Source organism: Agrobacterium tumefaciens (assembly GCA_025559845.1).
GTDB lineage: Bacteria > Pseudomonadota > Alphaproteobacteria > Rhizobiales > Rhizobiaceae > Agrobacterium.
The window spans coordinates 517,258-574,241 of record CP048469.1; the positions used below are offsets into that span (position 1 = coordinate 517,258).

Sequence of the window (56,984 nt, forward strand, 5' to 3'; positions counted from 1 at the left end):
ATCCGGCGAAAACGGAAAAACCGGTTGCGTCGTTGCCGGCCAAGACAGAAGCTGGCGTAAGCAAATTGTGAGAGGAGGCCCGGTCTTCGATCGAAGACCTGGTCAGGGAAGAGACATTCGGGGATTGTCGCACATGGCAGATACGCATCAGAAAAACCACGACTACCATATCATAGACCCCAGCCCCTGGCCGCTTCTTGCGTCCATCGGCGCTTTCGTGATGACCTTTGGCGGCGTCTGTTACATGCGGTATCTCTCGGGCGGCACATTCAAGCTGTTCGGGCTTGAGCTTGCCAATCCCTGGCTGTTCTATATCGGCCTCGTTATCGTGCTTTACACCATGTACGCCTGGTGGGCGGACACGATCAAGGAAGGCAACGAAGGTGCCCATACGCGCGTCGTGTCACTGCATCTGCGTTACGGCATGATCATGTTCATCGCTTCTGAAGTGATGTTCTTCGTGGCCTGGTTCTGGGCTTACTTCGATGCCAGCCTTTTCCCCCATGAAGCCATTCAGGCATCGCGCCTTGAATATACGGGCGGGCAGTGGCCGCCCAAGGGCATCGAGGTCATCGACCCCTGGCACCTGCCACTCTACAACACGGTTATCCTGCTTCTCTCCGGCACCTGCGTAACCTGGGCGCACCACGCCCTGCTGCACAATGACCGCAAGGGTTTGATTTCCGGTCTTGCTTTGACCGTCGCGCTCGGCGTTTTGTTCTCGACCGTGCAGGTCTATGAGTACATGCACGCGCCGTTCGACTTCAAGAACTCCATTTATGGCGCCACGTTCTTCATGGCGACCGGCTTCCACGGTTTCCACGTGTTCGTCGGAACGGTCTTCCTGCTGGTGTGCCTGTTCAGGGCGATCGCCGGTGGCTTCACGCCGAAACAGCATTTTGGTTTCGAGGCGGCTGCCTGGTACTGGCACTTCGTTGACGTGGTATGGCTGTTCCTGTTCTTCGCGATCTATATCTGGGGCGGTTGGGGCGCACCTCTGGCGCACGGTTGATCGTTTCCGAAACAAGCGTAAGAGCGGCTTGCGGGCCGCTCTTTCTGTTTGTCCGGGAGGAGAAAGGTCCAGTGCGAGAGGGAGATCGTCATGTCCGGACCGGAGGGTAACGCTTTTGCGCCCGTCGATCCCGTAAAGACGGGTTTGGGCGGTTGCTGTCCACGCTGTGGAAACGGGCGGCTGTTCGACGGATTTCTCAAACTGCAGCCGGAATGCAGCGCGTGCGGCCTGGATTATTCCTTCGCTGACGCGGGCGATGGCCCGGCCGTCTTCGTCATGTTGATCGTTGGTTTTCTGGTCATTGGGCTCGCTCTGTGGGTGGATGCCCGTTTTGCCCCGCCCGTCTGGGTGCACGCCATGCTCTGGCTTCCATTCACGATCATTATTTCCCTCATCCTCCTGCGCAAGCTGAAGGGCATCATGATTGCCCTGCAATATCGCAACAATGCAAGCGAAGGCAAAATCGATCGTGAATGACGGATCTCATATGAAGGCTGCAGAACGACGCGTCGGCTTCGCGGCGCCACTCGTGCTGCTTGCTCTCGCCATTTTGCTCGGCCTTGGCACATGGCAGGTCAAGCGGCTCTATTGGAAAGAAGGACTGATCGCCGATATTGCTGAAAGACGTGTGGCAAGTCCCGCATCGCTTTCCGATATCGAGGCAATGGCAAGGGCTGGTGAAGACATCGAGTATCGCCGGCTCAGCGTGAAAGGTGTTTTCGACCACAATCGCGAGCGGCATTTCTTCGCAACATATAACGGAAGTACCGGTTACTATATCTATACGCCGCTGACACTGGCAGACGGGCGGGTGGTCCTCATCAATCGCGGTTTTGTACCTTTCGAAATGAAGGAAGCGGCCAAGCGCGTGGAAGGGCAGGTTGGCGGCGAGGTTGCGGTCGAAGGACTGGCGCGCGCCCGGCTTGCCGGCAAGCCATCGTTGATGCTACCCGACAACGACATCGCCAAGAATATCTTCTACTGGAAAGACATGACGGCGATGGCAGAGAGCGTGGGTATTCCTGCCACGCAGCTTGTTCCGATCTTTATTGACGCGAATGATGCCCCAAATCCGGGCGGTTGGCCGAAAGGTGGCGTAACGCTCACAGATTTGCCGAACAATCACCTTCAATATGCGATAACGTGGTATGGCTTGGCAGCAGCCCTTGTCATTGTCGCCGGTTTTGCCTATTTCCGAAACGGGAAGGGGCAGGACGAGTAATCGGCGCGTGCCATCCGCAAGGAAGGCCAAAACCGAAGGCCAGGGAGAGGTACAGGAGCAGGAATGAACATTGCCGTTACCAAACCCCCTTTGACGATCCGGCTGTGCGGGCCGCGCGGTTTCTGCGCAGGTGTTGACCGCGCTATCCAGATTGTCGTGCTGGCGTTGAAGGCCTACGGTGCCCCTGTCTATGTGCGTCACGAAATCGTGCACAATCGCTACGTCGTTGAAGGGCTGGAAGCCAAGGGTGCGGTCTTCGTCGAGGAACTGCATGAGATACCATCCGAGCACCGCGAACAGCCCGTCGTCTTTTCCGCACATGGTGTGCCGAAGTCCGTGCCCGCTGATGCCGAGGCACGCAATCTCTTTTATCTTGATGCCACATGCCCGCTGGTTTCCAAGGTTCACAAGCAGGCCATGCGGCATCAACGCCTCGGCCGCCACGTCGTACTGATCGGCCATGCCGGCCACCCGGAAGTCATCGGCACGATGGGCCAGCTTCCCGAGGGAACAGTCTCGTTGGTCGAGACGGTGGACGATGTCGATCACTACGAGCCAGCGGATCGTGAAAATCTCGGCTTCGTGACCCAGACGACGCTTTCCGTCGACGATACAGCGGGCGTGATCGCCAGACTTCAGGAACGGTTCCCTGCCATTCAGGCTCCGGCTGCCGACAGCATCTGTTACGCCACCACCAATCGACAGGATGCGGTGAAACAGGCAGCTCCCGGCTGCGATCTTTTCATCGTCGTCGGCGCACCCAACTCCTCGAATTCGAAGCGCCTGGTCGAGGTTGCCCTGCGGGCCGGTGCAAAGCGCTCCGTGCTGGTGCAGCGCGCATCTGAAATCGATTGGGACGAAATTGGCGATGTCAAAACCGTTGGTCTGTCGGCGGGCGCATCAGCGCCGGAGGTGATCGTCGATGAGATCATCGAAGCCTTCAAAGCACGGTTCGACACGACGCTTGACCTTGCCGTTACGGTTGAGGAAACAGAGCATTTCCTCGTGAACCGCGAGCTTCGCGCCATCGAACTGACAACCGAGGATATGGCTTTCGTCAATGGCAATGCCAGCAACGCGCTGCCACCAAAGACGGCCGCAGGCAGCATCTCCTGATCCCGAATTTCAATCCTGTCCCTAGCAAGAGATTTTAAATTGGCAGTTTACACGGACATCACCGAAGATGATCTGAGGAATTTCCTCACGCAATACGATGTCGGCGAACTCACCTCCTATAAGGGAATTGCCGAAGGTGTCGAAAACTCCAATTTCCTGCTGCACACGACCAAAGACCCGCTGATCCTGACGCTCTATGAGAAGCGTGTGGAAAAGTCGGACCTGCCGTTTTTCCTGGGTTTGATGCAGCACCTGTCGGCAAAGGGCTTGTCCTGCCCATTGCCTCTACCGCGCAAGGATGGTGCGCTGCTTGGCGAACTGTCCGGTCGTCCCGCCGCACTGATCTCTTTCCTGGAAGGTATGTGGCTGAGAAAACCGGAAGCCAAACATTGCCGGGAAGTCGGCAAGGCGCTGGCTGCCATGCATCTTGCTGGAGAAGGCTTCGAGATCAAGCGCCCCAACGCACTGTCCGTTGAGGGCTGGAGGGTTCTTTGGGACAAATCCGAAGAGCGCGCCGACGAAGTGGAAAAGGGCCTGAAGGCCGAGATCGCGCCGGAGCTCGAATATCTCGCCGCGAACTGGCCCGCTGATCTGCCCGCCGGCGTCATTCATGCAGATCTGTTCCAGGACAACGTGTTTTTCCTGGGCGACGCGCTTTCTGGCCTGATTGATTTCTACTTTGCCTGCAACGATTTGCTGGCCTATGACGTATCGATCTGCCTCAACGCCTGGTGCTTCGAAAAGGACGGCGCTTATAACGTTACCAAGGGCAAGGCGTTGCTGGAAGGCTACCAGTCGGTGCGCCCGTTGAGCAAGGACGAACTCGAGGCATTACCGCTTCTGGCACGCGGCTCTGCGCTGCGCTTTTTCCTCACCCGTCTCTACGACTGGCTGACGACGCCGGCTGGCGCACTGGTCGTCAAGAAAGATCCGATGGAATATCTGCGCAAGCTGCGTTTCCACCGGACGATTGGCCACGTTGCCGAGTACGGACTGGCAGACGCATGAAACATATCGATATTTTCACCGACGGTGCCTGCTCCGGAAATCCTGGGCCTGGCGGCTGGGGCGCTGTCCTGCGCTTCGGCGAAATCGAGAAAGAGCTGTCAGGCGGTGAAGCCGAAACCACCAACAACCGCATGGAATTGATGGCGGCGATCTCTGCGCTTAACGCCTTGAAAGAACCTTGCGAGGTCGACCTCTATACGGATAGCTCCTACGTAAAGGACGGCATCACCAAGTGGATTTTCGGCTGGAAGAAAAAAGGCTGGAAAACCGCTGACAACAAGCCGGTCAAGAATGTCGAGCTTTGGCAAGCACTTGAGACGGCCCGCGAGCGCCACAAGGTGACGCTGCACTGGGTCAAGGGCCACGCTGGACATCCTGAAAACGAACGTGCCGACGAATTGGCACGCAAAGGCATGGAGCCTTTCAAACGGCGGTAATGAAAGCCTGTTCTATTCCGCATCGCGCTCGATGCAGGACGAGAATATGGGGTTGAGAAAACTGAAACCCGACTTATCTTGTCGGCAATCATCCGCCTCGATGCCAACTGCGTCTGTCATCGGCGGGAACGGAAACGCAGACGAAGAGGTATCTCATGATCCTGCATTGTGTATTTTTGCGTTTTAAGGCAGCAACTGCGTCTTCTGAAAAACAGGCAGTCTTCGAGGCCATTGCAGCCCTGAAAGACGATATTCCTGGTATCGTGGATGTCAAATACGGCCAGAATGTCTCGCCGGAAGGCTTGAACGGTGGCTTTGTCGACGGTTTTATCGTGACTTTGGAGAGCCCGGAGGCGCGCGATGACTATCTCGCTCATCCCAAGCACATCGAAGTTGGCGAACGTCTTGTTTCGCTGACGGATGGCGGCCTGGCGGGACTTCTGGTTTTCGATATGAACACATGAAAAAGGGCGGTTTTACCGCCCTTTTCTTTTTTCCATGATCGTCAGGATCAAAGCTGTTCGATCATCGTCGCAGCCGACGAGACGGTCGCCTGACCGGGGTTTTCTTCGATGTTGAGCGATTTTACCACGCCGTTCTCGACCAGCATGGAATAACGCTTGGAGCGGACACCAAGGCCGCCGCCGGAGAGATCGGCATCAAGGCCGAGCGCCTTCGTAAAGGAGGCGTCCCAATCGGCGAGGAAGTGGATTTTGCCCTGTCCGCCGGAAGCCTGTGCCCAGGCGCCCATGACGTGCCAGTCGTTGACAGCGATCACGGCAATGTCGTCAACGCCCTTGCCAAGAATGGTGTCTCGGTTTTCCAGGTAACCAGGCAGATGGTTCAGCGTGCATGTTGGCGTGAAAGCTCCTGGCACGGCAAACAGCACCACCGTTTTGCCGTTGAAGAGGTCATCGGTGTTTGTTTCCACCGGGCCGTCAGCGGTCTTTTCCTTGAATGTCGCGGAAGGCAGCTTGTCGCCGATCTTGATGGTCATGTCTTTGCTCCTGTGGCAATGCGGTCCACCGGACTATAGAGCATCAATATTGAAAATCGAGTGCCGTTTTCCACTCTTCCGCATGCGATGCCACACCCGTCAAGGCTTTGGAAAATTAAGGTTCGTCTCCATCGCCCGATTGCCGCTCTTGACCAGAATAGGCCAGCTTTGGCCCGGCACCTGATAGGTCTTGGGAAGTCCCTTGATGTTCATGTAGAATGATAACTTGCGTTTGTCGCGCACCAGGTTCTGTGGCTCGAAATAGGCAAAACCAGATGGCCCGGCGACAAATATTTCCGTTTCTTTCGGTGCGTTTTCCGGCAGCAGCAATTGTACGCCGAGCATGGTTTTGTCCGGGGTAATGTGAAAATCGGTGACCTTGAAATCGTCGGAGGCAGCCTCCGGCAAGGTCGCGCGTGCTTCATTCAGCAACTTGCGCTCCTCGTCATTGGTGTCTTCAGGTTTACCACGGCCGATCTCGAACGTCGCCTCGAAGGGAATGCAGATATTCTGGCATACCCCGATGAAGGCAGTCATCCGGACTTTCTCATTGGTGGCATTGCCGAGGGTCTTGAGCTCGAAGGGGAGCCCGACAGCCTGATCGTATCCGATGTCGTTGAGATCGCCATTCTCGATCAGTTTGGGAACGGGATAAGACATCGAAGACAACGTCACGCCACTGGCCGGATCGAGGTTGATCTGTGGTGGTATGCCTGCTTCGCCCGGTTCCCGCCAATAGGTAATCCAGCCAGGGTTGGGCTCGATTTGCAGGACACCACGGATACTACCGTTTTCGTCGCCCGAAAGGGCAACGACTCGCATCCGCCCGCCCTCGCTGCTGGCCCAGTCGGTGATTTCCGCCTGCGCTGCGTGCGCACTGCCCGCGATGATGGCGATTGCAATACAAGAACGTGAAAACTGCAAGAATGTCCTGATGCTCATACTTCCCGTCTAACGCAACATTGTCGGGTGGGCCAGTTACGAATTTGTGCCGTTCATCATTTTCGGTTGATTGATAACGCACTATGCCTCATCCTATTGACTGTCGAAATGCGAGCGCCGCATTCCGCTGACGTGCGGATGACGGCCTTCTGGAGGCGCCTGTGAGCTTTTCAACCCTGATGGAAAAACGCGAACGTGGCTTTCTCGACGGTCAGTTTCTGATCGCCATGCCAGGATTGGACGATGGAAACTTCGCCCGTTCGGTCGTTTACATCTGCGCCCATTCGGACGCAGGTGCCATGGGATTTATCATCAATCGGCCACAGCAGATAACGTTCACGGACATTCTTCTGCATCTCAAACTGGTGGATAGCAATGATGCCATCATGCTGCCCAACCGCACTCGCGATTTCCCCATACAGTCCGGTGGCCCGGTCGAAACTGGCCGTGGTTTCGTGCTTCACTCGGATGACTATGGGAGCGAGTCGAGTATTCCCGTAAGCGATGAGATTTCACTGACGGCGACGCTTGATATCGTCAGAGCCATTTCCAACGGCCATGGTCCGAAGCGGGCGACAATGCTGCTCGGCTACGCGGGTTGGGGGCCAGGCCAGCTTGAAAACGAAATCGCCAACAATGGCTGGCTCAATTGCCCCGCATCCGATGATCTGATCTTCGACAGGCTTTTGGATAACAAGTACGAACGCGCCCTGGCACTGATGGGCGTTGATCCGCGCATGCTGTCGGCTGAGGCCGGGCACGCCTGAGCCCTCATTGAAGTGCGTTTTGTTGTCGGAACCAAATTCCGATCCCTGACGTTACTCCCCCGAAAACCGGACGACTAGTTCGGTTCAACAAGGGAGAAATACCATGGGTAGCACATCCGATAAGATCGCCGGCAAAGCAAACGAAGTCGCAGGCAAGGTGAAGAAAAACGTCGGCGAAGCGACCGGCGACAATGAGTTGCGCGCCAAGGGTGCCGCCCAGGAAGCAAAGGGCAAGGTGCAGACCAGCGTCGGCAAGGCGAAAGACGCCGTAAAGGGCGCGGTCGACCGGATGTAACAAGGGATCTGACCGCGAACCTTCCGCGGCCTGAAACTTCGAGCGCATGTGTCTTTCGATACATGCGCTCTTCTCGTAGAAGCGCCTGTTTTGGCGTTTTCCCTTCTGCTCAGCACACAGGTCACTCATGAAGCTCTTCTCCTGCGCCTCCTGCGGACAACCCGTCCATTTTGACAATCGCTTTTGTGTGTCCTGCGGTCATCGGCTGGCCTTCGTGCCGGAGCGACTTTCCATGGAAGCCCTGGCGCCGGTTGGTGAACCAAACTGGCAGCTTGTGGCTGAACCTGAGAAGCAGGTGCGTTTTTGCGCCAATGAAGTCAACGATATCTGTAACTGGTCTGTCCCGGCGCAAAGCGAAAGTGCCTTTTGTCCGGCATGCAGCCATAACCGCCTAGTGCCGGATATCGCGACGGAGCAAGGGATCGGGCAGTGGCGGCGGATCAGCCAGGCCCAGCGTCACCTCTTTTATTCGCTGTTGCGTCTCAAGCTTCCTCACCCCAACAGGGATGTCGATCCTGCTGGTGGGCTCGTCTTTGATTTCCTTGTCGATGAGGTTGCGCCTGATGGGTCGGTCATCCCGGCTATGACGGGGCATGACGAAGGGCTGATTGCCATCAGGGCGGCGGAAGCCGATGATGTGACGCGCGAACAGGTGCGCGCCAACATGAACGAGCCCTATCGAACCATGTTGGGGCATTTCCGTCATGAGGTGGGGCATTTCATCTGGAACAAGCTGGTCCGCGACAAAAACCTGTTCGAGCCATTCCGTGCTGCGTTCGGTGACGAACGCGAGGATTACGGAGCGGCGCTGCAACGGAACTATGAGCAGGGTCCCAGACCCGACTGGCAGGATAGTTTCATCAGCTCTTATGCCTCCGTACATCCCTGGGAGGATTTCGCGGAGTGTTTCGCTCATTATCTGCACATCGTCGACACGCTGGAAACGGCGCGGGCCTTTGGTGTTGCTGTTGATCCCGATGGGCACGAGGAAATGGCTGCGGAAGTCACGTTTGATCCCTACAATGCCCGTAGTGCCGAGCAAATCGTCAAGGCGTGGATTCCTCTCAGCGTTGCCATCAATTCCATCCAGCGCAGCATGGGGGAGGCGGACCTATATCCCTTCGTGCTGACACCGCCGGTGGTTTCGAAACTGGAGTTCATTCGTGCATTGCTGCACGGAAAAATCGTTGGCGTAAGCGAAACGCAGCAAGACGTGCAGCAGACGGCAATGGTTCAGTAAGGCGCGCTATATCTGCGGCATCCTCGGCATGACCCGAGGATGCCTGCATTTTTTACGAAGCTCTTTTGGTCTGCTGGAACTGCTCACGAAGCAGCTTCAGTGCCGTTTCGGCGGTGCCCGGGGTGCCAAACAGGAAGCTCTGTCCGTAATGGCAGTTCATGCGGGCAAGTTCCGCCGCATCCTCAGGTGTTTCGATACCTTCCGCCACCACCTGCATGTCCAGTGCACGCGCCATGGCAATGACGGAACGCAACAAAACATTGCGCTTGTCGCTTGTATTGGCAACCAGCGCCTTGTCGAGCTTTATCGTGTCGAAGGGGAAACGGGTCAGATAGGCCAGCGACGAATAACCCGTGCCGAAATCGTCCATCGCAAGGCTGAGGCCGGTTTCCTTGAGTTTGGACAGAACAAGGCGTGCCTGTTCTGGGTTTTCCATCACCACCGATTCCGTCAGTTCCAGCTTCAACTGCTGCGGATTGCAGCGCGTGCGCGTCAGCATGCTGCGCACATCGTTGTACAACTCGTTGTTCAGCAATTGCGCGCTGGAAATATTGACCGAAATGAAGATCGGCATCTTGTCGATGGCATGCTGCCAGTCCATCAGGTCGGTCGCAGCACGCTCAAGGGCGAACATGCCAAGCGGTTCGATCAATCCGGATGCTTCCGCGACGGGGATGAACTCGCTCGGCGGAATATTGCCGCGCTTCGGGTGTTCCCATCGCATCAGCGCTTCGAATCCGGCAAGCCCGCCGTCATCGAGTTTGATGATTGGCTGATAGGCAAGCGAGAGTTCCTTGCGCTCGATGGCGCGGCGCAGATCACTCTCCATCTGCAGACGATCCGTACCGGAGGTGCGGAAGGCCGGGCGGAACGGTTCAACGCGGTTGCCGCCGGCGCGCTTGGCCCGGTACATCGCCAGTTCGGCGTCGCTGAGGAGACCGGCAGCACTTTCCTGCTGGTCGATCCAAGAGACAAGGCCGATTGAGGCTGTCAGGATGATTTCGCGATTGGCGAAATTGATTGGCACCATGATCGCCTTGTTCACAGCATCGGCGAAATCTGCAACACGTTGCGGATCGCGCTCCGACGTGAGGATCAGACCGAATTCATCACCGCCAAGACGGGCAAGCGTATCCTGCGGCTTCAGAAGGCGACGCAGACGTCGTGTCAGCGCAATCAGAATGTTGTCGCCAGCAGCAATGCCCAGCGTGTCGTTGACCAGCTTGTAGCGATCAATATCGATCGCCATCACGGTCGGGCGCACGCTTTCGCCATCGGAGGACAGGTTGAGGATTGACTGCAGGCGGTCAAGGAACACCTGCCGGTTCGGAAGGCCGGTCAGGTTGTCATTCATCGCATCCTGCAGCAGCCGCTCGACCGAGTTTTTCTGTTCGGTGATATCGGTGATGGTGCCAACGCAGCGAATGATTTCACCGTTCGAGCCAAGAACCGGACGGGCGCGGATCTGCAGCCAGTGGAAATGGCCGTCTTCGGCGCGGATGCGGAACTCGTGGTTGAGACGTCCCTTGCGATGATCCAGCAGCACATCCAGCGTCGCCTTGAAGCGGTCGCGGTCGTCTGGATGCAGGCGCGGCAGCCAGTTGCGGGCTGCGCCATGCATCGTGCCAGGTTCCAGGCCAAGCCGGTTGGAAATATCCGGGGTGGTGACGATGCGGTCACGGGTCACGTCCCAGTCCCACACCGTATCGCCAGACCCTGTCAATGCCAGGGACTGGCGCTCCAGATCGGAGAACAGGCCCTGCTGGTACGCACTGCCGGCAAAGGCATGCTGGATCACGGTGAAGCCGATCAGAAGCACGATCAAAACCAGCCCGCCGCCAAGCGCCGGCTGCACGATGTCGTTGTCCAGTTGCCCCGTCACTGTCAGCCAGCTTCCGAACAGCCAGACAAGAATGAGGGCCCATGACGGCACGAGCAGAATAGCCCGGTCGTAGCGGTTAAAGCCGAGATAGATGATCAGCGCGATCCCCGCCGTCGCGGTCAGTGCGAAGGAAACGCGCGCGATCCCCGACGCCACCGAAGGGTCGTAGATCGCCACACCGAACAGTACCGCAAGGCCCACTACCCAGGCAAAGGTCGCATAACCAAGATGTGCGTGCCATCGGTTGAGGTTGAGATAGGTGAACAGGAAGACCACGAAGCTGGAGGCGAGCGCCACTTCGGCGCCCGCCCTCCATATTCGTTGATCGCTGGATGTGACGGTTATGAGCTTTTCAAGAAAGCCGAAGTCAACGCAGATATAGGCAAGCACGGCCCAGGCAAGAGCGGCCGACGCCGGTAGAACCGAGGTGCCCTTCACGACGAACAGGATCGTCAACAGCACGGCCAGTAGGCCGGCAATGCCGAGCACGATGCCGCGATAGAGGGTGAAGGCGTTGATGGTATCCTTGTAGGCTTCCGGCTCCCACAGATAGATCTGCGGCAATTGCGGTGTCGAAAGCTCGGCAACAAAGGTAATGACGGAGCCGGGGTTCAGCGTAATGCGGAACACGTCAGCATCGGGGCTCGGTTGCCGGTCAAGCGCAAAGCCTTCCGAAGGCGTGATGGCGATGATGCGTTGCGAACCAAGATCAGGCCAGAACAGCTTGGAATTGACCAGACGGAAATGCGGCGCGACGATAACGCGCTCGAGCTGCTCTTCCGAGACGTTGGCAAGCGCAAAGACAGCCCAGTCGCCCTGGTGGTCTGGCGAGCTGGCGCGCACCTCGATACGCCGGCGGATGCCATCTGGTCCCGGCGCGGTCGATACCTGGAAGGCTTCACCCTGGTTGGCGTAGATGTCGGTGGTCGCGGTCAGGTCAAGCGCGGTGTCGTCACGGGAAATCTTGACGGGTTCGAAGGCTTGCGATGCAGAGGCAAAAAACAACAGCAGCAAGAAGATCGGTGCGGCCAGCGACAACGCCGCCATACGTCGAGCAGTGCGGAGCGCAAAGTGATCGTTGGTCATATATCGTACTTCGTTCCGCCGGAGCTTTGCTTGTCGGCAAGAAGGGAAAACATCACATGATCCCGCCATTCGCCGTTGATTTTCAGATATTCCCGCAAGAGACCTTCCCGCTGGAAACCGGCATTTTCAAGAAGCCGGATGCTTTTGAAGTTTTCCGGAATACAGGCTGCCTCGATGCGGTGCAACTGAAGTCCGTTAAAGATGTAGGGAATTACCAATTTTAATGCGGCAGACATATGGCCTTGAGCGGCGTATCGCTCCCCAATCCAATAGCCGATCATGCAGCTTTGCGCCGCGCCGCGGCGAATATAGCCAACGGTAAGCCCACCGAGCAGCGTCGCCTCTTTTTCGAAAAGCAGAAATGATACGGCAGTGCCGGAGGAAAACTCCTGGCCGTTGCGCACGACGCGCATGCGAAACGAGCTTTCTGTCAGCTCATCGGAGCGCCACGCCGGTTCCCACGGCTGAAGAAACTGCCGGCTCTCCGATCGCAATGTGTGCCATTGTTTGAAATCGCCATAACGCGGCAATCTCAAAAGGTGGTTGTCGCTGCGCAATTCTGGCGTGTCATGGTGTCGGGAAAGAAAACGCAGCATTCAAGTCCCTGTGCGGAACGCCTCCGCTCTCAGCCGTTTGCGATGATCTTTGCAGGCTGCTGCGCAGAAAGCGCCGCAGTGATGTCCGAGAGCGGCGCCAGATTTTCAAGCGGGCCGATTGCGGACAATGTAGGAACTCTATCGAAAAACAGCCGTCCCGCAAGATCGGTCAGGCGCTCGACGGTGATGTCGCCAAGGCGCTGCATCATTTCCTCGTTCGGAATGGGGCGACCATAAAGCATCATCTGGCGGGCGATCTGACCGGCGCGAGCCGCAGGGCTTTCCTGGCCCATCAGCAATTGTGCCCTGATCTGGGCGCGGGCGCGGTCGATTTCCTGCTGATTGATCGTTTCTGAGGATTTTGCCAGTTCGTGGACGATGACAGGCACCAGTTCCGCCAGATCGGCGCTGCCGGTTGCCGCGTGAACGCCGAAAACGCCGGTATCGGAAAAACCCCAATGGAAGGCATAGACGGAATAGCAAAGGCCGCGATGTTCACGCACTTCCTGGAAAAGTCTGGATGACATCCCGCCGCCGAGGATATTGGCGAGGATCTGCGAACAATAGAAGTCACGGGCGTGATACGCCTTGCCTTCAAAGCCGAGCAGAACCTGTGCGTCCATCAGGTCGCGCGTTTCGCGGATTTCGCCGCCGGTATAAATCGCTTTTTCGAAGACGGGCGGTGCGCTGGGAACCAGCGGCAGCGAAGCGAAGCGCGCTTCCACCTGCTTGACGAAGCTGTCATGATCGACAGCGCCCGCCGCAACGACGAAAATCCTGTCCGTCGTGTAGTTGCGGGAGAGGTAATTACGGATCTGGCCGGTGGTGAAGGACTGCACCGTCTCGGGTGTGCCGAGGATCGGACGACCAATGGTCTGGTCGCGATAGGCGACACCGGAAAAATTGTCGAAGATCACGTCGTCAGGCGTATCGGTTGCAGCACCGATCTCCTGGAGAATGACGTTCTTTTCACGCTCCAGTTCGTCTTCGTCGAACAGCGACTCCGTCAGGATGTCAGCAAGAATATCGACGGCGAGGGGGACGTGGTCTTTGAGGACACGGGCGTAATAGGACGTGGTTTCCGTCGATGTCGCCGCATTGACCTCTCCGCCGACATTCTCGATCTCTTCGGCGATCTGTCGGGCTGTGCGCCGCGACGTGCCCTTGAAGGCCATATGTTCGAGAAGGTGGGCAATGCCGTGTTCGGCATTCGTTTCGTTGCGGGAGCCTGACTTGATCCACACCCCGAGAGCGACGCTTTCGAGATGTGGCATTCTTTCCGTCACAACGGTTAACCCGGACGAAAGCCGGGTCAAATTTACTTTCATATCAGCGTCTTTCCGCGTCTCTATTTGCTGGCGCGCGCATGTTTGCCGATAAATGTTTCCACGGCTTTAAGCTCTGCGTCCAGAACGTCGAAACGCTCCTCCCGGTTCATCAGATCGGAGAGCCATACTGGAAGCGCCGGATCGATTGCGCAAGCGGATTTTACAGCGGCCGGGAATTTAGCCGGGTGGGCCGTCGACAGAACGACCATCGGGCTTGTCGGCTTTTCATACTTCTCAGCCACAAAAACACCGGTCGCCGTATGCGGGTCGATCAGATAGCCTGTCTTTTCCAGGGTGTCGCGAATGGTTGCGGCAACCTGCTTTTCCGTGGCGCGTCCGGCGCGGAAGTCGCGCTTGATGAATTTCATGGCCTTAGCCGGAATTTCGAAAGCGCCTGACTGTTTCAGGCCGTCCATCGATGCTTTCACAGCGCTGGCGTCGCGGTCATATGCTTCGAACAGCAGACGCTCGAAGTTGGATGAAATCTGAATGTCCATCGACGGCGAAGTGGTGGCTTTGACGCCGCGCATTTCGTAGCGGCCGGTTTTCAGCGTGCGTGCGAGGATGTCGTTGTCGTTGGTTGCGACCACCAGCTTGTCGATCGGCAGCCCCATTTTCTTGGCGACGTAACCGGCGAAGATGTCACCGAAGTTGCCGGTCGGCACAGTGAAGGAAATCTTGCGGTCCGGACCACCGAGTGCAAGCGAGGCGGTGAAGTAGTACACAACCTGCGCCATGATGCGCGCCCAGTTGATGGAGTTGACGCCCGAGAGCTTCACGCCATCGCGGAACTTCCCATCATTGAACATTTCTTTGACGAGGTTCTGGCAGTCGTCGAAATTGCCGTTGATCGCCAGCGCGTGCACGTTCGAAGCGGTCGAGGTCGTCATCTGGCGCTGCTGCACCGGTGAAACCTTGCCGTTCGGAAAGAGAATGAAGATGTCGGTGCGTTCGCGGCCTGCAAAGGCATCGATGGCTGCGCCGCCGGTATCACCGGAGGTGGCGCCAACGATCGTGGCGCGTTCGCCGCGCTGGGTCAGCGTGTAATCCATCAGGCGGGCGAGGAGTTGCATCGCCACGTCCTTGAACGCCAGCGTGGTACCGTGGAACAGTTCCAAAACAAAGCTGTTGGGGCCCGTCTGAACCAATGGAACAACGGCCGGATGACGGAATGTCGCGTAGGCGTCGTCGATCATGGAGCGGAAAGTGTCGGCTGGAATTTCGCCGCCGGTAAAGCGGTAGAGAACCTCGAAGGCGACCTCCTGATAGGTCTTGCCGCGAAGATTGCGGATTTCCTTTTTGGACATGGAAGGCCATTCGCGCGGCACATAAAGCCCGCCATCGCGCGCCAGACCCGCCAGAAGCGCGTCGCAAAAACCAAGCGATGGGGCGGTACCCCTGGTCGATATATATTTCACGAGATGTTCCCTTGTCCTTGACCTGCACGTCTACCGGCTTTCCGCCTCGAAAGCGGCGATTGGCGAGGTAATGAAGGGCTTTCTGCAAAATTCAAGCAAAACCGAACATCAGCCAATCGATTTTTTCTGGCGTCGCTGCTATAGACCATCGCCACCCGGCGTGAAAGGCCAATAAACAGCGTCTCCGGTTCGGTTCCGGGGCAAGGGATGAGGAATTAGCAGAGTGTCAGGGAATTTCTTGCGTTTGTCCGCCGCGATGTCGCTTCTGGTTGTCGTTGCGGGCTGCAACTCATCCAATCCGTCGGAGTCCCTGGCGGTCAATCCTCCTGCGAATGCGGCCAATCCGGTCGCTCCAGTCGTTCAGGCCAATTGCCCGACGGTTACCATTCTCGATACCAACGCCGTCCATCGCGTATATGCCGGTGGCGCCAAGGATGACCCGACCAAGCTCGCCTATCAGGTCTCTCTGTCTGATACGACGCGTTCTTGCAGCATGAACGAGTCGACGTTGACCGTGAACGTGCTGGCCCAGGGACGTCTGGTGCCTGGTCCGATGGCGAAGCCCGGCCGCGTTACGGTGCCGATCCGCGTGACGGTGAAGGATGGCGACGGTGAGATCTTTGGTGAGACGACGAATTTTGCTGTTGACGTGCCGGCGGGTTCCGCAGGGACGCAGTTCATTTTCAGCAACGATCACGTTGCCATTCCGAACGCTCCAGGCGGTGCGCCGAAGACGGCAAACGTCTTCATCGGCTTTGCCGATCAGGCTGCCAAGGGCGCACGAGCCAAGACATCGCGCCGTTAAACTCGGCCAAGAATGAAAAAAGCCGGGGCAGCAGGTGCGGCCCCGGCTTTTTCTTTGATTGTGATAGGGCTTAGAACGCGCCCTGCCATTCAGCCATGGCGGCAATGACGGCAGGCAAATCCTGCATACGGGAAATCACAGTCTCAGCACCGGCGTCCGTCAAGCGGTCGGCATGGCTTGGGTAGGTGTGAGACGCGCCGGTAAAGCCGACAACGCGCATGCCTGCAGCCCGTGCACCATGGATGCCATGAACGGAATCCTCGACCACGACCACGCGATCGGGAGAAACACCGAACTGCGCCGCGCCGTGCAGGAAAATGTCCGGCTTCGGTTTTACGCGATCAGCCCCGAGATCCTTCGCTGAATAGATATGCGGCGCGAAATATGGCTTCAGACCGACCTTCGTCAGCATCATATCGAGACGGTGGCTGGATGAATTGGAGCAGATGCAGCGAGGTGTCGTCAGGCGCGACAGTGCAAATTTCACGCCTTCGATGATTTTAACATCCCGTTCCAGTCGTGCGTCGAGCAGTTTTTCCGACTTTTCAAGCAACGAAGCCGAAAATGGAATGCTGGCTTCGCTTTCGACCTGAAGAAGAATGTTCTTCCAGGTCATGCCGGCGAAGCGCTCACCCATCTCCTCGACTGAGATCGGGTAACCCGCCTCTGTCAGCAGGCGGGATTCCACCTGCGCTGCAATGATTTCGGAATCGACGAGAACGCCGTCGCAGTCGAAAATAATGAGGTCGAAGCCGCTCATGGGCACTCCCTGTATCGGATCTGTTATGGAGGAAAAGCGATGCCGGGCTTTTAGACCATGTGGGCATCAATCTCAACCAGCCTGTTTGCAAGGGATATTTCCGCACACGACATGGCTCGCCGTGAATGTCGTCGCCGTAAAAACTGCTACACAGTTTTGCGCGACATGCGCTATGTGAGGTCATGCCCAAAACCGCCAAAACCAGACCTGAAGATACGATTGCCGCCCGAATAAGCCGCGCCCTGGCGGATCGCATCGTGCGTGGTGAACTGGCGCCGGGTGAGCGTCTGCGTCAGGACCATATCGCCGCTGAATTCGGTGCCTCGCACGTACCGGTACGCGAAGCTTTTCGCAGGCTTGAGGCGCAGGGGCTTGCCGCCAGCATTCCACGGCGCGGCGTGCGTGTCGCCGATTTCGGTCTTTCCGACGTGCGCGAGGTGGCCGAAATGCGAGCCGCGCTCGAGGTGCTGGCGCTGCGTCACGCCATTCCGAACATGACGGCAAACATTCTCGATGCTGCGGAAGCGGCAACGCTTGAGGGAGATCGGGCTCTCAATGTCCAGCATTGGGAAGACGCAAACCGTCGCTTCCATCGACTGATCACCGAACCGTGCAATATGCCGCGCCTGATGGAGGCGATCGACGGGCTTCACGCAGCCAGCGCACGGTTCCTGTTTTCCGCGTGGCGGGCAGGGTGGGAGCGGCGCACCGATACGGATCACCGTGCCATCATAGACGCCTTGCGCGGTGGACGTGCGGAGGAGGCTGTTCGCATCCTTGATGGCCACGTACAGTGGATTGGGCGCACTGCAATCCGGACATCATCCGGTTCCGTCCATGACGCATTCGCGATCGTTGGGTAAATTATAGATAATTTTATATCGATATAAATTATTGATTATGCGTCGTTATATTCGACGCTGTCCACAATCGCCGTTCTTGATTGATGCTGCTTGCTCCTTCTTCTGTTGCGTTTTTGTGAGATTCTCGCGTACCAATAGGCCGCTCGTAGAAATTATCTATAATTTTTAAAAGGAGAGATAGATGGCGACCGAGATACGCAATTCCACGATTGCATTTTTTGACATTCCCGCGCGATCCTATGTGCAGCAGGCGATATTCATCGTTGCCGGAACTTTGGTCCTCGCACTTGCGTCGCAGATTTCGGTGCCGATGGTGCCTGTGCCGATCACCATGCAGACATTTGCGGTGACGATGATAGGTGCGCTTTACGGCTGGCGTCTTGGCACGTTGACGGTCTTGGCCTGGCTTGGTGAAGCCATGATCGGTCTGCCGGTGCTTGCGGGTCTCAAATCCGGCATCGCGCCGTTTATCGGCCCGACCGCCGGCTACCTCGTTGCCTTTCCGGTGATGGCGGCACTTGTCGGTTTTGTCACCGAACGCGGTGTAACGGGCGAACGCCCGGTTGCGGGTTTCCTTCTCCACCTGCTTGCGAACATCCTTTGCCTTGCGCTCGGCTGGGTTTGGCTGGCAGGTGTTATCGGCGCTGAAAAGGCCTGGATTGCGGGTGTGGCACCCTTCATCCTGGGTGCGGTGTTGAAGTCGGCACTCGCAGCATCTGTCCTGAAAGCCGCGTCGGTGCGCCGGAAGAACGCCGCGTGACGATACGCCTTCGCGCCCATCATCTTCTCTGCATACTCACCTATGTGGGGAAGGGGTACACACCAGGCTTCACGGTCAACTATGACCGTGTTGCCAGGCGTATGAACGATGGCGAGGAGATCGAACTCGTTGAAGGCCCTGACGACATTTGCCAGGGTCTTCTCTGCGAGAAAGACGCGCATTGCTTCAATGACAGCGTACGCCGTAGAGACGAGACCGCTCGGCATTTGGTGTCTGCCTTGATGAACGAGACCTTCACTCCCGGCAAACGCTTTCAGCTTTCACCGGAATTCCTGTTGAAACTGCGCCTTGCCTTCGCCGCTGGCGAACTGAGGCGGGCCTGTCAGGGGTGCCAGTGGCAAAAGTTATGTGATCGGGTGGCCACATCGGGATTTTACGGTGTCAGGATCGGGGAACCGATCACCGCGGTCGAGATCACTCCGTGACGTTAATTTCGGTTCGCTCAGCAGCCTTGACCGTGGCCTTGATCTCTTTCGGGTCGCGGTTCGCTTTCTTCTCGTAACTCACTCTCACGGAGTAGTCGCCGGGATGCAATGTCTCCTGATGCTCGGTGCCATAGCGGCCGGAAATCTCCTCCGGTGTGCCCTGCAGATCCCTGGTAATTGCCATGATGTCGATTCTCTCGGCCCCAGTCGCTTTGACGACCAGGATGCCGGCGTCGAGATTGACGGTTATTTCGGTCCGCTTTCCAGCCGTTACCGTAAAGGGTTGCTGCACGGTCACTTTGCCGAGGCGCGCGCTCATCATGAAGTCGCCCGCCGGCATCTCCATAACCTTGCCAACGCCATAAACGCCGTTGATGGACTGGCGTGTGCCGTCCAGTGTCTCCTTGGCCGAAAGCGCCTCGAAGCGGATATCGCCCGTCTCGACGGCTTTTCCATCCTGCGCATAAACGGCCTTTGCAATGACAACGCCGCTTGGAATGATCAGGTCGTGACGCAAGGTTTCACCAGCTTTCACGGCAAGGGTTTCCTCTGCACGCGCCGGGCCAATGCTGCCGATAAGCTTGACAGTTCCTGCCGGCACGAAGGCGTGGGTTTCTCCGTAAATGCTTTCCTTGAACGGTCCTTGGGTGACTTCTGTTCGCGCCTGCGCTTCAACGTCTCCGCCGGGGCTGCGTCTTGGTATCACCGTCAATTCAGCGGCGTCGAAATTGGCTTTTGGTCTCGCCGTCGCGCCATCCTTAACTTCGAATGGGATTTCGCGAACGATGTTACCAAGAGCAGCAACGGCCACATACTTGCCGACAGGCAGTTTGGCCTCGAAGGTGGCGTCATAGGAGCCGCCGGCATTGACGTCGGAGCGTTGCCCGGATGCATCCGCTTTGTAGAAGTCCCATCGCACCGTCGCGCTGTCGCCAAGTGATGGACCACCATCGTAAAGCACCGCATCCGTGACAACGTTGAAAGCAGCTTTCGGTACCTGTGACCATGAGGGTGTAGCGAGAGCCATCAGGATGGCGGCGGAGGATACGGCACCTGCCGCGAACGGGACCGTTTTTTCCATGATGCGCATCTGTAAATTTACCCCCGCGTTTCCGGTCTTTTTGCGACGCCGACGCGTCGGCACGAATGACCTGTTGTGCGCAACGTTTATACGCGCCCACCGGTTCCATTCCGGATCGAGAACGCGGACGCACAGACGGTCGCTTGCGTGTTTATTTCGAAATTTCCGTGACTTGTTCAGTCTTTGATAACCATCTTCGGTAACCATAAGCATCAGTAGAGAGTAAGCGTATGGAGCGAGTACCAATGGCAGCAGTTTTTCCGCTGGCCGATTTTCGGCGTGCCGGTTTTGATCGTGCGGGCGAGAGCGACGCCTGGAAAGACAGCATCATCAAGGGTGATTGCGTCGCTGCCTTGGATGCCCTTCCCAGCCAGTCGGTCGATGCGATTTTTGCCGATCCGCCCTACAATCTCCAGCTTGGTGGTGCGCTTCACCGCCCGGACCAGTCTCTGGTCGATGCGGTGGATGATGAGTGGGATCAGTTCGCGTCCTTCGAGGCATATGATGCGTTTACACGGGCATGGCTTCTGGCCTGCCGCCGTGTCCTGAAGCCGAATGGCACGATCTGGGTGATCGGCTCCTACCACAACATCTTCCGCGTCGGGGCGATGCTCCAGAATCTCGATTTCTGGCTCCTCAACGATATCGTCTGGCGCAAGACCAACCCTATGCCGAACTTCAAGGGACGCCGGTTCCAGAACGCCCATGAAACGATGATCTGGGCGAGCCGCGATCCAAAAGCCAAGGGTTACACGTTCAACTACGAGGCGTTGAAAGCCTCGAACGACGACGTGCAGATGCGCTCCGACTGGTTGTTCCCGATTTGCAGCGGTCATGAGCGCCTGAAGGGCGAAGACGGCAAGAAGGTTCATCCGACGCAGAAGCCGGAAGCTCTGCTGGCCCGTATCATCATGGCGTCCACCAAGCCTGGCGATGTCGTCCTCGATCCTTTCTTTGGCTCTGGCACGACCGGTGCCGTTGCAAAGCGCCTCGGTCGCCACTTTGTTGGCATTGAGCGCGAGCAGGATTACATCGATGCGGCATCCGCGCGTATCGCGGCTGTCGAGCCGCTCGGCAAGGCCGAATTGACGGTTATGACGGGCAAGAAGGCAGAGCCGCGCGTCGCTTTCAACACGCTGGTGGAAAGCGGGCTTGTCCGCCCTGGCCAGGTTCTGACCGACGCCAAACGCCGCTATAGCGCCATTATTCGTGCGGATGGTACGATCGCATCCGGCGGGGCTGCCGGTTCCATTCACCGCCTTGGCGCGAAAGTGCAGGGCTTCGATGCATGCAATGGCTGGACATTCTGGCACTACGAGGATGGCGACGAGCTGAAGCCGATCGACGATCTGAGAGCGGTCATCCGCAGCCAACTGGCAAAGGCAGAATAATCTTGAGGCCGCAAGGCTGAAGGCGAACGATCCACCGCCCGCCCTTGTCAGTGACACGTCTCCATCCGGTTTTAGTACCTTCAGTCCCGGATGGGGAACGACCAACGCCCAGCACTTCACGGTGCTGGGCGTTGGTGTTTTAAATTCGCTTTAATGTTGCAATTTTTTGACGATCATCAAGTTCGCTGTAAGGTTCACGCAAGTGTGACCCCATAGTTTCATGTCAGCGGGATGATTTAGCGGAGAAACAAGCCGCAGCGCTTCCCCGGAAAATGATTTGAAAATCCCGGCCGGTTTCGGCCAGGCTGACGCAGGCAGGAGACCGCCATTTCCGCCTGCGTCAGAAGTTTTCAGAGTGTCACGCCGTAGTGCGCAAGATCTTTTTTCAGCGTCGCCGCATCAATAAAGCGAACCGCCTGCCAGCCGGCTTCTTTTGCCCCGTCAACATTGATTGCCGTATCGTCGATGAACAAGCTTGAGGCCGGATCAAGGTTGAAATTTTTCGCGTGCAGTTCGTAGATTGCCACATCCGGCTTGATCAGCCCGACGTCGCCTGAGACGGTCACGCCGCGCGTCTTCGTCAGAAATGGAAACATCTTCTGGGCTTCGCGGAAAGTGTCGGATGCAAAATTGGTCAGCATCGTCACATCGCGCCCCTGATCGATCAGGCCAAGCATGACGGCGACGGATTCGTCGTAGGAGTGCGAGACCATCTCATGCCAGTATTTGCGAAATGCGCGAATGTGCTCTTCGCGATCAGGAAATTTTTCGACCAGCAGCGCTTCGGCATCCTCCCAGCGACGCCCACGATCCTGCTCCAGATTCCAGTCGTGCGTGCAGACGTTCTCGAAGAACCACTTGCGCTCGTCAGCATCCGGAATGAGTCGGCTATAGGGAATATGGGGATCGTAATGGATCAGCACCTTGCCGATGTCGAATACGATATGCTCGATCTTGGTCATAAAACTTTCCTGTTTTTCTCGAAGGCCATCGGGATAGCCTGCGAGATGGCTTTTTTCATTACGGTTGGCAGCGCCTGCGCATCAAGATTTGTGACGGGCTCCCACCATCCGTCATTGCGGCCGGTTTGCAGACCATCTGGCACCTGCGCGCGGAAAACCGAAAGCCTCAATTCGAAATGGGTGAAGACATGCACAATCGCCCCCGCGGGTTGCCAGTTGGCGGCAAAAGGCGCGTAGCTTTCGTCCGTGCCACCGTCGATCCTCGCGGTCCAGGCTGTTGTCGGCACTTCGGTCATGCCACCCAGCAGGCCGCTTTCCTCCCGGCGTCTCAGCAGAATTTCTCCTCTGCTGTTCACGGCAATGAAGGCGGCACCCAGCCGCACAGGCTTTTGCTTTTTGGCAGCCTTGACCGGAAAACGTTCCGGATCGTCGTTCGCCAGCGCCAGACAGTCGCTGTTGAAAGGACAGAGTGCGCAGGCAGGCCGCTTCGGCGTACAGATTGTTGCGCCGAGATCCATCATGGCCTGCGCGAAATCGCCGGGCCGGTCGCTCGGCGTTATCTCCGCCACCCGTGTTTTCATGGCAGGTTTCGACCCGGGAAGGGGAGCATCGATGGCAAATAGCCGCGAGATGACACGCTCGACATTGCCGTCCATCACCGCTGCCTGCCGATTAAAGGCGATAGCTGCGACTGCCGCTGCCGTGTAATCGCCGATGCCGGGAAGCTGCCGCAACCCGTCTTCGGTATCAGGAAAAATGCCGCCATGAGCGCTCGCGACTGTTTCGGCGCATCTTTTTAGATTGCGGGCACGCGCGTAATAACCAAGGCCCGCCCAGGCGGCCATGACATCCTCGGATGGTGCCGCGGCCAGATCGCGAACGGTTGGCCACAAGCCAAGAAACTTGGCGAAATAGGGTTTGACCGCCTGCACAGTGGTCTGCTGCAGCATCACTTCCGAAAGCCATACATGATAGGGGTCGGCGCGTTTGCCCTTTTCGGCCATGGCAGGCGAGGTGCGCCAGGGTAACTCGCGATGGTGCCGGTCGTACCACCGAAGCAAAGCGATCGCATGGGACGTTGAGGCAGTTTTTTGAAGCATGGTTTGCCGTTTCACTTGGATTTGGCCTATACTTGGTTCATTCACCGAAGCCGATCAAGAAGATGCAGGCTGCTTGCAGTCCGAAAACCCTGGTAAACCATGCGATATCCCCAGAAGGGCGTCATACAGATCGCCGAAATCGCCAACGGAATCATGGACCCCGTCCTGTCCAAGCGTGCGGGAATCAATACCGCGCTGCTTGGTTCGTGGGATGAGATCGCCGGCGAGGACTTCGCCGACTGCACGCGGCCTGAAAAAATCACCTGGCCACGGCGCGATGAAGGACCGGATCGCGGTGGCTATCAGTCTGGCGTGCTGACTATCGCCTGCGAGGGCGCCCGGGCACTGTTTCTCACCCATGCGCAGGGTGAGTTGATCGCCCGCATCAACGGCTTCTTCGGATTTCCCGCCATCCGCCAGATCAGGATCGTGCAGAAACCCGTTTCCCAGACGATGTCTCGCAAGAGAAAACCGCAGCCCCTGCGTGGCGATGCGGCGAGACGTCTCGAAGATATGATGGACGGCATCGAGAGCGAGGCGCTGCGCAAGGCCGTCACCAGGCTGGGAACGGCAGTCCTCCAGCGCAAGCCTGTCCGCAAAGGGGCATTTTGAAGCAGCAGCTGATCTGTCGCAGGTCTGTCCTTGACTGGTCACAATTCTTTGACAAGAAGAATGTCAAAGGCCGCTTGTGATGAACAGATGGCCGCTATATCGGATTCGCAGACAATAGAGTCTAATAAAACAGGGTGCTTTCATGCATTTTTCCGAATTGACCGTTTCCCGCCGCAGCCTGCTTGGCGGTGTTGCATTCGCATCCGTCGCTGCGTCGTTGCCCGGCATCGTGCAGGCGCAGGAACTGCCGGAATCCACCGGCGATGTGGACATGGCAGAAGTCCTGAAGCCGGGTCCGTTGCCAGAGGCAGCGCTGGGTGATGCGAACGCGCCGGTCAAGATCGTCGAATACATGTCGATGACCTGCCCGCACTGCGCGCATTTCCACAACACGACCTTCGAAGAGATCAAGAAGAAGTATATCGATACCGGCAAGGTCTACTTCGTCATTCGCGAATTCCCGTTCGATCCACGTGCTGCCGCCGCCTTCATGCTGGCGCGTTGCGCACCGCAGGGTCAGTACTTCCCGTTCGTTTCCATGCTCTTCAAGCAACAGCAGACCTGGGCCGTTGCTCAGGATGCACGCGCCGCACTGCTGCAAATGTCGAAAATGGCCGGTTTTTCACAGGAGTCCTTCGAGGCCTGCTTGACGAACCAGAAGCTTCTGGATGATGTGAACGCAACGATGCAACGCGGTGCGACGGAGTTTGGCGTCAATTCCACGCCGACGTTCATCATCAACGGCAAGAAATACGCGGGAGACATGTCGGTTGAAACCATGTCGGCTGTCATCGACAAGGCTATCTGATCCGCTTTTTTTGATGAAAACGGGCGGCGGATATTTCCGTGCGCCCGTTTTTTATTGCCCTTTTCTTCTTGAAGGCGCGTTGGCATGAAGTTCAACAAGCTTCGCCTCCTCGGCTTCAAATCCTTTGTCGAACCTTCCGAATTCATTATCGAGCCGGGGTTGACGGGTGTCGTCGGCCCAAACGGTTGCGGCAAATCCAACCTCGTCGAAGCCCTCCGTTGGGTCATGGGCGAAAATTCCTACAAGAACATGCGCGCATCCGGCATGGATGACGTCATTTTTTCGGGGTCCGGCAATCGCCCGGCCAGAAATACCGCTGAAGTCGGCCTTTTTCTCGACAATTCGGATCGCACTGCGCCTGCTGCTTTCAACGATGCCGACGAAATTCAGGTGACGCGCCGCATCGAGCGCGAAAACGGCTCAGTTTATCGCATCAATGGCAAGGAGGCCCGTGCCAAGGATGTGCAGCTTCTCTTTGCGGATGCGTCAACCGGCGCGCGCTCGCCCTCCATGGTGGGGCAGGGCCGTATTGGCGAGCTCATCAATGCCAAGCCACAGGCACGGCGACAGCTTCTGGAAGAGGCGGCCGGCATTTCCGGTCTGCATTCGCGCCGCCACGAAGCGGAACTACGCCTGCGTGCTGCCGAGACCAATCTCGAACGGCTTGAAGATGTCACTGCTCAGCTAGAAAGCCAGATCGAAAGCCTGAAGCGTCAGGCGCGTCAGGCCAATCGCTTCAAGATGCTGTCTGCCGATATTCGCGCCCGTGAGGCGACGCTGCTTCATATCCGCTGGGTCGAAGCGAAGCAGCTGGAGGGCGAGTCCGAAAGCGCACTCAATCAGGCAACCGTCATTGTCGCCGAGAAGGCGCAGGCGCAGATGGAAGCTGCAAAGCAGCAGGGTATTGCCAGCCTCAAATTGCCTGAACTGCGCGAGAATGAGGCGAAGATCGCTGCCACGCTTCAGCGTTTGCAGATTGCCCGCAGCCAGCTCGACGACGAGGCGAACCGTCTGCTTCGCCGCCGCGATGAACTGGCGCGGCGTTTGGCTCAGCTTGGCGAGGATATTGTTCGTGAGGAGCGGCTGGTTTCCGATAATGCGCTGATCCTGTCCCGTCTGGATGAGGAAGAAGCAGAGCTTCTGGAAATCCTGTCCGATTCCGGCCGTTACGCTGAAGAAACGAAGGAAGCCTTTGAGACAGCGGCGGCAAAGCTCATTGAAAGCGAAGCTGTTTTTGCGGCCTTGACCGCCGAACGTGCGGCCGCATCGGCATCTCGGCAGCAGCTTGAACGTGCTATCCGCGATCTCTCCGATCGTCGTCTCAGGCTTGAGAAACAATCGCAGGACGCGTCGGCTGAAATCGATGCCATCGATGAAAAGCTCTCCGTTCTGCCTGATCCGGCTGAACGGAGCGAAGCTGTCGAGGCAGCAGAAATGGCGGTCGAGGATGCTGCGGTCGTTGTAGAGGAAGCTGAAGCGTTGGTTGCGCAGGCACGTTCTACCGAAGCGCTTGCCCGTGGTCCGCTGGAGGCGGCGCGAAACAGGTTGAATGGGCTGGAAACCGAGGCGAGGACCATCGCCAAAATCCTCGCCAGCGGCGCTGCCACAGGTGATTTTACGCCGGTCGCAGAAGAGCTGATGGTTGAGCGCGGTTTCGAGGCAGCGCTTGGCGCAGCCTTGGGAGATGATCTGGAGAGCTCGCTCGATCGGTCCGCACCGGCCTATTGGCAGGTGAACGGCGTTGGCACGGAAGATCCGGCATTGCCGCAGGGCGTGAAGCCGCTTCTCGATTATGCCAGCGCGCCATCGGCGCTTGCGCGGGCGCTGGCCCAGATCGGTGTCGTCTCTGATATCGCGCAGGCTCAGTCATTGATGCCCTCGCTCAAGGCGGGTCAGCGGCTTGTCACCCGCGAAGGCGCGCTTTTCCGTTGGGACGGCCACGTCACCAGTGCCGACGCACCGGGCGCTGCCGCACTGCGCCTGTCGCAGAAAAATCGCCTTGCCGAAATCGAAGCTGAGCTGGATGAAGCTCGTGATGTTTTGGCTGAGGCCGAGGAGCAATTGGCGGCCGCCAGCGAGGAAATCCGCATCTCCGAGCTCAGGCTTTCCGAAGCGCGCGACCGAAATCGCCTTGCCGCCCGGCAGCTTTCCGAAGCGCGCGACGCGCTTTCTGCGGCAGAGCGCGCCTCCGGTGATCTCCTGCGCCGTCGCGATGTCGTCTCCGAGGCGCTGAACCAGATTGCTGCTCAGGTCGAAGAGGTTGCTTTTCAGGAGGAAAATGCCCGCATCGAGATGGACGATGCGCCTGATCTTTCGTCGCTTGATCTTCGGTTGCGCGAAAGCCAGCTTGATGTCGCGACCGACCGCAGCCTGGTGGCCGAAGCGCGTGCCAGGCACGAAGGCTTGAACCGCGAGGCGGAGAGCCGCCAGCGTCGTCTTCAGGCGATCGCGCAGGAACGCTCCACGTGGCAGGCACGGGTTGCCAGTGCGGCGGATCACATTTCAACGTTGCGCGAGCGCGAGGAAGAAGCCCGGGAAGAAATCGCCGAACTCGATATCGCGCCGGAAGAGTTCGATGAGAAGCGACGAACACTTCTCAACGAGTTGCAGAAGGCCGAGGAGGGTCGCCGCGCTGCTGCGGATCGGTTGGTGGAAGCCGAAAACCTGCAACGGGATGCCGACAGAATTGCCGCCACCGCTTTGTCTGAATTGGCGGAAGCGCGCGAAAAGCGTGGCCGTGCAGAAGAGCGGCTGGTTTCAGCACGGGAGAAACGCCAGGAAACCGAACACCGTATTCGCGAGGCTTTGAACTCCGAACCGCATATGGCGCTGCGATTGACCGGCCTTGCACCGGACGCTCCGTTGCCGGACGTTCGTGAGGTTGAACGCGATCTCGACCGATTAAAGATCGAGCGCGAAAGGCTTGGGGCGGTCAACCTGCGTGCTGAAGAGGAACAGGCGGAGCTGTCGCAGAAGCTTGCGACCCTTATCAAGGAACGCGATGACATCATCGATGCGGTGCGCAAGCTGCGTGCGGGTATTCAGAACCTTAACCGCGAGGGACGTGAACGCCTGATTGCCGCCTTTGATGTGGTCAACACCCAGTTTCAGCGGCTTTTCACCCACCTGTTCGGCGGCGGTACGGCAGAACTGCAACTGATCGAGTCCGATGACCCGCTGGAAGCCGGACTGGAAATTCTTGCCCGCCCGCCGGGCAAGAAGCCGCAAACCATGACGCTTTTGTCGGGTGGCGAGCAGGCACTGACAGCCATGGCATTGATCTTTGCCGTCTTCCTGACCAACCCCGCACCGATCTGCGTGCTGGACGAGGTGGACGCGCCGCTGGATGATCACAATGTCGAGCGATATTGCAATCTGATGGACGAGATGGTGGCGTCGACGGAAACACGTTTCGTCATCATTACCCACAATCCGATCACCATGGCGCGCATGAACCGCCTGTTCGGCGTTACCATGGCAGAGCAGGGTGTTTCACAACTCGTATCCGTGGATTTGCAGACCGCCGAGCAATTGCGCGAAGCCGGTTAAGTTTTCCCGCACTCTCGTCGGAGCATTGAAGCTGCACCTACGTTGTTTGACGTAACCATATCACCCATTCGGGTGAGCGACATGGGCTGTTGTTTTGATATCTTGCAATGAAGGCATGGGTCTCCCAACCGCCCGCTTGCCGACCCCCCATCCGGGTTCCTGTACCGGATGGTATGCCTTGCGAGGCCAGCGCTGTGGTCTCGCAAGGCTTTCTTTTGCGTGAAGATCAGGCCGGCATCAGCCGCAGCCGCGTTCCCCAGGGATCTATCGCCTCAACAGCGCCACTCTCCATCTCAACCAGAACATAACCCGCTTTGCGGAGCCGCTCCTTCTGCGCCTCCAGATCGGCAGCGTTACGCACGCTCAAGGAAAACCAGTCGAGGCCCGTTTCCGCAGTATTGCGTTCTTTCGCGCCTTTGCTGTTCCAGATGTTGACGGCGAGGTGATGATGATAGCGTCCCGACGACAGGAAAGATGCGTCACTGCGCTCTGCGCGCGTCGATTGCAAGCCCACGGCTTCTTCATAAAATGCCCGCGCCGCTGCGATCTCTCCGACTTTCAGATGAATATGGCCGATCCGCAAGGCCTCCGGCGCAATCTCATAGTCGTCTTTCCTGATATTGGTCAGAGACACGAGGTCGTCGATATCAAGCTGTTCGGTGCCCATCTTCACCACTTCGTCGGTCCAGATCCATTGCTCGCGCGGCCTGTCGCTATAGACCTCTATGCCGTTTCCTTCGGGATCGTTCAGATAGATCGCTTCACTGACATTATGGTCCGCAAATCCGGTGAGTGGGACCTGCGTGGTGGCAGCATGCACAAGCCAGCGGGCGAGATCTTTTCGGGTCGGCATCAGATACGCGATATGGAAGAGACCAGCCGAGGTCGGGCTTTCAAAATCAGCCGCCGGTTTATGCACCAGATGCAGCAAGGGCGTGCCGTTGACACCGAGCGTCAGTCCGCGGGCGGTCTGCTCTATTTCCCTGAGGCCGAGTACAGACTGGTAAAAGGCCTGCATTGCATCGATATCGCGGACCTTTAATGCCGCCTCGCCGACATGCATTGGAGTGGTCAGGGCGAAGGGAAGGGCATTTGTCGCAGGCGGAGGAACAGCTCCCCCTTCAGCGTGCACGGCATTGGCCAGAGCCGATGCGGCGCAGGAAATTCCGGCGAGTTTCAACGTATGGCGTCTTGTCAGCAGCATGGAAAATCTCTTTTTGGTAATGGAATCTGCTTAGGGAACACTCCGTTTCTGCGCACTACACGAGTGCGTTACAGCTTTGGCTCTATAAATCACCATCATCTGCAAAGAACGTGATTGACCGATTCTCCAAGCCTGATCGTCCTGATAAATCCGTTTTGCGGCAATTCTTGAACCGACTTTGCCGCAATTATGCTGCACTGCGATGTAAACTTGGAATCGCAACGTTTCCAATGCGCTGCCAATGCTGTACATGATAGAAAAATGACAACGCTTCTGGGTGGAGAGCGTGCAATGAAAAAGTGGGTTTACACCTTCGGCAACGGTGCTGCCGAAGGCGGAGCAGGTGACACTGCGATACTGGGCGGCAAGGGGGCGAACCTTGCCGAAATGGCAAGTCTCGGCCTGCCTGTCCCCCCTGGCCTCACAATCATTGCCGATGCCTGCGCGCTCTATCATAAAAACGGTCGCGATCTCCCCGAAGACCTGAAACTGCAGGTGATGTCCGGCCTTTGCGGCATGGAAGTCTCCACCGGAAAAAAGTTCGGTGGCAGCGCGCACCCTTTGCTGCTCTCCGTTCGTTCAGGCGCACGCGCTTCGATGCCCGGCATGATGGATACGGTTTTGAACCTCGGCCTGAACGACCAGACGGTGCAGGCGCTTGGTCATGACGCGGGCGACGCACGTTTCGCATGGGACAGCTACCGTCGCTTCATCCAGATGTATGCCGATGTCGTCATGGGCCTCGATCATGAAATGTTCGAGGAAATTCTGGAAGACGAAAAAAGCCGCCTCGGCCACGAATATGATACCGACCTCGGCGCCGTTGAATGGCAGCATGTCGTCTCGCTCTACAAGAAGCTGATAGAGGATGAGCTGGGTGAGGAGTTCCCGCAGGACTGTCATGTTCAGCTTTGGGGTGCAATCGGTGCGGTGTTCGCTAGCTGGACGAACCATCGCGCTGTCACTTACCGCCATTTGCACAATATTCCGGGCGACTGGGGAACCGCGGTCAACGTTCAGGCCATGGTATTCGGCAATCTCGGTTCATCCTCGGCAACCGGGGTTGCTTTCACCCGCAATCCGTCCACGGGTGAAGCTGAGCTCTATGGCGAGTTTCTCGTCAATGCACAGGGAGAAGACGTCGTTGCGGGTATCCGCACACCGCAATCCATCACGGAGGCCGCCCGGATCGTTTCTGGTTCCGACAAGCCTTCAATGGAAAAGCTGATGCCGGAGGCTTTCGCCGAGTTCACGGCGATCTGCAAGCGGCTTGAGACCCACTATCAAGACATGCAGGATCTGGAGTTCACCATCGAGCGTGGCACGCTCTGGATGCTCCAGACCCGCAACGGCAAACGCACCACGCGTGCCGCCATGAAGATCGCCGTCGATATGGTCGAGGAAGGGCTGATCTCGGAGGACGAAGCCGTCTGCCGCATCGAGCCATCATCGCTCGACCAGCTTCTCCACCCGACGATTGATCCGGATATCTCCCGGCCCATTATCGGCTCCGGTCTGCCGGCTTCACCCGGTGCTGCAACGGGTGAGATTGTCTTTACGGCAGAAGAGGCCGTTGCCGCAGAAGCGGAAGGTCGGCGCGTCATTCTGGTGCGCATCGAAACCAGCCCCGAAGACATTCACGGTATGCACGCCGCTGAAGGCATTTTGACCACGCGTGGTGGAATGACCAGCCACGCCGCCGTTGTGGCGCGTGGCATGGGCATCCCCTGTGTCACCGGTGCAGGCTCGATGCGCGTCGATATGCGCAACAGAGTTCTGATCGGCGTTGGCTGCATGCTGAAGCGTGGCGATATCATTACCATCGATGGCTCGTCCGGCCGCGTGCTGAAAGGCGAGGTGCCGATGACACAGCCCGAGCTTTCGGGTGACTTCGGCAAGTTGATGGTGTGGGCCGACCGCGCTCGCCGTATGACGGTGCGCACCAATGCCGATACGCCGGCCGATGCCCGTGCGGCACGCGCCTTCGGTGCGGAAGGCATTGGTCTTTGCCGAACGGAGCACATGTTCTTCGAGGGCGACCGCATTCATGTAATGCGTGAGATGATCCTAGCGGAAAGCGAAAAGGGCAGGCGCGCTGCACTCGATGAGCTTTTGCCGATGCAGCGATCGGATTTCACCGAACTGTTTACGATCATGCACGGTCTGCCGGTCACGATCCGTCTGCTCGATCCACCACTGCACGAGTTTTTGCCCAAGACGGATGGTGAGATCGTAGAAGTCGCGGCTGCGATGGGAATGCCGCAGACGGTCTTCCGTCAGCGTCTGGACGCGCTGCATGAGTTCAACCCGATGCTGGGTCATCGCGGTTGCCGTCTTGCCATTTCCTATCCGGAAATCGCCGAAATGCAGGCCCGTGCGATTTTCGAAGCGGCCGTAGAGGCCGCTCGGATCACGGGTGCACCGGTTGTGCCTGAGATCATGGTTCCACTGGTCGGCCTGCGATCGGAACTCGATTACGTGCGCGGCGTCATCGACCGTGTCGCGGCTGCCGTCGCGGAAGAGACCGGCATGACCATCGAATATCTCTCCGGCACGATGATCGAGCTGCCGCGTGCAGCGCTGCGCGCGCACGTTATCGCAGAGGCGGCGGAGTTCTTCTCCTTCGGCACGAACGACTTGACGCAAACGACCTTCGGCATCTCCCGCGATGATGCGGCGCGGTTCATCGATACCTATCAGCGCAAGGGTATCATCGAGCGTGATCCGTTTATCTCGCTTGATTTCGACGGGGTTGGAGAGTTGATCCGTATTGCCGCAGAACGCGGGCGTCAGACGCGCCCGGATCTGAAACTCGGCATTTGCGGTGAACATGGTGGTGATCCGGCATCGATCCACTTCTGTGAAGATGCCGGCTTGGACTATGTGTCCTGTTCACCGTTCCGCGTGCCGATCGCACGCCTTGCAGCGGCGCAGGCCGCACTGATTGAGAAGACTGGAGACGGCGATACGACGAGCAACGTCGCCGTCATTCCCGTCAGGGCCTCGGTTGGACGATAACGCGACGTTCGACAACGACAGGTCGATAGAACATGTCGCGGTCAACGCGGGCCTGCCAGGCGCGATTGTCCGCACGACGATCGAGCTCGAGATCGAGCAGGCATCCTGCCATCGGGTCGGTACCGGGGCGGAAACCGTAACCACGGCACGTGGCCTCGTCGCGTGCACGGCGTTCTTCCGGGGTTAAAGTCTGGCACGCGGTCAACGTCAGCATGGCGGCCAGCGAACCGAGGACGATGGAAACGCGCATTTTTTATCTCCCTACACCTGTATCGAACGCGGCACTTGTTCTTCGCGTTTGATACGCCTGTTTCCTATTCGGGAAAAGCGGTTTAAGCCGGTAAAGTTGCATCCTCCGCGCCGCTGCGTCAGGTTTGATCAAAGCGCGCCATTTCGGAGCGCATCCAGCTTGAATCTCCCCAGGTGGAAAGCCAGATCATCAAATCGGTAAGCGCGCTTATAACGGGCAAAAGCACCGCGTGACTTAGACCCTGCTTCATCTGGTTTTTCTCCGCTTCCTTCAGATGCGCGAGTTCTTGCATTTGTATGGAAGCAATCAGCCCATGCAGTTCAGGATCGATTGTTTGCAGGAATGTCAGTTGGTCTTGCAGGTGGCGGTGAACAGTGCTCTCGACGGCTTCCGTGCAGATCCAGACCATGTTGCGGCCGCCAAGCGCTGTCAAAAAACCAAGCACATAACCACCAAGGCTCCAGAGCGCCATGATGCGGCAAGGTTTTGCCTTTCTCGAAGGCATTGCATCCCGGAACAGGCGGCAATGATCTATCTCATCGTTTCGCATCTCTTGAAGTGCAGGGACGATATCCGGAAACAGGCGACGTGCCATCCAGATCTGCGCACCATAAATGCGAATGGCGCCGAATTCGCCAGCATGATTGACCTTCAGGATGCGCCGAACCGTAAGAGCAAGATCGCGTTTGTCTTCATTGCTCGACATGTCGGATGTCCCTCGGTGAGTTGCTTCAGCCACATCTCATGGACGAAAGACGTTTCGATTTCAATTACAGCGTTTGCCCATTCAACGAAAGCGCCGCTCCGATGGTCATCGTGAGCGGCGCGGGCCTTTGCAGAAGCTGGTAGCAGCGGTTACGCCGTCGCAACCTCACGGTCGTCGAGTGTGTCGATATCCTTGGCGTTGTTGTAGACGGCCTCGTTCAGAATGCCCTCGCGCTTGGCAACGATGGTGGGCACGAGCGCCTGACCGGCGACGTTGACTGCCGTGCGACCCATGTCGAGGATAGGATCGATAGCAAGCAGCAGGCCGACACCTTCGAGAGGCAGGCCAAGTGTCGATAGCGTCAACGTCAGCATGACGACCGCGCCTGTGAGGCCGGCTGTTGCGGCAGAGCCGAGGACGGACACAAAGACGATCAGAACGTATTCCTGAATGCCGAGCGGCACCTGGAAGAACTGCGCGATGAAGATCGCCGAAATTGCCGGATAGATTGCGGCGCAACCGTCCATCTTGGTTGTCGCACCGAGCGGAACGGAAAAGGCGGCATACTCGCGCGGCACACCAAGGCTCTTTTCAGTGACGGTTTCCGTGACGGGCAGGGTGCCTATGGAGGAACGCGAAACGAATGCGAGCTGAATGGCAGGCCATGCGCCCGCAAAGAAACGCGATGGTTTCAGGCCATGAGCAAGCAGCAGCGCGGGATAGACCACGAAGAGCACAAGCGCCAGTCCGATATAGACCGCAGCCGCGTACCAGCCGAGTTGCGAAAGCGTCGTCCAGCCATACTGGTCGACAGCGCGACCCAGAAGGCCGATCGTGCCGATGGGCGTGAGGCGAATGACCCACCACAAAATCTTGCGCACGATGGCGAGAAGAGACTGATTGAAGGCCAGGAACGGCTCGGCTGCCTTGCCCGCTTTCAGTGCGGCTACGCCAAAAGCAATCGATACCACGAGCAGTTGCAACACGTTGAAATTCAGCGATGTGCTGGCCGAACCGTTGTTGAGTTTGGTCGAGGCTTCAAGACCGAAGATATTGGCCGGAACGAGGCCCTTGAGGAAATCGAGCCAGGAGCCCGTGGACGACGGTGCTGCGGCTGCGGTATTTGCGATCGCGGTGTTGACCCCAGGCTGGATGATGAGACCAAGTGCTATGCCGATCACCACCGAAATGAGCGCCGTAATCGCGAACCACAGCAATGTTTGCCAGACGAGCTTGGCGGCATTGCTCAGGTTTTTCAGATTGGCAATCGAGGCGACGATGGCAGTGAAGATCAGCGGCGGAACGAGTGCGCGCAACAACTGCACAAAGATGCTGCCAATTGTCTGAAGCGTGACGGAAAGCCAGTTCTGACTGCCTGCGGCATCGGGGCCAATGTTGCGCGCAACGAGGCCAAGCAGCAGGCCGACGACCATGGCGGTCAGCACCTGAAAGCCGAAATTACGATAAAAGGGTTTTGCCCCCGAGGGGCGAGGGGACGTCGTTGCCTGTGACATGATGTGTCTCATTTTTAAGCAGGAAATCGAGAATGTTGCACTTTTAGCATGCATTCCCGGATAGGCGCTGCAGAATATGCGAAATTTCTCAGCATTTAAGAGATGGACTTGCGTAATTCGCGTATTGATGGTGTTTCATTCCGAAAAATATGGCGTTTTAGAAATGAAGTTCCAGTTCTGCCGATCTCGATCTTGGAAGCGGTCCGGTCGGTCGCTCCTTTATTTTCCTCGCCGCAAATCCGGTTTATGACACCATATACCGGTGATTCTTTCGCCAGACCTCGGGTGCAACGCGTATAGGCCCATGCAATCTAACGGATATCCGCTTTCATGACTGTGCGTTTCGTCCGGCCCGTATCTTTTGCGGCCTACCTTTCCCGTTATCTCGGCTTTGCCGGTCTGGTGTTGTCTCTCATCGCCGCCGGGCTTCACCGTTTCGGGCCTTTGACCACCCCGGACTTCGTCGGTCTGGTGTTGATTGCCGCCGCCATAGCCGTGCTGGCCGTGCTTCTGGCTTTGATCGGGCTGGAGCGTCTTTGGACGAAAGGATCGAAAGGCGGTCTCTGGGCACTGGCGGCTCTGATCTTTTCGAGCCTGCCATTGGGTGTCGTCGGCTATGGTGCTTTCCTCTATTGGCAACAGCCGAAGATTTATGATGTTTCCACTGATCTGACGGACGTGCCGGATTGGCTGGTGCCGCCTGTGGCCAATCAGCAATGGCTTGTTCGCCCTGCCATCATTGGTGCTGAAGATCGTGCAGCACAGGCCACCGCTTATGCAAGCCTTGCCGGCCGCCGTTATGAGGGTGCAATCGACCGCATTTATGCTGCCGCACGAAAAACCGCGGCTGCACGCAAAATTCGTATCGCACACACTAAAGGTGTCATTGGAGCCACCACGGAGCCTTCCATTGGTGTGCCGGAGCAGGACAGGACGCCGCCTTCTGAGGAAACGCCGCTGGATGATCTGCCGTTGAATGTGCCCGTTCCGATGGCGCGCCCGGCCGATGCACCGCCGCCGACCTTCTTCAGTGGCAGCGGGGTCGTTTTCATGCAGGGTGAGATGCGCACTCTCGTCTGGGGATTGCGCTTCGATGTGTTGATCCGGTTGAAGGAAGAGGCAGAGACAACAGTTGTCGATGTCCGCGTTGCTTCGCGTTACGGGCCCCATGATCTTGGCATGGGCGCCGATATCGCTGAGACGTTCCTCGATGCGCTGGATGCAGAAATGCAGGGCCTTAACGACAGTTGAGACGGGCCTTCAGGCCGGAATATATTCGCCGAGAAGCGAGGGCGGGCCATCCGTCTGCACCAGCCCTTTTTCAATCAGATCCTCGATATGAGCTAGAACGGAAAGCGCTGCTGCGCCATGCAGGCGCTTGTCTGTGCTGGCGTAGATGACTTTCACCATGTCGGCAATCAGCCGGTCGCCTTCCTTGATGCGCTTGAGAACGGCTTTTTCCCGCATCCGTCGGTGGGCACGCAGTCCACGCATGAATGCGGAAGGATCACGCAACGGGCCGCCATGTCCCGGAAGAAAAAGCCGGTCATCACGCTGAAGAAGACGATCGAGTGATTTCATGTAGTCGCTCATCGCTCCATCTGGAGGCGCGACGATGGTGGTGGCCCACGCCATGACATGGTCGGCAGAAAAGACAATGCCGGTGCCCTCAAGTGCAAAGGCGGCATGATTGGCCGTATGACCCGGCGTGTGCAGGGCGGTAAGCTGCCAGCCGTCGCCGGAAAGGCTCTCACCATCACCAAGTGCAATATCCGGTACGAAGTCCGTATCGGAGCTTTCTGCGAAAGGATTGGTTTCGCCAACATGCAGCGGTCTTGCGGCGCGGTGCGGTCCTTCGGCCACGGTCAGTGCGCCGGTTGCCGCTTTCAGGCGTTTTGCCAAGGGCGAATGGTCGCGATGCGTGTGGCTCACGAAGATATGCGTTACCTCGCGGCCTTTCAGCGCAGCCATCAGGGCTTGGAAATGTGCCTCATCTTCGGGGCCGGGATCGATCACTGCAACAGAGCGGTCACCGACGATATAGCTGTTCGTGCCGTGAAAGGTGAAGGCGGAAGGATTGTTGACGGTCATCCGCTGGATGCCGGTGGTAACGGGTACCGGTTCGCCATAGGCGGGCTGGAAATCGAGATCGAATGCCGGGTCCGCCATCGAGACCTCCTGAAGTAATGCCATGCCAACCAAAGCCGCGGTCGACGCCGCGCAATCTTCAAGCCCTAACATGCCCTATCAGGTGCGACACTCAAAAAGCTTGGGTTTTGTGAAAAAATAACGAGAAAGGTGATTGCCGCTGCGGCCCGGCTTTGCTAATCAGGCGCGGTTCGGACAGCGGTGTTTCACCTTGCTGTCCTGTTGGGGCGTCGCCAAGCGGTAAGGCACCGGTTTTTGGTACCGGCATTCCCAGGTTCGAATCCTGGCGCCCCAGCCATTCAAGATACCCTCCCGAAATTCTTTTGCTGCGATATGAATAAGCAGATTGCAGGATTTTGCGCCTGCATATTTGCGTTGTGCCAATTCCCAAAGGCCACTGAATTTAACACGTCTTGCAAGAACATAAAGTTTTGGCATGATTGACGTGTTGTTGGTGGGAGATTCTCATGGAACAGATCTTGATAAATCTGATCGCCGGCGCTGTCGGTGGGAATGCTATCGGAAAAACATCATCAAACTTTGATATCGGCACCATAGGCAACACGATTGCCGGAGCCTTGGGGGGAGGTCTTTTAGGTCAACTGGTAACGCTTTTGATACCCGCGATTTCCGCGGCAGCTCAGGCGGGCAATCTGTCCGTGGGAGGCGTGGTGACGCAATTGGTTGCTGGCGGCGCGGGTGGCGCCATACTGACGGCGATCATCGGTGCAATTAAAAACCGCAGTGCTTGAGGAGGCCTGAATGGCTCATAAATTCGAAATTTATAAAGACAAGGCTGGCGAATTCCGTGTTCGCTTCAAATACAACAATGAAGTCATCTTCTCGACGGAAGGTTATGCTTCCAAGGCGAGTGCGCAAAACGCCATCGCCTCAATCAAGAAGAATGGCCCGGACGCACCGACCGAAGATAACAGCTAGGTCGAATGAACGGCTTGCTCTTTGGGGCGAGCTTTTCAGAAGACGTAACCGCATCGCGCCCACTGGTCACCGCGCTTCATCGGTGATGTGAGGTCTGCGAGGTAGCTGCGGCGATTGCGTTTTGAGCACTCGCCGCAGACTGTGTCAGTGTTTTGAAGCCCGATTTACAGGGCGATATCGGGAACCTTTTTCGCAGGCTCGCCAGCCGGTGCCGTTGTGGCGGAGTTCAGCGCGTCGCGATTGATCTGCGGCGGCGTCGGCAGTTGCAGCTTTTCGGCGGTGTAGGCCCATTCCTGCTGTACCATGTCGGCGGAATCGTTCAGCTTCGTACCGTAGCTTGGAACGATTTGGCGGATTTTGGCTTGCCATTCCGGAGTTGCTACCTTGTCCTTGAAGACCTTTTCCAGAACGTTGAGCATGATCGGGGCTGCCGTAGACGCGCCTGGCGATGCGCCGAGCAGACCGGCAATGCTGCCATCCTGCGAGGCGACAATTTCCGTGCCGAGCTTCAGAACGCCACCCTTGTCGGCATCGCGCTTGATGATCTGGACGCGCTGGCCTGCCTGCCACAGACGCCAGTCGTTCTGCTTGGCATTCGGGAAATATTCCTGCAATGCCGCGAAGCGATCGTCGTCCGACATCATCAACTGACCCGCGAGATATTCTACCAGTGGGTATTCATCGACGCCGACGCGCACCATCGGCCAGGCATTGCTGGTCGTTACAGAAGAAACCAGGTCGAAATAGGAACCGTTCTTGAGGAACTTTGTCGAGAAGGTTGCGAAAGGTCCAAACAGGATGACGCGCTTGCCACCGATAACCCGTGTATCGAGGTGCGGAACGGACATGGGCGGAGAGCCGACCGATGCCTTGCCATAAGCCTTTGCCAGATGCTGCATCGTCACGTCGGGATTTTCGTTGACGAGGAAGGAGCCGCCGACCGGGAAGCCCGCATAGTCGTCGCCTTCAGGAATGCCGGACATCTGCAGGAGATGTAGCGCGCCGCCGCCAGCACCGATAAAGACGAACTTGGCGTCCACGGTTTCTTCGGTGGAATCGTTCACGTTGGCGTAGGTCACACGCCAGCTTCCATCGGGATTGCGCTGGATGTCGGAAACCTCACTGTTGACCTTGAGGTCAAAGTTAGGCTGGCTTTGCAGATGCGAGGCGAACTGGCGGGTAATCTCGCCGAATTCCATGTCGGTGCCGAGCGGCGACCAGGTTGCGCCGATCTTCTGGGAAGGATCGCGACCTTCCATCATCAGCGGCACCCACTTCTTGATCTGCTCCGGATCGGTAGAGAATTCCATTCCGGCGAAAAGCGGGCTGGCCTTCAGCGCCTCATAGCGCTTTTCAAGATAGGCGATATTCTCGTCGCCCCAGACGAAGCTCATATGCGGCGTGTGGTTGATGAACGAGCGAGGGTTCTTCAGAACGCCGTTCTTCACCTGCCATGCCCAGAACTGACGGGAAATCTGGAATGCTTCGTTGATTGCAATCGCCTGAGTGATCTTGACGTTGCCGTTGGCATCTTCGGGCGTGTAATTCAGTTCGGCGAGCGCGGAGTGGCCCGTGCCGGCATTGTTCCAGCCATTCGAGCTTTCGAGTGCGACGCTGTCCATCCGCTCGATCATCTTGATCGACCAGTTCGGCTCGAGTTCGCGCAGCCAAACACCGAGGGTCGTGCTCATGATGCCGCCGCCAATCAGCAGCACGTCGACCTTCTGCGTCGGGCTATTTGCCGATACCGGCGAAGATGGCAATGCGGCTGCGGCAAGTCCTGCCAGCGCGGTGCCGAGAACCTGTCTACGGTTCATGGGAAGCGAATTGTTGGAAAAATCGGTGGTCTGAAATTTGTCTTGATCGATGGGAGTCACGGCCATACCTGGTTCTTGTTGTTTGTCAAAACACTCCTCCCAGCGGCCCCGTTATAGCAATCAACTGGTGGGCACAACCCGGCGATCGGCTGCTTCTGTCAAGCGAATTACCTCTAAATTGATGGGGGCATATGGTCGCGCCCCTGCTTTTCAGGCGTCTTTTTTGACGCATATTTGCCATCTTCGGGACGATGCGGCGTCATTCAAACGGTTGAAACGTCAAAACCAGCAGAACGGGTGCAAAGGTTAGGAAACGCTGCCGTCAAGCGTGTCGTGCATGGGTGATATGCGCTCAGAGACACGAAAAAAGCTCAAAAAATAACAAGGCCCGCCTGTTTTCTGGGCGGGCCTCTCTGTTTTTAGACGATTTCAGGCTCAGTCTGCGGCGAGAAACTCTGCGCAATAGCTTGGGCCGTTGACGCCGGGGCGATCAGAGACGGTACGAACGGAGGTGATCCGGTAATCGCTCGAAACGGTCAACTGCACCGTGCAGGAAAGATAGGCGGTGCGGGCAGGAGAAATCTGGCGGCCACGCTTGCCGTCCTTACCTTCCTCGAACTTCGCCGGAACGGTTGCCTTCTTGTAACCACCGCGCCAGTTGTAGATGGTCGAGCTACCGGATTCAGTGTCGCTCTGCGGAGGGCCAAACTTTGCGAAGAAAATGCCAGCCGACTGACCGACCCAACGGGCTTCAACGGGGCTCTTCTGGATGAATGAGGGAGCGGAGCCTGTCGAGGTGGTGCAGGCGGAGAGCGCAATTGCCAGTCCTGCGAGCGTTACGCTGCGAAATTGCATGGTGAGATGTCCTTTGTGCCGTGTCCGGCCCTTCTGCCGTTCATTCTGTTCCCCTAGCAGATTTGATGACGAGCGGCAGGGGAGGCTTCAGCTTTGACGAAAATTTCCTGCCACAATTGCTTTTTTGTAACGTTCTGTAACCTGAAATACCGTCGGAGCGGGCTTTACCTCCGGGACGTCAACCATCCGCCGGAACTTGTCATAAAAAATGCAATATCCCGCTTGTCGAACGCCAGAGGCTGGTCTATAGAAGCGCCGCTGGTCACGGAGTGTAGCGCAGTCTGGTAGCGCACCACGTTCGGGACGTGGGGGTCGGAGGTTCGAATCCTCTCACTCCGACCAGCTGAAAAAAGCCTCTAAATCAAAGGCTTAAAAATTTCCCGATATTTCATGGACATCTACGTATTTACCTGCGGACTGGAAATAGGACCGTTTGATGTCCAATTCGTCAACGCAACTTCGTAGTTTCCTGTCCTAAAAAGGGAACACGAACGCTCCCCAGCCGTTATTCATCCAGAACAGCAATGGAGGATAACATGCTGAAGGGTATTGCACTTTGGGCCATGGGCGTTCCGATCTTCGTGATCATTCTGCTTTACATGTTCGTATTTTAAGCGAGCCCGTATCTTGGGTACGCAATAAAAAAGGCGACCGCGAGTGCGGTCGCCTTTTTTGTTTTATTCCAAGTGACTTAGTCCAGTTCGCTGATGATACGCGATGCTGTTGCCGTATCCGTGCGACGGATTTCAATGTCATCGCGGTGCTTGGCGAGGAGTTCGCTGGCAAGCAGCTTTTCAGCCAGTTCGGCGGGTAGGGACAGCACGACCCTGTCACCCTTAACCTCTGCATCACCGGCGTTGCGCTTGCCGAGGATCATGCCACCGGCCACCGTGTTGTTGGTGTCGGGATCGATCAGAATGAAAGAGCCGGTTGAGCGGTTCTGCTCATAGGGATCGAAGATCGCTGTTTCGTCGAAGGAAAGCCGCACCTTGCCGATCGCATTCATCGGCAAAGTGGTTTCATGTGCCTTCCACTCTCCAACCTTGAGATCAAGCTGTGTGACTGGCTGGACGCTGACGCGCTGGCGGCGGCTGCCGCTTTTCAACCAGTAGCGTTTGCCGGGTTCGATACCGCCTGGCTGCAACGCCACGAGCTGCGCATCAAAGGCAAGGCCCGTCTGCGGCTGCGCCTCGATGGAGACAATCATGTCGCCACGCGAAACATCGACCTGGCGGTCGAGAACCAGCGTGACGGCATCGCCTGCGACGGCGGCATTGCGCACCAGATCGAATGTCACGATCTGCTTGATATTTGCCACCATGCCGGAGGGAAGAACTACGACGCTGTCGCCCGGCTTTACCGAGCCGCCCGCGACGGTGCCCTGATAACCACGAAAGCTTTCACCGGGGCGCGATACGCGCTGTACTGGCAGACGGAAACCACCGGATTGTGCAGAACGCACTGTTGCCAGCTCCAGGGTTTCCACCAGCGTCGGTCCCTCATACCAGGGCATGGACGCCTTGCCGGAGAGAACGACGTTCTCACCCTTCAATGCCGACATTGGAATGGCGGTGATCTGCTTGATGCCGAGTGCCGAGGCAAAATCGCGGAATTCATGCGCGATCAACTCGAAGCCGGCCTTGTCGTAACCCGTCAGGTCGATCTTGTTGATCGCGAGTACGAACTGACGGATGCCCATCAGAGCGGCAATGGTGGCGTGGCGGCGGGTCTGCTCGAGAATGCCCACACGCGCATCGATCAGCAGAACGGCAAGATCGGCCGTCGAGGCGCCGGTTGCCATGTTGCGGGTATATTGCTCGTGGCCGGGGGTATCTGCCACGATGAAGGCACGCTTGTCGGTGGCAAAGTAACGATAGGCGACATCGATGGTGATGCCCTGTTCGCGTTCAGCCTGCAGTCCGTCGAGCAGTAAGGCGAAATCGGGCAAGCCGAGATCGTTTTGCTTGCCGCTGTCACGATGAAGCGTAGCAGCCTGATCTTCCTTGACCGCCTTGGTGTCCCAGAGAAGGCGGCCGATCAGGGTCGATTTGCCGTCGTCGACGCTGCCGCAGGTGATCAGCCGAAGCGGGCGCGTATCGCGCGCTGCCTTCGAATGTTCTGCAAAGGGCAGAATCGTTGCGGTAGAGGAGGGTGTTTGTGCTGCGGCGGTCATCAGAAATAGCCCTCGCGCTTCTTCTTCTCCATGGAACCGGACTGGTCGCGATCGATCGCGCGGCCCTGGCGTTCGGAAACCGTGGCGATTTCAAGCTCGGCAATAACGTCCTGAAGTGTTGCAGCTTCGGAGCGAATGGCGCCGGTCAGCGGGAAGCAGCCAAGTGTGCGGAAGCGGATCGAGCCATGCTTGATTTCTTCGCCTGGCTGCAATTCCAGCCGCTCGTCTTCGGCCAGGATCATCATGCCGTCGCGTTCGATATAGGGGCGTTCCTTGGCGTAATAGAGCGGAACCAATGGAATGTTTTCCGCTTCGATGTAACGCCAGATATCCACCTCGGTCCAGTTGGACAGCGGGAAGGCACGTACGCTTTCCCCCTTGCGAACCATGCCGTTATAGATGTTCCACAGTTCCGGGCGCTGGTTGCGCGGGTCCCATTTATGATCGGGCGTACGGAAGGAATAGATGCGCTCCTTGGCGCGGCTTGCTTCCTCATCGCGGCGTGCGCCGCCGAAAGCGGCATCGAACTGCCCGGCGTCCAGCGCCTGGCGAAGTGCTTCCGTCTTCATGATGTCGGTATAAAGCGCCGAACCGTGGGAGAAAGGTGTAACGTTTTCCGTCTTGCCGCGCGGGTTGGTGTGGGAAATCAGATCGAGATCGTATTCCTTGACGATGTTGTCGCGGAACTCGATCATCTCCTTGAACTTCCAGCCTGTATTGACGTGCAGGAGCGGGAACGGGATGCGGCCGGGAAAGAAAGCCTTGCGTGCAAGATGCAAAAGCACCGACGAGTCTTTACCGATGGAATAGAGCATCACCGGTTTGTCGAACTCGGCGGCGACTTCGCGGAAAATATGAATAGCTTCGTTTTCAAGTGCCTTCAGATGCGGGTCGAGTGGCGGCTTGGATGCGACGGTATTCTTGCTGTCCGTCTCGTGGACTGCGTTGGACATTGGAAACTCCGGATATGTCTATGAAATGATTATCGTTGCGGGATGGCGGAAGCGGCGGAACCTTGTTCCGTGCCAGCGACGTGAAGACCGCATTCGCGTTTCTCGTCGTTTTCCCACCACCATCGCCCGGCGCGTTCGGGTTCGCCGGGCTTGATGGCGCGCGTACACGGCTCGCAGCCGATGGAGGGATAACCGCGCGCATGCAACGGATTGATGGGAATGTTCTCGGCAGCGACGTGGGCACGGATCGTTTCAATGTCCCAATCCGCCAGCGGATTGATCTTGATGAGATTGCGATCCGCGTCGAACTCGGCAAACGGCGTGGTCGCACGATTGCCGGACTGACCGCGCCGCAGACCGGTGATCCAGAAGGACGCACCTTCCAGAGCCTTGCCCAGCGGGATCAGTTTCCTGACATGACAGCAGGCGTGACGGGCTTCGACGCTTTCGTAGAAGCCGTTGAGACCGTATTTTTCGGCGTAAGCATCGATATCGTCCTGTTCGGGACGGAAGCGGCGAATTTCAATGCCGAAGCGATCTTCGGTTTCATTGATGAGATCGACGGTTTCCTTGAAAAGCCTTCCGGTCTCGAGCGTCACGACGTCGACCGGCAGTCGGTGCGTGCCGATGGCCGCGGTAATGACCTGATCTTCGATGCCAAGGCTGGTGGTGAAAACCGCGCGTCCGCCGAGCCCGGCGACAAATGAAAGCCGCCCAGCGAGATCGAGAGCTGCGAGTGCGGTATCAAGCGATGCGGTATCGGCAGTTGCGTTTACTGGAACAGGCATAATGCTCATTGTCACGTCCGGGATTACGATGGCCGATTATTGTTGAAATCCCGGCTTTCGGACAGAAATCACAGTCTGAGTCCGCTGCACTTCAGAGCAAATATGTCTCACGCGCGTGGGGCTCGGCGCAAAAGATGCCCGTTCACCTTGTTTCAAGGCCGTATTTGAATTGTGACAGCAACTGCGCTAAGCCTGAATTGCCCTGTGTTTAGGGTTGTGTTGTACTGGTTTCACGATGATTTCCCAGAAGGCGAAATATGCGCTGAGAGCGCTGGCTGCGTTGGCAAAGTCCAATGAGGCCGGGCCTGTGCAGATTTCTGATATTGCCCGCGATCAAGCCATTCCGAAAAAGTTTCTTGAGCAGATCCTTCTGGAGCTGAAACATGACGGTATGGTGGAAAGCCGTCGCGGCAAGCAGGGAGGTTATCTGCTGCGCCGTCCGGCCAACGATATCACTTTCGGCGAAGTGCTGCGGCTGATCGATGGACCTGTTGCGCCGCTGCCCTGCCTGTCGCAGATCGCCTACCGCCGCTGCGAAGATTGCGATGGTGAGAAACAGTGCGAGATACGCCACGTCTTCGCACGCGTCGCAGACGCCACCCGCAATATCCTGTTCAACACCACCATTGCAGACGCCGTCGCCGGCGTCGAAGTGCCTGAACTCCTGACAGCCTGAGTAGAACGCCGTCGGTGCCGACCATGTTTCCAGCATGGATCGTTGCGCGTGCCATCGGCCAGTATGCGTCACCTTGTGGGCGAAAAAATCGTCTAAAGTACGATAATATTTTCCGTGAAACGGGCGGAAAATCGCCAAAAATCCGAAATGCTTTTGCATTCAGCAAAGTTTTACACGACGCTTGTTGCGCGTTTCGGTTATGGTGCGCTGTATTTGTTGCCTGCGCAAACGCTGAAGGGAAACACTTTTTCGATCGTATTCGGCCTCATTGACCAACTCTACTGGACCGGTAGAGTTAAGCCATCTTCATCAGGAGGGAATACCGATGACTAAGCTTCTGTCCGGTTTGAGCGTTGTCGCTCTCGGCCTGTCACTGGCTCTTGGGGGCGTTGGTTCGGCTTTCGCGGAAACCAAACTCCTCAATGTCTCTTACGATCCGACCCGCGAACTCTACAAGGAGTTCAACGAAGCTTTCGCCAAGAAGTGGAAGGCAGACACGGGTGAGGATGTTACCATCCAGCAGTCACATGGTGGTTCCGGCAAGCAGGCGCGTTCGGTTATCGACGGCCTTGAAGCCGATGTCGTCACGCTGGCACTGCAGAGCGACATCGACGCCATTGTCGAAAATACCGGCAAGATCGCCAAGGACTGGCGCACCCGACTGCCGCACAATTCTTCACCTTATACCTCGACCATCGTTTTCCTGGTTCGCAAGGGCAACCCGAAGAACATCCACAATTGGGGCGATCTGGTGAAGGGTGACGTTCAGATCGTGACGCCGAACCCGAAGACCTCCGGCGGTGCACGCTGGAACTACCTGGCTGCCTGGGCCTGGGCCAATGAAGAGTTCAAGGGCGACAAGGACAAGGTCAAGGCTTACGTAGCCGAGCTCTACAAGCGCGCTCCAGTTCTCGACACGGGCGCCCGTGGTTCGACGGTGACGTTCGCACAGCGCCAGATCGGTGACGTTCTGCTGGCATGGGAAAATGAAGCCTATCTGGCTGGTCAGGAATTCGGCACGGACGCCTTCGATATCGTCGTCCCGCCAATCTCGATCCTCGCCGAACCGCCCGTTGCCGTCGTTGACGCCAACGTTGATGCAAAGGGCACTCGCAAGGCGGCGGAAGCCTATCTGAACTATCTCTATTCAGATGAAGGCCAGAACATCGCGGCGAAACACTTCTACCGTCCGTCCAATCCCGCCGTGGTTTCAAAGGATCTGCTCAAGCAGCTTCCCGACATCAAGCTCGTCACCATTGACGATCCGCTGTTTGGCGGTTGGGCCAAGGCGCAGCCTGAACATTTCGGTGACGGCGGTATCTTCGACCAGATTTACAAGCCCGCAAACTAGGTGGATGATGGGCTGACGCCAAAGCCCACTCACCGGTAGCAACACCGAAAAAGCTGAGGTTGATCGACCGGACATCGTGCCGGTCGATGCTTTGTAACAAGGCCGGAGAATAACCGGTCCTCTAATCGTATCTCCGGAGCCTTGATGACCAATAACGTGTCCGGAAATAGGTGGAAGTGGCGTCAATCGAGCGTGATACCGGGTTTCGGCCTCACCTTCGGTTACACGGTCTTCTATCTGTTTCTCATTATTCTTATCCCGCTTGCCGGTCTGGTCTGGTCCACAGCAAAACTCGGTTTCTCGGACTTCATCGCTGTCGCCACGGACCGTCGTACTCTGAATGCACTGCGCGTCAGTTTCGGTACGGCTTTTATCGCCGCTCTGGTCAATGCTTTTTTCGGCGTCGTCGTCGCCTGGGTTCTGACGCGTTACCGGTTTCCCGGCCGCCGCTTCGTTGACGCCATCGTCGATCTGCCCTTTGCGTTGCCGACGGCCGTTGCCGGTATCGCGCTGACCACGCTTTATGCCAATCGCGGCTGGGTCGGTTCGCTGTTCGAGCCCTTCGGTATCAAGATCGCCTTCACGCCAACCGGCATCGTCATTGCCTTGATCTTCATTGGCTTGCCTTTCGTCGTCCGCACCGTTCAGCCGGTGATGGAGGAGATTGATCGCCAGGTTGAGGAGGTGGCTGCGACACTCGGCGCCAATCGTTTCCAGACCATCACCAGGGTTCTTCTGCCGAGCCTGACACCAGCCATCCTCACAGGCTTTGCGCTCGCTTTCGCGCGTGGTGTCGGGGAATATGGCTCCGTCATCTTCATCGCCGGCAATATTCCCTATGTTTCGGAAATTGCCCCGCTGCTCATCGTCATCAGGCTGGAAGAGTTCAATTATGCGGGCGCGACTGCGATCGCGACGATCATGCTGATCATATCCTTCGCCATGCTTTTTGTTATCAACCTGATCCAGGCCTGGAGCCGCAAGAGGTACGGTTATGTCTGATACCGTTTCCCGTACCTCGGCCAAGGCCTTCCGTGATCCCGCCAGTGAAAGTCTGCCAGCGCGGCTGACATTGATGGCCGTCGCCTTTTTGTTTCTCGCGGCTTTTCTTGTGCTGCCGGTGATTTCGGTGTTCTTTGAGGCGTTCCGCAAAGGACCGGACGCATTCTGGGAAGCGATCGTCGAGCCGGATGCGCTTGCTGCCATCCGTCTGACGCTGTTGGTCGCGGCTATATCGGTGCCACTCAATCTTGTCTTCGGCGTCGCGGCTGCCTGGGCAATCGCCAAGTTCGAGTTCAAGGGCAAAGCGTTCCTGATCACCCTGATCGATCTGCCATTTTCGATCTCGCCGGTCATTTCCGGCCTGGTCTACGTCATTCTTTTTTCCTCACACAGCGTTCTTGGTCCATGGCTGAAAAGCTATGGCATCGAAATCCTCTTTGCGGTGCCCGGCATCGTGCTTGCCACGATCTTCGTGACCTTCCCCTTCGTGGCACGCGAATTGATCCCGCTGATGCAGGAGCAGGGCAATGGCGATGAAGAAGCTGCCATCTCGCTTGGTGCGTCTGGCTGGCAGACCTTCTGGTATGTCACGCTGCCAAACATCAAGTGGGGGCTACTCTACGGGGTACTGCTTTGCAACGCCCGCGCCATGGGGGAGTTCGGTGCCGTGTCGGTGGTGTCAGGGCATATTCGCGGCGAGACCAACACCATGCCGCTGCATGTCGAGATTCTCTATAATGAGTACAACATGGTGGCAGCCTTTGCTGTGGCGACCTTGCTGGCTGGTCTCGCGCTCGTGACCCTCGTTCTCAAAACAATTCTTGAAATTCGCTTTGGCGCGGGCAACGCAGCCGGCAAGCATTGAAAGGCATCTTCATGGAAGTGAAAGTTTCCAGCATCACCAAGCAGTTTGATCGCTTTCCCGCGCTGAACGACGTGTCGCTCGACATTCGCTCAGGCGAGCTGATCGCACTGCTTGGTCCGTCCGGCTCTGGCAAGACAACGCTGCTGCGCCTGATCGCCGGTCTGGAGCAACCGACCAAGGGCAGCATCTATTTCGGAGACGAAGATGCGTCACACCGGACGGTGCAGGAACGCAATGTTGGTTTCGTCTTTCAGCACTATGCGCTGTTCCGGCACATGACGGTGGCCGAGAACATTGCCTTCGGGCTCAAGGTGCGCCCTTCCGACAAGCGCCCGCCGAAGGCCGAGATCCGCAAGCGCGTATCGGAGCTTCTGGACATGGTGCATCTGTCCGGCCTTGAGAAGCGTTATCCGAGCCAGCTCTCCGGTGGTCAGCGTCAGCGCGTTGCGCTTGCCCGTGCCGTCGCCATCGAGCCGAAGGTCCTGCTGCTCGATGAACCCTTCGGCGCGCTTGATGCCAAGGTGCGCAAGGAACTGCGCCGCTGGTTGCGCGAGTTCCACGACCGCACCGGCCACACCACAATTTTCGTCACCCACGATCAGGAAGAGGCACTGGAGCTGGCTGACCGCGTCGTCGTCATGAGCCAGGGCAAGATCGAGCAGGTCGGCACTGCTGACGATGTCTACGACACGCCGAACTCGCCTTTCGTATTTTCCTTTATCGGTGAATCCTCCAACCTGCCGGTCTCCGTGCGCGGCGGCCATATACTCTTTCAAGGCGAGCATATCGGTATCAACGAAAGTGGAGAGGCCGAAGGGGATCTTTTCTTCCGGCCGGAAGACGTGGAATTGACGGATGACAAACAGGCGCTTTATGGCAAGGTAACCACCTGTCGGAGACTTGCCGGAACGCGCATTGCCGAAATCGATATCGCCAATGCCGGTCACGAACCTTACCACCTTGAGATTGAAGTTCCGCTCAACGCCGCTGTGGCCGTTGGGGCTGAACTGCGCTTTCGTCCGACGCGGTGGAAGGTCTTCCGCAAATAAACAGCTGAGGTGAGACCGCGATTGGCAATATTGCAGCGGTCTCCACTTTCTCAAACAGGTGTTCCGTCAGCCCATTTCTTGGGCGTAGGAGAAAGTTTGGATCGTGACTGGTAAGGATTGAAGCCCGCTGCCGGACTAGTCACTTTGGTGAAAGCCGAGATAAACGGAAAATGGAAAAGGGCCGCCTGAGGCGACCCTTCCATGAGTTTGGTCTTCTTTCAGACCCGGGACTGTTTCTCAACGTTCCGAAGGTAGAGGGGTATTAAACCGAGGGCTGCCCCGGCGAAACCGCACCCTTTCCATTGCCTGAACCAAAGACCGAAATCTCATTAGACATTGGATCACCTCCTTCTAGTACGTTGAACATAACTCGAAGGTAGTACGATTCCTGGCGAATGCAAGTCTGTCGTCACGAAACTGTCATCACGATTTTGCCGACGTGATTGCTGCTTTCCATCAAACGATGCGCATCGGCGACCTCTTCCAGAGTGAAAACCCGATTGATGACAGGGGCGATCTTGCCGCTTTCAATCAGCGGCCAGACCTGTTCGACCAGCTCGTCGCGGATCGCCCGCTTCTCGTCTGCTGTACGCGGCCGCATGGTTGACCCTGTCACCGTCAGCCGTTTGACCATGATTGGCGTGAGGTTGATTTTCTCGGTCACTGCGCCGCCCAAAAAGGCGATGATGGACAGGCACCCGTCCTTTGCGAGTGAGGCGATGTTCTTTTCGAAATAGGCTGCCCCGATCATGTCGAGAATGACGTCGACACCCTTGCCATTCGTCTCCGCCTTTATGACGGTCGCGAAGTCCTCATCGCGGTAGTTGATGGCCCGTTTGGCGCCCAGCTTTTCGCAGGCATCGCATTTTTCCTTTGAACCCGCCGTGGCAAAGACCTCAGCGCCGAAGGCCTTGGCGAGCTGGATCGCCGTCGTGCCGATACCGCTGCTGCCCCCGTGGATCAGAACCGTCTCGCCTTCCGTCAGGCCGGCCATCTGGAAAAGATTGGCCCAGACGGTGAAGAATGTTTCTGGCAGCGCCGCAGCCTTGACCGCGTCGTAACCCTTGGGGAAGGGCAGGGCCTGTCCGGCCGGAACAGTGCAATATTCGGCATAGCCACCGCCATTGGCCAGCGCGCAAACCTTGTCGCCAATCGCAAACTCATCAACGCCGTCGCCGAGTGCCACAACCTCTCCGGCGATTTCAAGACCGAGGATCGGGCTTGCATCCTTCGGCGGAGGATAGGTGCCTTGCCGCTGGGCAACGTCAGGCCTGTTGACGCCAGCCGCCTGCACTTTCACGAGAATTTCTCCGGCACGTGGAGACGGCAACGCACCTCTGGAAAGCTGCATGACGTCGGGACCACCATGGGAGGGGAGGTCAACGAAACGCATGGTGACGGGCAGGGTCATGGCGGGTTCCTTCGTGCGGGCTGGTTCTCTGGTGGAGTTCCGACCCTAAGGGACGTATCCCGCTTATGGAAGAAGACCCTTTGTCGCGAGTGTCATTTTGTCTCGCCAAAACTGCGCAGGACAAGCCCGCCGTCGTCTTCCTTCGCCGCTTTCTTGATTGCCGCAATCTCGCTGCCGATCCGCTCCGGATTGGCCAGTACCAGGCCCTTGGGCAAAGTCAGAACGCCGATCGAGCAGCGCAGCAGAGAGAAATCCCGTTCATTGCCATGGCGATCCTGGCCCTTCATGCGGCCTGCTTCGCGATCTTCCGGGGAATAAAGTTCTGCCACATCGTCGTGGAAGTCGCTGAGCAGCCGTTCAAGGATTTCGGTCAGTTCCTCCACGGTCCAGTCGCGGACGCCGATGAAGAAGTCGTCGCCACCGATATGGCCCAGGAAGCAGTCTCCGGCGAAGAAATAACGTCGTATCAGGGCGGAAAACAGGCTGATGGCGTGGTCGCCGGCGTGAAAACCGTATTTGTCGTTAAACGGCTTGAAGTTATCGAAGTCGCAATAACAGAAGAACCGGGTTTCGTCGCCGTCGCTGCAACTGTCGGCAATGAATCCCCCGATGGCGCGGTTGCCGGGAAGGGCGGTCAGCGGGTTCTGGTCTTGCGCCATCTTCAGTTGTTTTTCATTGATGACCTTGATCAGCGAGGCAGCGGAAACGACACCGGCATAACGCATGTTTTCGGTCAGGATTACGCAGGCGCTTCCGCCCATGCTGGCAAACATGTTCATCAACTGGTCGGCATTTGCATCCAGTCCGACGATGGGCGCACCATCGACAAAGTGCGAGATCGTGCGCTCATACATCTTGTTTTTCAGAAGATCGCGGCCGAACGGCTGATAGATGTATTCTTTCAGGTGATATTCATTGATGACGCCGCGCGGTTCTCCATTTGCATTGAGAACCGGAAAGAACGCCTGTTGCGGGTTCTTGCGGAAAAGTTCGAAAACGCTGTCGACGCTGTCATGTTCGTAGACCGTGGGAAGCCGTTCGATTTCGCGGCGGATCAGAATCTCGTCGAGCGTCTGGCTGCTGCGACGCGAGACGCCGATGCGGTTGAGATGCGGAAAACTCTGGGGAAGTTCACTTGTGAAGACGGTCGGTTTGGCAATCAGCCATCCCTGCACCAGATCGACGCCGTACTCGCGGCACGCGAGGAATTCGGCTTCGGTTTCGATGCCTTCGGCAATGACGCGAACGCCGAGAACATGAGCGATATTGACGATGTTGCGGACGAGATGCTGCTTGCGTGGATGGTGATCGACGCCACTGATAAAATGGCGATCGATCTTGAGATAATCGAGCGGGAAGTCACACAGGAGTTTCATCTCGCCGTGGCCCGCGCCAAAATCGTCGATTGCCAGCTTAAAACCTTCGCGACGCATGCGCTCGATCAGTGCCTTGAACTCCGGCACGCTGGTATTGTCGAAACGTTCTGACAATTCGAAGCAGATCGACGAGGCCGGGATGCCCGCCTTGGCGAGATTGTCGACCAGCCTGTCGAGAATGCTGTCACCGTGACGGATCATTCTCACGTCAAGATTGAGGAAAAGCGTGGCAGACGAAAAGTCGGGCAACGTCGAGAACTTTGCCAGGGCTCTGCTTGCCAGCATCTGCTCGAAGTTGATCAACTCACCATCTTCCGCGGCCTGATCGAGCAATGCCAGCGGGCTGGAAAAGCCGAGGCGATCATAGCCGCGCATCAGCGACTCATAGCCGAAAATCGTGCCTGTTGTTGCTTCGACAATGGGTTGAAAGGCGGTTTCCAGTACCAATTTGGCCATTGGAAACATCTGCCCGGAGGCAAAACGCCGGATGACCTCTTGTTCAAACGTTGCCGCCGGCATCGAATTTTCTCCGCTCCTGTCGTTCCTTTCCGTGCCGTTTAAGGTGTTGATCAGACCTGGCTTGGAAGGACGTAATTTCTTTTGCGGCGAATGATGCATTGCAGCAGTCAACAAAAGCTTTCAGCTATGTGAAGCTTTTGTGAAGGTTGTGGCGGGTTGTAGAAATCTTGCGTGAGACAACGAAAAAGCGGTCGCTTTTCGTTAACCAAGATACAGAGATCTGGAGTTGCGTACCCTGACGCGTCTGCGTAGACGCGCCGATGTTTCAGGTTCGCAGGCTTTTCGTGCGTCGGGACCTGGCGATGATGGTCTCAGGCCCGGTGGATGCGAACCGTGTGTGCCGCGTAAAGTTCTGCGACATTCAGTCTTTCCTTGTCGGACTCATTGTCCGACACGGATTTTGCGCCAGCGTTCTGTGCCGCAGACGCTGCCCACAGTCTCAAGGCAGCTCTGACAACTTCGCTGCCGGATGCATATTCGCCGCAGTCCACGGCGTCGCGCATTCTTGCTGCCTGTTCCGGGGAAATGGATACTGTCACCATTGGCATGATATCTCTCCCTGTTTTCAGCGGCCATTTTTCAGTTCATTCGTCTGGCGCCGCTTCCAGCGAAATTGGTATCACCGTCTATAATACCACGAAACGCGTCCCATACCCAATTTGCAGTATATTGTGGTTTGGTTTTTCCCTTTTCGGCAAGCTGGCGGCACGTTTGCGCCGCAGCTGACATATCCTATTCGCGAATTGCAAAAGACAGTGCAATGAGGGCCCATCCCTGCATGATCAGGTCGATGGCCAGAAACAGCCCGAGCACCCACAGGCTATTGACCGGCCAGCCGGCCGCAATCACGAGGCCCGCAAGGGCGGTCACAACACCGGCTGCGGTGATCCAGCCCCAGCCTTTGGCCGGTTTCAGCCTGAAGCCGACGAAGATGCGGAAAACCCCGGCAACAACAAGGGATATCGCCATCAACAGCGTCAAAACCGCCGCCGTCAGGTCAGGATTCTGGAAGGCGATGACACCAGCTACAGCATAGAGCAGGCCGCTCAAGACCCAGAAAACGGCATTGCCCCAGCCTTTCACCTGAAAGGCATGAATGAGTTGCAGGACGCCGCCCATCAGCATCATGACGCCGACATAAAAGACCGATGCGACGGTCGCGACCAGAAGATTACCGAGTGCGATGACGCCGAATGTCAGGAGAACGAGGCCGAGCGCCAGAAACCATCCCCACTTTGCTTTCAGCGGCGAAAATCCGAGCGGATTGAGACTGTGTGTCATCTCTCTGTCTCCGGAATTGGTTGGGAAACAAGCTATCACGATTGCTGGATAGCGCAACGCTGATCCCATAGATTTGATCTGGCGCAAACAGGGAACCAAAATGGCGCATTTTTTATTGATTGATGAGTCAATCAAGAATAATTTGCCACCCATCAAGGAGAACGAGATGCCAAAGATCGGAATGGAGCCGGTTCGAAAGAAGGCGCTGGTTGACGCCGCGCTGCGGACCATCGGCCATCACGGATCGCTGAATGTCACGATGTCTGATATCGCGCGCGAGGCGGGCGTATCGGCCGCATTGGCGCATCATTATTTCGGTAGCAAGCAGCAGCTTCTTCTTGAAACCATCCGCAGTCTGCTGCGTGACCTGCGGCGTGATGCCGTCGCAGCGCTTACCCGCGCCTCCGGGCCGCGAGAGCGTCTGAGTGCGATCATCCATGTCTCTTTCCAGAGTGACCAGTTCAGCCCCGAGGCTGTGGCCGCGTGGCTGGCATTTTATGTCGATGCCCAGCGTTCGGAGGAAACAAGGCGGCTTCTGGTTCTCTATGCCCGTCGTTTGCGCTCCAATCTTCTGTCCAGCCTGAACAGGCTTTGCCCGCCTGACGATGCCGCGCGCATCGCCGAAGGCGCCGCCGCGCTGATTGACGGTCTCTACATTCGCCACAGCCTGCGGGCGGCTCCGCCCGCCTTCTCATCCGCACCTGCACTCGTCGAGGATTACTTCGATGTGCAGCTCAAACCATTTCTGGAAGGGCGCCGCTCAAAGCCGCCTGTCCATCTTCTTTAAGGAGTATTCGACATGACTACGGACAAAGCCCTGCGGGCACAGCCGAAAGCGTCCCATTTCATCGATGGTGTCTACGTTGAGGATACGGCTGGCACGGTCATCGAGAGCGTCTTTCCGGCCACAGGCGAAGTGATTGCCAGACTGCATGCCGCAACGCCTGCCATTGTCGAACGTGCTATCGCATCCGCCAAGCGGGCCCAGAAAGAATGGGCGGCATTGAGCCCGACGGCACGCGGCCGTATTCTCAAGCGCGCGGCTGATATCATTCGCGAGCGCAATGAGGCGCTGTCGGAACTGGAAACGTTCGACACCGGCAAGCCCATTCAGGAAACCATTGTTGCCGATCCGACCTCCGGCGCGGACGCTTTCGAGTTTTTCGGCGGCATTGCGGCCTCGGCGTTGAATGGCGATTATATTCCGCTCGGCGGCGATTTCGCCTACACCAAGCGCGTACCGCTTGGCGTCTGCGTCGGTATCGGCGCGTGGAACTACCCGCAGCAGATTGCGTGCTGGAAAGCTGCCCCCGCACTGGTGGCCGGCAACGCCATGGTGTTCAAGCCCTCGGAAAATACGCCGCTCGGTGCGCTGAAGATTGCCGAGATATTACTGGAAGCCGGCCTGCCGAAGGGGCTTTTCAACGTTATTCAGGGCGACCGCGACACGGGTCCGCTGCTGGTCAATCATCCCGATGTCGCCAAGGTTTCTCTGACTGGTTCTGTGCCGACAGGCCGCAAGGTTGCTGCTGCCGCTGCCGGCCACCTCAAGCATGTCACGATGGAACTTGGTGGCAAGTCGCCGCTGATCGTGTTCGACGATGCCGATATCGAAAGCGCCGTAGGCGGCGCTATGCTTGGCAACTTCTATTCCTCCGGCCAGGTCTGCTCCAACGGCACACGTGTGTTCGTGCAGCGAAAGGTAAAGGAGCGTTTTCTTGAAAACCTCAAGAAGCGCACCGAGGCAATGGTGCTCGGCGATCCCCTGGATTATGCCACGCACCTGGGACCGCTGGTCTCGAAAGCCCAGCAGGAAAAGGTGCTGGCCTATATCGAAAAGGGCAAGGCTGAGGCGGCAACGCTCGTCACCGGCGGCGGCATTCCCAACAATGTTTCGGGCGAGGGGTTTTACGTTCAGCCAACCGTCTTTGCAGATGTGAAGGATGACATGACCATCGCGCGCGAGGAAATCTTCGGCCCGGTCATGTGCGTTCTCGATTTCGACGATGAAGACGAGGTGCTGGCCCGCGCCAATGCCACCGAGTTCGGTCTTGCCGGCGGTGTTTTCACTGCCGATCTCGCTCGCGCCCATCGTGTCGTCGATCAACTCGAGGCGGGTACGTTGTGGATCAACACCTACAATCTGTGCCCGGTAGAAATTCCTTTTGGTGGCCTGAAGCAATCCGGTTTCGGACGTGAAAACTCGGCCGCCGCGCTTGATCACTACAGCGAATTGAAAACCGTATACGTCGCAACCGGCAAGGTTGAGGCGCCATACTGAGGCCAGGCGCTCCCCTGCTAAGGGAGTGCACGCGCGCCACGAACCCTCGGCAGCATATTTGAAAGCAAAAGAGATGCAGCAGGCAGATTTCGTTATCGTTGGTTCGGGTTCGGCAGGCTCGGCCATGGCCTATCGTCTGTCGGAAGATGGTCGCTATTCCGTCATCGTGATCGAAGCGGGTGGGTCGGATTTCGGCCCCTTCATTCAGATGCCTGCGGCCCTGGCATGGCCGATGAGCATGAAGCGGTACAATTGGGGTTACCTGTCCGAACCGGAGCCGAACCTCAATAATCGCCGTATTACCGCGCCACGCGGCAAGGTCATC

At 57.4% G+C, this 56,984-nt stretch carries 55 protein-coding genes and 2 tRNA genes (2 of these 57 only partly in view); 33 read left to right on the forward strand and 24 right to left on the reverse strand.

Going from position 1 to position 56,984, the window contains the following annotated elements; genetic code table 11:
• The 8 genes from FY156_02470 to FY156_02505 form a co-directional block, all read left to right on the forward strand.
• Positions 1–71, forward strand: the 3' portion of a protein-coding gene (locus FY156_02470; GenBank protein UXS00437.1) for a cytochrome c oxidase assembly protein. The gene continues 547 nt to the left of window position 1, outside the view; the window shows 71 of its 618 coding nt (coding positions 548–618); its start codon lies off the left edge, out of view; its stop codon occupies positions 69–71.
• Between the two features lie 62 nt (positions 72–133).
• Positions 134–1,012, forward strand: a complete 879-nt coding sequence (locus FY156_02475; GenBank protein UXS00438.1) for a cytochrome c oxidase subunit 3 — start codon at positions 134–136, stop codon at positions 1,010–1,012.
• A gap of 90 nt (positions 1,013–1,102) precedes the next feature.
• On the forward strand, positions 1,103–1,489 hold the full coding sequence (locus FY156_02480) for a DUF983 domain-containing protein (protein UXS00439.1): 387 nt from the start codon (positions 1,103–1,105) through the stop codon (positions 1,487–1,489).
• Between the two features lie 10 nt (positions 1,490–1,499).
• Complete coding sequence (locus tag FY156_02485; protein UXS02990.1) at positions 1,500–2,234, forward strand: SURF1 family protein; 735 nt, start codon at positions 1,500–1,502, stop codon at positions 2,232–2,234.
• Positions 2,235–2,297: 63 nt separating this feature from the next.
• Positions 2,298–3,350 carry a 4-hydroxy-3-methylbut-2-enyl diphosphate reductase gene (gene ispH, locus FY156_02490; protein ID UXS00440.1) on the forward strand — a complete coding sequence of 351 codons (1,053 nt, stop codon included), beginning with the start codon at positions 2,298–2,300 and terminating at the stop codon, positions 3,348–3,350.
• 39 nt (positions 3,351–3,389) lie between these two features.
• Positions 3,390–4,358 carry a homoserine kinase gene (locus FY156_02495; GenBank protein UXS00441.1) on the forward strand — a complete coding sequence of 323 codons (969 nt, stop codon included), beginning with the start codon at positions 3,390–3,392 and terminating at the stop codon, positions 4,356–4,358.
• Positions 4,355–4,795: a ribonuclease HI gene (gene rnhA, locus FY156_02500; protein UXS00442.1), complete on the forward strand. Its 441-nt coding sequence runs from the start codon at positions 4,355–4,357 to the stop codon at positions 4,793–4,795. The genes FY156_02495 and rnhA overlap by 4 nt, the downstream gene beginning before the upstream one ends.
• Positions 4,796–4,950: 155 nt before the next feature.
• Positions 4,951–5,259, forward strand: a complete 309-nt coding sequence (locus tag FY156_02505) for a Dabb family protein (GenBank protein ID UXS00443.1) — start codon at positions 4,951–4,953, stop codon at positions 5,257–5,259.
• A 47-nt stretch (positions 5,260–5,306) separates the two neighbouring features.
• Here the strand turns inward: FY156_02505 and FY156_02510 are convergent, their stop codons facing one another.
• Both FY156_02510 and FY156_02515 read right to left on the reverse strand, forming a co-directional pair.
• Positions 5,307–5,792, reverse strand: a complete 486-nt coding sequence (locus tag FY156_02510) for a peroxiredoxin (GenBank protein ID UXS00444.1) — start codon at positions 5,790–5,792, stop codon at positions 5,307–5,309.
• A gap of 99 nt (positions 5,793–5,891) precedes the next feature.
• Positions 5,892–6,734 (reverse strand): cytochrome C biogenesis protein, encoded by an 843-nt coding sequence (locus tag FY156_02515; GenBank protein UXS00445.1) that lies wholly within the window; start codon positions 6,732–6,734, stop codon positions 5,892–5,894.
• Between the two features lie 161 nt (positions 6,735–6,895).
• On the opposite strand from FY156_02515, the gene FY156_02520 reads away from it, so the two are divergent.
• The 3 genes from FY156_02520 (at position 6,896) to FY156_02530 (ending at position 9,036) form a co-directional block, all read left to right on the forward strand.
• Entirely contained in the window at positions 6,896–7,501 is a 606-nt protein-coding gene (locus FY156_02520; protein ID UXS00446.1) for a YqgE/AlgH family protein, read from the forward strand.
• Positions 7,502–7,604: 103 nt separating this feature from the next.
• The gene (locus FY156_02525; GenBank protein UXS00447.1) at positions 7,605–7,796 is read left to right on the forward strand and encodes a CsbD family protein; all 192 of its coding nucleotides are present in this window, start codon (positions 7,605–7,607) and stop codon (positions 7,794–7,796) included.
• A gap of 127 nt (positions 7,797–7,923) precedes the next feature.
• Positions 7,924–9,036 carry a hypothetical protein gene (locus FY156_02530; GenBank protein UXS00448.1) on the forward strand — a complete coding sequence of 371 codons (1,113 nt, stop codon included), beginning with the start codon at positions 7,924–7,926 and terminating at the stop codon, positions 9,034–9,036.
• 52 nt (positions 9,037–9,088) lie between these two features.
• Here the strand turns inward: FY156_02530 and FY156_02535 are convergent, their stop codons facing one another.
• The 4 genes from FY156_02535 to FY156_02550 are packed head-to-tail and all read right to left on the reverse strand — an operon-like array spanning position 9,089 to position 15,346.
• Positions 9,089–12,004, reverse strand: coding sequence for a sensor domain-containing phosphodiesterase (locus FY156_02535; GenBank protein ID UXS00449.1), 2,916 nt, complete (start codon positions 12,002–12,004; stop codon positions 9,089–9,091).
• Positions 12,001–12,600, reverse strand: a complete 600-nt coding sequence (locus tag FY156_02540; GenBank protein ID UXS00450.1) for a GNAT family N-acetyltransferase — start codon at positions 12,598–12,600, stop codon at positions 12,001–12,003. Before FY156_02540 ends, FY156_02535 begins: the two co-directional genes overlap by 4 nt.
• 29 nt (positions 12,601–12,629) lie before the next feature.
• Positions 12,630–13,928, reverse strand: a complete 1,299-nt coding sequence (locus FY156_02545) for an insulinase family protein (protein ID UXS00451.1) — start codon at positions 13,926–13,928, stop codon at positions 12,630–12,632.
• 20 nt (positions 13,929–13,948) lie between these two features.
• Entirely contained in the window at positions 13,949–15,346 is a 1,398-nt protein-coding gene (locus FY156_02550) for a threonine synthase (GenBank protein ID UXS00452.1), read from the reverse strand.
• 256 nt (positions 15,347–15,602) lie between these two features.
• On the opposite strand from FY156_02550, the gene FY156_02555 reads away from it, so the two are divergent.
• Positions 15,603–16,151 (forward strand): PilZ domain-containing protein, encoded by a 549-nt coding sequence (locus FY156_02555; protein ID UXS02991.1) that lies wholly within the window; start codon positions 15,603–15,605, stop codon positions 16,149–16,151.
• Between the two features lie 70 nt (positions 16,152–16,221).
• On the opposite strand, the gene FY156_02560 is transcribed toward FY156_02555, so the two are convergent.
• Positions 16,222–16,911 carry an HAD family hydrolase gene (locus FY156_02560; protein ID UXS00453.1) on the reverse strand — a complete coding sequence of 230 codons (690 nt, stop codon included), beginning with the start codon at positions 16,909–16,911 and terminating at the stop codon, positions 16,222–16,224.
• A gap of 182 nt (positions 16,912–17,093) precedes the next feature.
• Between FY156_02560 and FY156_02565 the strand changes: the two genes are divergently transcribed.
• The 3 genes from FY156_02565 (at position 17,094) to FY156_02575 (ending at position 18,980) form a co-directional block, all read left to right on the forward strand.
• Complete coding sequence (locus FY156_02565) at positions 17,094–17,774, forward strand: GntR family transcriptional regulator (GenBank protein UXS00454.1); 681 nt, start codon at positions 17,094–17,096, stop codon at positions 17,772–17,774.
• 181 nt (positions 17,775–17,955) lie between these two features.
• Positions 17,956–18,534 carry a biotin transporter BioY gene (locus tag FY156_02570; protein ID UXS00455.1) on the forward strand — a complete coding sequence of 193 codons (579 nt, stop codon included), beginning with the start codon at positions 17,956–17,958 and terminating at the stop codon, positions 18,532–18,534.
• 32 nt (positions 18,535–18,566) lie between these two features.
• The gene (locus FY156_02575; GenBank protein UXS02992.1) at positions 18,567–18,980 is read left to right on the forward strand and encodes a DUF1284 domain-containing protein; all 414 of its coding nucleotides are present in this window, start codon (positions 18,567–18,569) and stop codon (positions 18,978–18,980) included.
• On the opposite strand, the gene FY156_02580 is transcribed toward FY156_02575, so the two are convergent.
• Positions 18,970–20,070, reverse strand: a complete 1,101-nt coding sequence (locus tag FY156_02580; GenBank protein UXS00456.1) for a hypothetical protein — start codon at positions 20,068–20,070, stop codon at positions 18,970–18,972. The two genes, FY156_02575 and FY156_02580, sit on opposite strands and share 11 nt — an antisense overlap.
• 236 nt (positions 20,071–20,306) lie before the next feature.
• Between FY156_02580 and FY156_02585 the strand changes: the two genes are divergently transcribed.
• Positions 20,307–21,452 carry a site-specific DNA-methyltransferase gene (locus FY156_02585; GenBank protein UXS00457.1) on the forward strand — a complete coding sequence of 382 codons (1,146 nt, stop codon included), beginning with the start codon at positions 20,307–20,309 and terminating at the stop codon, positions 21,450–21,452.
• Between the two features lie 350 nt (positions 21,453–21,802).
• On the opposite strand, the gene FY156_02590 is transcribed toward FY156_02585, so the two are convergent.
• Together FY156_02590 and mutY are read right to left on the reverse strand one after the other, a co-directional pair.
• Positions 21,803–22,414, reverse strand: coding sequence for an HAD family phosphatase (locus FY156_02590; GenBank protein UXS00458.1), 612 nt, complete (start codon positions 22,412–22,414; stop codon positions 21,803–21,805).
• Positions 22,411–23,514, reverse strand: a complete 1,104-nt coding sequence (gene mutY, locus FY156_02595; protein UXS00459.1) for an A/G-specific adenine glycosylase — start codon at positions 23,512–23,514, stop codon at positions 22,411–22,413. Before mutY ends, FY156_02590 begins: the two co-directional genes overlap by 4 nt.
• 99 nt (positions 23,515–23,613) lie before the next feature.
• Between mutY and FY156_02600 the strand changes: the two genes are divergently transcribed.
• From FY156_02600 to smc, 3 genes are all read left to right on the forward strand, one after another.
• Positions 23,614–24,126 (forward strand): DUF721 domain-containing protein, encoded by a 513-nt coding sequence (locus FY156_02600; protein UXS00460.1) that lies wholly within the window; start codon positions 23,614–23,616, stop codon positions 24,124–24,126.
• A gap of 142 nt (positions 24,127–24,268) precedes the next feature.
• The gene (locus FY156_02605) at positions 24,269–24,934 is read left to right on the forward strand and encodes a thioredoxin domain-containing protein (GenBank protein ID UXS00461.1); all 666 of its coding nucleotides are present in this window, start codon (positions 24,269–24,271) and stop codon (positions 24,932–24,934) included.
• A gap of 84 nt (positions 24,935–25,018) precedes the next feature.
• Positions 25,019–28,483 carry a chromosome segregation protein SMC gene (smc, locus tag FY156_02610; protein ID UXS00462.1) on the forward strand — a complete coding sequence of 1,155 codons (3,465 nt, stop codon included), beginning with the start codon at positions 25,019–25,021 and terminating at the stop codon, positions 28,481–28,483.
• A 226-nt stretch (positions 28,484–28,709) separates the two neighbouring features.
• On the opposite strand, the gene FY156_02615 is transcribed toward smc, so the two are convergent.
• Complete coding sequence (locus FY156_02615) at positions 28,710–29,687, reverse strand: VOC family protein (GenBank protein UXS00463.1); 978 nt, start codon at positions 29,685–29,687, stop codon at positions 28,710–28,712.
• A gap of 291 nt (positions 29,688–29,978) precedes the next feature.
• Here FY156_02615 and FY156_02620 point away from each other — a divergent pair, with 291 nt between their 5' ends.
• Entirely contained in the window at positions 29,979–32,705 is a 2,727-nt protein-coding gene (locus tag FY156_02620) for a pyruvate, phosphate dikinase (GenBank protein UXS02993.1), read from the forward strand.
• Here FY156_02620 and FY156_02625 read toward each other — a convergent pair.
• The 3 genes from FY156_02625 to FY156_02635 all read right to left on the reverse strand — a co-directional run bounded on the left by FY156_02625 (position 32,683) and on the right by FY156_02635 (position 35,175).
• Complete coding sequence (locus FY156_02625; GenBank protein UXS00464.1) at positions 32,683–32,955, reverse strand: hypothetical protein; 273 nt, start codon at positions 32,953–32,955, stop codon at positions 32,683–32,685. The genes FY156_02620 and FY156_02625 overlap by 23 nt on opposite strands.
• 118 nt (positions 32,956–33,073) lie before the next feature.
• Positions 33,074–33,661, reverse strand: coding sequence for a demethoxyubiquinone hydroxylase family protein (locus FY156_02630; protein UXS00465.1), 588 nt, complete (start codon positions 33,659–33,661; stop codon positions 33,074–33,076).
• A gap of 149 nt (positions 33,662–33,810) precedes the next feature.
• Positions 33,811–35,175 (reverse strand): dicarboxylate/amino acid:cation symporter, encoded by a 1,365-nt coding sequence (locus FY156_02635; GenBank protein UXS00466.1) that lies wholly within the window; start codon positions 35,173–35,175, stop codon positions 33,811–33,813.
• Between the two features lie 330 nt (positions 35,176–35,505).
• Here FY156_02635 and FY156_02640 point away from each other — a divergent pair, with 330 nt between their 5' ends.
• On the forward strand, positions 35,506–36,426 hold the full coding sequence (locus FY156_02640) for a DUF1499 domain-containing protein (protein UXS00467.1): 921 nt from the start codon (positions 35,506–35,508) through the stop codon (positions 36,424–36,426).
• A 9-nt stretch (positions 36,427–36,435) separates the two neighbouring features.
• Here the strand turns inward: FY156_02640 and FY156_02645 are convergent, their stop codons facing one another.
• Positions 36,436–37,344 (reverse strand): MBL fold metallo-hydrolase, encoded by a 909-nt coding sequence (locus tag FY156_02645; protein ID UXS00468.1) that lies wholly within the window; start codon positions 37,342–37,344, stop codon positions 36,436–36,438.
• Positions 37,345–37,546: 202 nt separating this feature from the next.
• Between FY156_02645 and FY156_02650 the strand changes: the two genes are divergently transcribed.
• The 3 genes from FY156_02650 (at position 37,547) to FY156_02660 (ending at position 38,262) form a co-directional block, all read left to right on the forward strand.
• A tRNA-Gln gene (locus FY156_02650) sits at positions 37,547–37,621 on the forward strand.
• A 169-nt stretch (positions 37,622–37,790) separates the two neighbouring features.
• The gene (locus FY156_02655) at positions 37,791–38,075 is read left to right on the forward strand and encodes a hypothetical protein (protein UXS00469.1); all 285 of its coding nucleotides are present in this window, start codon (positions 37,791–37,793) and stop codon (positions 38,073–38,075) included.
• A 10-nt stretch (positions 38,076–38,085) separates the two neighbouring features.
• Complete coding sequence (locus FY156_02660; GenBank protein UXS00470.1) at positions 38,086–38,262, forward strand: YegP family protein; 177 nt, start codon at positions 38,086–38,088, stop codon at positions 38,260–38,262.
• A gap of 164 nt (positions 38,263–38,426) precedes the next feature.
• Here FY156_02660 and mqo read toward each other — a convergent pair whose 3' ends face one another.
• Entirely contained in the window at positions 38,427–40,145 is a 1,719-nt protein-coding gene (gene mqo, locus FY156_02665; GenBank protein UXS00471.1) for a malate dehydrogenase (quinone), read from the reverse strand.
• Between the two features lie 369 nt (positions 40,146–40,514).
• Entirely contained in the window at positions 40,515–40,934 is a 420-nt protein-coding gene (locus tag FY156_02670) for a hypothetical protein (GenBank protein ID UXS00472.1), read from the reverse strand.
• 265 nt (positions 40,935–41,199) lie between these two features.
• Here FY156_02670 and FY156_02675 point away from each other — a divergent pair.
• A tRNA-Pro gene (locus FY156_02675) sits at positions 41,200–41,276 on the forward strand.
• A 349-nt stretch (positions 41,277–41,625) separates the two neighbouring features.
• Here the strand turns inward: FY156_02675 and cysN are convergent.
• Genes cysN through FY156_02690 form a run of 3 tightly spaced genes read right to left on the reverse strand, consistent with a single transcriptional unit; the run spans position 41,626 to position 44,878 of the window.
• The gene (gene cysN, locus FY156_02680) at positions 41,626–43,107 is read right to left on the reverse strand and encodes a sulfate adenylyltransferase subunit CysN (protein ID UXS00473.1); all 1,482 of its coding nucleotides are present in this window, start codon (positions 43,105–43,107) and stop codon (positions 41,626–41,628) included.
• Entirely contained in the window at positions 43,107–44,060 is a 954-nt protein-coding gene (cysD, locus tag FY156_02685; protein UXS00474.1) for a sulfate adenylyltransferase subunit CysD, read from the reverse strand. The genes cysN and cysD overlap by 1 nt, the downstream gene beginning before the upstream one ends.
• Before the next feature lie 29 nt (positions 44,061–44,089).
• Positions 44,090–44,878, reverse strand: a complete 789-nt coding sequence (locus FY156_02690) for a phosphoadenylyl-sulfate reductase (protein ID UXS02994.1) — start codon at positions 44,876–44,878, stop codon at positions 44,090–44,092.
• A 205-nt stretch (positions 44,879–45,083) separates the two neighbouring features.
• Here FY156_02690 and FY156_02695 point away from each other — a divergent pair, with 205 nt between their 5' ends.
• The 5 genes from FY156_02695 to FY156_02715 all read left to right on the forward strand — a co-directional run bounded on the left by FY156_02695 (position 45,084) and on the right by FY156_02715 (position 49,791).
• On the forward strand, positions 45,084–45,524 hold the full coding sequence (locus FY156_02695; protein ID UXS00475.1) for an Rrf2 family transcriptional regulator: 441 nt from the start codon (positions 45,084–45,086) through the stop codon (positions 45,522–45,524).
• A gap of 325 nt (positions 45,525–45,849) precedes the next feature.
• A complete protein-coding gene (locus FY156_02700) occupies positions 45,850–46,875 on the forward strand; it encodes a sulfate ABC transporter substrate-binding protein (protein UXS00476.1) in 1,026 nt (341 codons plus the stop codon).
• A 144-nt stretch (positions 46,876–47,019) separates the two neighbouring features.
• A complete protein-coding gene (gene cysT / locus FY156_02705) occupies positions 47,020–47,877 on the forward strand; it encodes a sulfate ABC transporter permease subunit CysT (GenBank protein ID UXS00477.1) in 858 nt (285 codons plus the stop codon).
• Positions 47,870–48,742, forward strand: a complete 873-nt coding sequence (gene cysW / locus FY156_02710; GenBank protein UXS00478.1) for a sulfate ABC transporter permease subunit CysW — start codon at positions 47,870–47,872, stop codon at positions 48,740–48,742. Before cysT ends, cysW begins: the two co-directional genes overlap by 8 nt.
• Before the next feature lie 11 nt (positions 48,743–48,753).
• Positions 48,754–49,791 carry a sulfate/molybdate ABC transporter ATP-binding protein gene (locus tag FY156_02715; protein ID UXS00479.1) on the forward strand — a complete coding sequence of 346 codons (1,038 nt, stop codon included), beginning with the start codon at positions 48,754–48,756 and terminating at the stop codon, positions 49,789–49,791.
• Positions 49,792–50,200: 409 nt separating this feature from the next.
• Here the strand turns inward: FY156_02715 and FY156_02720 are convergent, their stop codons facing one another.
• From FY156_02720 to FY156_02735, 4 genes are all read right to left on the reverse strand, one after another.
• Positions 50,201–51,202, reverse strand: coding sequence for a zinc-binding dehydrogenase (locus FY156_02720; protein UXS00480.1), 1,002 nt, complete (start codon positions 51,200–51,202; stop codon positions 50,201–50,203).
• A gap of 92 nt (positions 51,203–51,294) precedes the next feature.
• Positions 51,295–53,097 carry an EAL domain-containing protein gene (locus FY156_02725; protein ID UXS00481.1) on the reverse strand — a complete coding sequence of 601 codons (1,803 nt, stop codon included), beginning with the start codon at positions 53,095–53,097 and terminating at the stop codon, positions 51,295–51,297.
• Positions 53,098–53,408: 311 nt separating this feature from the next.
• Positions 53,409–53,645: a type II toxin-antitoxin system ParD family antitoxin gene (locus tag FY156_02730; GenBank protein ID UXS00482.1), complete on the reverse strand. Its 237-nt coding sequence runs from the start codon at positions 53,643–53,645 to the stop codon at positions 53,409–53,411.
• A gap of 184 nt (positions 53,646–53,829) precedes the next feature.
• Positions 53,830–54,378: an HdeD family acid-resistance protein gene (locus tag FY156_02735; GenBank protein ID UXS00483.1), complete on the reverse strand. Its 549-nt coding sequence runs from the start codon at positions 54,376–54,378 to the stop codon at positions 53,830–53,832.
• A gap of 166 nt (positions 54,379–54,544) precedes the next feature.
• Between FY156_02735 and betI the strand changes: the two genes are divergently transcribed.
• From betI to betA, 3 genes are all read left to right on the forward strand, one after another.
• On the forward strand, positions 54,545–55,165 hold the full coding sequence (betI, locus tag FY156_02740; GenBank protein UXS00484.1) for a transcriptional regulator BetI: 621 nt from the start codon (positions 54,545–54,547) through the stop codon (positions 55,163–55,165).
• 30 nt (positions 55,166–55,195) lie between these two features.
• Entirely contained in the window at positions 55,196–56,659 is a 1,464-nt protein-coding gene (gene betB / locus FY156_02745) for a betaine-aldehyde dehydrogenase (protein ID UXS02995.1), read from the forward strand.
• Positions 56,660–56,732: 73 nt separating this feature from the next.
• Positions 56,733–56,984, forward strand: the 5' portion of a protein-coding gene (gene betA / locus FY156_02750; GenBank protein ID UXS00485.1) for a choline dehydrogenase. The gene runs 1,401 nt beyond the window's last position; 252 of the gene's 1,653 nt are visible here — the first part of the coding sequence; it begins with the start codon at positions 56,733–56,735; the stop codon falls past the right edge of the window.

Bases quoted from the DNA above. Each gene is read 5' to 3' on its own strand.
- FY156_02475 (UXS00438.1), top strand. From the start codon at position 134: ATGGCAGATACGCATCAGAAAAACCACGACTACCATATCATAGACCCC.
- FY156_02480 (UXS00439.1), top strand. From the start codon at position 1,103: ATGTCCGGACCGGAGGGTAACGCTTTTGCGCCCGTCGATCCCGTAAAG.
- FY156_02485 (UXS02990.1), top strand. From the start codon at position 1,500: ATGAAGGCTGCAGAACGACGCGTCGGCTTCGCGGCGCCACTCGTGCTG.
- ispH (UXS00440.1), top strand. From the start codon at position 2,298: ATGAACATTGCCGTTACCAAACCCCCTTTGACGATCCGGCTGTGCGGG.
- rnhA (UXS00442.1), top strand. From the start codon at position 4,355: ATGAAACATATCGATATTTTCACCGACGGTGCCTGCTCCGGAAATCCT.
- FY156_02505 (UXS00443.1), top strand. From the start codon at position 4,951: ATGATCCTGCATTGTGTATTTTTGCGTTTTAAGGCAGCAACTGCGTCT.
- FY156_02510 (UXS00444.1), bottom strand. From the start codon at position 5,792: ATGACCATCAAGATCGGCGACAAGCTGCCTTCCGCGACATTCAAGGAA.
- FY156_02515 (UXS00445.1), bottom strand. From the start codon at position 6,734: ATGAGCATCAGGACATTCTTGCAGTTTTCACGTTCTTGTATTGCAATC.
- FY156_02525 (UXS00447.1), top strand. From the start codon at position 7,605: ATGGGTAGCACATCCGATAAGATCGCCGGCAAAGCAAACGAAGTCGCA.
- FY156_02530 (UXS00448.1), top strand. From the start codon at position 7,924: ATGAAGCTCTTCTCCTGCGCCTCCTGCGGACAACCCGTCCATTTTGAC.
- FY156_02535 (UXS00449.1), bottom strand. From the start codon at position 12,004: ATGACCAACGATCACTTTGCGCTCCGCACTGCTCGACGTATGGCGGCG.
- FY156_02540 (UXS00450.1), bottom strand. From the start codon at position 12,600: ATGCTGCGTTTTCTTTCCCGACACCATGACACGCCAGAATTGCGCAGC.
- FY156_02545 (UXS00451.1), bottom strand. From the start codon at position 13,928: ATGAAAGTAAATTTGACCCGGCTTTCGTCCGGGTTAACCGTTGTGACG.
- FY156_02555 (UXS02991.1), top strand. From the start codon at position 15,603: ATGTCGCTTCTGGTTGTCGTTGCGGGCTGCAACTCATCCAATCCGTCG.
- FY156_02560 (UXS00453.1), bottom strand. From the start codon at position 16,911: ATGAGCGGCTTCGACCTCATTATTTTCGACTGCGACGGCGTTCTCGTC.
- FY156_02565 (UXS00454.1), top strand. From the start codon at position 17,094: ATGCCCAAAACCGCCAAAACCAGACCTGAAGATACGATTGCCGCCCGA.
- FY156_02570 (UXS00455.1), top strand. From the start codon at position 17,956: ATGGCGACCGAGATACGCAATTCCACGATTGCATTTTTTGACATTCCC.
- FY156_02580 (UXS00456.1), bottom strand. From the start codon at position 20,070: ATGCGCATCATGGAAAAAACGGTCCCGTTCGCGGCAGGTGCCGTATCC.
- FY156_02585 (UXS00457.1), top strand. From the start codon at position 20,307: ATGGCAGCAGTTTTTCCGCTGGCCGATTTTCGGCGTGCCGGTTTTGAT.
- FY156_02590 (UXS00458.1), bottom strand. From the start codon at position 22,414: ATGACCAAGATCGAGCATATCGTATTCGACATCGGCAAGGTGCTGATC.
- mutY (UXS00459.1), bottom strand. From the start codon at position 23,514: ATGCTTCAAAAAACTGCCTCAACGTCCCATGCGATCGCTTTGCTTCGG.
- FY156_02600 (UXS00460.1), top strand. From the start codon at position 23,614: ATGCGATATCCCCAGAAGGGCGTCATACAGATCGCCGAAATCGCCAAC.
- FY156_02605 (UXS00461.1), top strand. From the start codon at position 24,269: ATGCATTTTTCCGAATTGACCGTTTCCCGCCGCAGCCTGCTTGGCGGT.
- smc (UXS00462.1), top strand. From the start codon at position 25,019: ATGAAGTTCAACAAGCTTCGCCTCCTCGGCTTCAAATCCTTTGTCGAA.
- FY156_02615 (UXS00463.1), bottom strand. From the start codon at position 29,687: ATGCTGCTGACAAGACGCCATACGTTGAAACTCGCCGGAATTTCCTGC.
- FY156_02620 (UXS02993.1), top strand. From the start codon at position 29,979: ATGAAAAAGTGGGTTTACACCTTCGGCAACGGTGCTGCCGAAGGCGGA.
- FY156_02625 (UXS00464.1), bottom strand. From the start codon at position 32,955: ATGCGCGTTTCCATCGTCCTCGGTTCGCTGGCCGCCATGCTGACGTTG.
- FY156_02630 (UXS00465.1), bottom strand. From the start codon at position 33,661: ATGTCGAGCAATGAAGACAAACGCGATCTTGCTCTTACGGTTCGGCGC.
- FY156_02635 (UXS00466.1), bottom strand. From the start codon at position 35,175: ATGTCACAGGCAACGACGTCCCCTCGCCCCTCGGGGGCAAAACCCTTT.
- FY156_02640 (UXS00467.1), top strand. From the start codon at position 35,506: ATGACTGTGCGTTTCGTCCGGCCCGTATCTTTTGCGGCCTACCTTTCC.
- FY156_02645 (UXS00468.1), bottom strand. From the start codon at position 37,344: ATGGCGGACCCGGCATTCGATCTCGATTTCCAGCCCGCCTATGGCGAA.
- FY156_02655 (UXS00469.1), top strand. From the start codon at position 37,791: ATGGAACAGATCTTGATAAATCTGATCGCCGGCGCTGTCGGTGGGAAT.
- FY156_02660 (UXS00470.1), top strand. From the start codon at position 38,086: ATGGCTCATAAATTCGAAATTTATAAAGACAAGGCTGGCGAATTCCGT.
- mqo (UXS00471.1), bottom strand. From the start codon at position 40,145: ATGGCCGTGACTCCCATCGATCAAGACAAATTTCAGACCACCGATTTT.
- FY156_02670 (UXS00472.1), bottom strand. From the start codon at position 40,934: ATGCAATTTCGCAGCGTAACGCTCGCAGGACTGGCAATTGCGCTCTCC.
- cysN (UXS00473.1), bottom strand. From the start codon at position 43,107: ATGACCGCCGCAGCACAAACACCCTCCTCTACCGCAACGATTCTGCCC.
- cysD (UXS00474.1), bottom strand. From the start codon at position 44,060: ATGTCCAACGCAGTCCACGAGACGGACAGCAAGAATACCGTCGCATCC.
- FY156_02695 (UXS00475.1), top strand. From the start codon at position 45,084: ATGATTTCCCAGAAGGCGAAATATGCGCTGAGAGCGCTGGCTGCGTTG.
- FY156_02700 (UXS00476.1), top strand. From the start codon at position 45,850: ATGACTAAGCTTCTGTCCGGTTTGAGCGTTGTCGCTCTCGGCCTGTCA.
- cysT (UXS00477.1), top strand. From the start codon at position 47,020: ATGACCAATAACGTGTCCGGAAATAGGTGGAAGTGGCGTCAATCGAGC.
- cysW (UXS00478.1), top strand. From the start codon at position 47,870: ATGTCTGATACCGTTTCCCGTACCTCGGCCAAGGCCTTCCGTGATCCC.
- FY156_02715 (UXS00479.1), top strand. From the start codon at position 48,754: ATGGAAGTGAAAGTTTCCAGCATCACCAAGCAGTTTGATCGCTTTCCC.
- FY156_02720 (UXS00480.1), bottom strand. From the start codon at position 51,202: ATGACCCTGCCCGTCACCATGCGTTTCGTTGACCTCCCCTCCCATGGT.
- FY156_02725 (UXS00481.1), bottom strand. From the start codon at position 53,097: ATGCCGGCGGCAACGTTTGAACAAGAGGTCATCCGGCGTTTTGCCTCC.
- FY156_02730 (UXS00482.1), bottom strand. From the start codon at position 53,645: ATGCCAATGGTGACAGTATCCATTTCCCCGGAACAGGCAGCAAGAATG.
- FY156_02735 (UXS00483.1), bottom strand. From the start codon at position 54,378: ATGACACACAGTCTCAATCCGCTCGGATTTTCGCCGCTGAAAGCAAAG.
- betI (UXS00484.1), top strand. From the start codon at position 54,545: ATGCCAAAGATCGGAATGGAGCCGGTTCGAAAGAAGGCGCTGGTTGAC.